At 36.4% G+C, this 57,671-nt stretch carries 48 protein-coding genes, 2 tRNA genes, 3 rRNA genes and 2 other annotated features (1 of these 55 running past the window's edge); of the genes, 47 read left to right on the top strand and 6 right to left on the bottom strand.

Features of this window, described 5'->3' with window-relative positions; all coding sequences use genetic code 11:
* From JJJ02_RS02995 to JJJ02_RS02985, 3 genes are all read left to right on the top strand, one after another.
* Positions 1-133: the 3' portion of a SepA family multidrug efflux transporter gene (locus JJJ02_RS02995; RefSeq protein ID WP_240837287.1), read on the top strand. It extends 338 nt beyond the left edge of the window; 133 of the gene's 471 nt are visible here — the last part of the coding sequence; its start codon lies off the left edge, out of view; the stop codon is at positions 131-133.
* 64 nt (positions 134-197) lie between these two features.
* Positions 198-608, top strand: coding sequence for a MarR family winged helix-turn-helix transcriptional regulator (locus JJJ02_RS02990; protein ID WP_111717505.1), 411 nt, complete (start codon positions 198-200; stop codon positions 606-608).
* Between the two features lie 82 nt (positions 609-690).
* Positions 691-1,665, top strand: a complete 975-nt coding sequence (locus JJJ02_RS02985) for a VOC family protein (RefSeq protein ID WP_240837285.1) — start codon at positions 691-693, stop codon at positions 1,663-1,665.
* A 49-nt stretch (positions 1,666-1,714) separates the two neighbouring features.
* On the opposite strand, the gene JJJ02_RS02980 is transcribed toward JJJ02_RS02985, so the two are convergent.
* A complete protein-coding gene (locus JJJ02_RS02980) occupies positions 1,715-3,172 on the bottom strand; it encodes an alpha-amylase (protein ID WP_240837283.1) in 1,458 nt (485 codons plus the stop codon).
* Positions 3,173-3,343: 171 nt separating this feature from the next.
* Here JJJ02_RS02980 and JJJ02_RS02975 point away from each other — a divergent pair, with 171 nt between their 5' ends.
* The 8 genes from JJJ02_RS02975 (at position 3,344) to rrf (ending at position 12,088) form a co-directional block, all read left to right on the top strand.
* Entirely contained in the window at positions 3,344-4,402 is a 1,059-nt protein-coding gene (locus tag JJJ02_RS02975; RefSeq protein ID WP_240837281.1) for an Mrp/NBP35 family ATP-binding protein, read from the top strand.
* Between the two features lie 12 nt (positions 4,403-4,414).
* Positions 4,415-5,146 (top strand): KinB-signaling pathway activation protein, encoded by a 732-nt coding sequence (locus tag JJJ02_RS02970; RefSeq protein WP_240837279.1) that lies wholly within the window; start codon positions 4,415-4,417, stop codon positions 5,144-5,146.
* A gap of 48 nt (positions 5,147-5,194) precedes the next feature.
* Positions 5,195-6,502 (top strand): MFS transporter, encoded by a 1,308-nt coding sequence (locus JJJ02_RS02965; RefSeq protein ID WP_240837277.1) that lies wholly within the window; start codon positions 5,195-5,197, stop codon positions 6,500-6,502.
* Positions 6,503-6,978: 476 nt separating this feature from the next.
* A 16S ribosomal RNA gene (locus JJJ02_RS02960) occupies positions 6,979-8,532 on the top strand.
* A gap of 90 nt (positions 8,533-8,622) precedes the next feature.
* Positions 8,623-8,699 (top strand) — tRNA-Ile (locus tag JJJ02_RS02955).
* Positions 8,700-8,731: 32 nt separating this feature from the next.
* Positions 8,732-8,807 (top strand) — tRNA-Ala (locus JJJ02_RS02950).
* Positions 8,808-8,953: 146 nt separating this feature from the next.
* Positions 8,954-11,879: ribosomal RNA gene (locus JJJ02_RS02945) — 23S ribosomal RNA — on the top strand.
* Between the two features lie 94 nt (positions 11,880-11,973).
* Positions 11,974-12,088: ribosomal RNA gene (rrf, locus tag JJJ02_RS02940) — 5S ribosomal RNA — on the top strand.
* Together the 16S, 23S and 5S rRNA genes with 2 tRNA genes alongside form the textbook arrangement of a ribosomal RNA operon.
* A gap of 79 nt (positions 12,089-12,167) precedes the next feature.
* On the opposite strand, the gene JJJ02_RS02935 is transcribed toward rrf, so the two are convergent.
* Both JJJ02_RS02935 and pdxR read right to left on the bottom strand, forming a co-directional pair.
* The gene (locus tag JJJ02_RS02935) at positions 12,168-12,542 is read right to left on the bottom strand and encodes a nuclease-related domain-containing protein (protein WP_240837275.1); all 375 of its coding nucleotides are present in this window, start codon (positions 12,540-12,542) and stop codon (positions 12,168-12,170) included.
* A gap of 3 nt (positions 12,543-12,545) precedes the next feature.
* Positions 12,546-13,883, bottom strand: coding sequence for a MocR-like pyridoxine biosynthesis transcription factor PdxR (gene pdxR, locus JJJ02_RS02930; RefSeq protein ID WP_240837273.1), 1,338 nt, complete (start codon positions 13,881-13,883; stop codon positions 12,546-12,548).
* A gap of 107 nt (positions 13,884-13,990) precedes the next feature.
* Between pdxR and pdxS the strand changes: the two genes are divergently transcribed.
* From pdxS to JJJ02_RS02915, 3 genes are all read left to right on the top strand, one after another.
* Entirely contained in the window at positions 13,991-14,878 is an 888-nt protein-coding gene (gene pdxS, locus JJJ02_RS02925) for a pyridoxal 5'-phosphate synthase lyase subunit PdxS (RefSeq protein WP_099482278.1), read from the top strand.
* Position 14,879: 1 nt separating this feature from the next.
* Positions 14,880-15,440: a pyridoxal 5'-phosphate synthase glutaminase subunit PdxT gene (pdxT, locus tag JJJ02_RS02920; RefSeq protein ID WP_240837333.1), complete on the top strand. Its 561-nt coding sequence runs from the start codon at positions 14,880-14,882 to the stop codon at positions 15,438-15,440.
* 94 nt (positions 15,441-15,534) lie between these two features.
* On the top strand, positions 15,535-16,200 hold the full coding sequence (locus JJJ02_RS02915; protein WP_240837271.1) for a nitroreductase family protein: 666 nt from the start codon (positions 15,535-15,537) through the stop codon (positions 16,198-16,200).
* 43 nt (positions 16,201-16,243) lie between these two features.
* Here the strand turns inward: JJJ02_RS02915 and JJJ02_RS02910 are convergent, their stop codons facing one another.
* Positions 16,244-17,473 (bottom strand): NupC/NupG family nucleoside CNT transporter, encoded by a 1,230-nt coding sequence (locus JJJ02_RS02910; protein WP_111717453.1) that lies wholly within the window; start codon positions 17,471-17,473, stop codon positions 16,244-16,246.
* A gap of 185 nt (positions 17,474-17,658) precedes the next feature.
* On the opposite strand from JJJ02_RS02910, the gene JJJ02_RS02905 reads away from it, so the two are divergent.
* The 8 genes from JJJ02_RS02905 (at position 17,659) to ispF (ending at position 25,694) form a co-directional block, all read left to right on the top strand.
* On the top strand, positions 17,659-18,120 hold the full coding sequence (locus JJJ02_RS02905) for a CtsR family transcriptional regulator (protein ID WP_099577322.1): 462 nt from the start codon (positions 17,659-17,661) through the stop codon (positions 18,118-18,120).
* An 11-nt stretch (positions 18,121-18,131) separates the two neighbouring features.
* Positions 18,132-18,524, top strand: coding sequence for a UvrB/UvrC motif-containing protein (locus tag JJJ02_RS02900; RefSeq protein WP_239243139.1), 393 nt, complete (start codon positions 18,132-18,134; stop codon positions 18,522-18,524).
* A complete protein-coding gene (locus JJJ02_RS02895; RefSeq protein ID WP_111717457.1) occupies positions 18,514-19,524 on the top strand; it encodes a protein arginine kinase in 1,011 nt (336 codons plus the stop codon). Before JJJ02_RS02900 ends, JJJ02_RS02895 begins: the two co-directional genes overlap by 11 nt.
* A gap of 12 nt (positions 19,525-19,536) precedes the next feature.
* Positions 19,537-21,960 (top strand): ATP-dependent Clp protease ATP-binding subunit, encoded by a 2,424-nt coding sequence (locus JJJ02_RS02890; protein WP_240837269.1) that lies wholly within the window; start codon positions 19,537-19,539, stop codon positions 21,958-21,960.
* Positions 21,961-22,112: 152 nt separating this feature from the next.
* On the top strand, positions 22,113-23,474 hold the full coding sequence (gene radA / locus JJJ02_RS02885) for a DNA repair protein RadA (RefSeq protein WP_096077851.1): 1,362 nt from the start codon (positions 22,113-22,115) through the stop codon (positions 23,472-23,474).
* A 12-nt stretch (positions 23,475-23,486) separates the two neighbouring features.
* Complete coding sequence (locus tag JJJ02_RS02880; RefSeq protein ID WP_240837267.1) at positions 23,487-24,542, top strand: PIN/TRAM domain-containing protein; 1,056 nt, start codon at positions 23,487-23,489, stop codon at positions 24,540-24,542.
* Positions 24,535-25,227, top strand: coding sequence for a 2-C-methyl-D-erythritol 4-phosphate cytidylyltransferase (gene ispD, locus JJJ02_RS02875; RefSeq protein ID WP_240837265.1), 693 nt, complete (start codon positions 24,535-24,537; stop codon positions 25,225-25,227). Before JJJ02_RS02880 ends, ispD begins: the two co-directional genes overlap by 8 nt.
* A complete protein-coding gene (ispF, locus tag JJJ02_RS02870) occupies positions 25,215-25,694 on the top strand; it encodes a 2-C-methyl-D-erythritol 2,4-cyclodiphosphate synthase (RefSeq protein ID WP_240837263.1) in 480 nt (159 codons plus the stop codon). Before ispD ends, ispF begins: the two co-directional genes overlap by 13 nt.
* A 55-nt stretch (positions 25,695-25,749) precedes the next feature.
* On the opposite strand, the gene JJJ02_RS02865 is transcribed toward ispF, so the two are convergent.
* A complete protein-coding gene (locus JJJ02_RS02865) occupies positions 25,750-26,280 on the bottom strand; it encodes a hypothetical protein (protein ID WP_240837261.1) in 531 nt (176 codons plus the stop codon).
* Between the two features lie 14 nt (positions 26,281-26,294).
* On the bottom strand, positions 26,295-26,798 hold the full coding sequence (locus JJJ02_RS02860) for a hypothetical protein (RefSeq protein WP_240837258.1): 504 nt from the start codon (positions 26,796-26,798) through the stop codon (positions 26,295-26,297).
* Positions 26,799-26,982: 184 nt separating this feature from the next.
* Between JJJ02_RS02860 and gltX the strand changes: the two genes are divergently transcribed.
* The 25 genes from gltX to JJJ02_RS02735 all read left to right on the top strand — a co-directional run.
* Entirely contained in the window at positions 26,983-28,434 is a 1,452-nt protein-coding gene (gene gltX, locus JJJ02_RS02855; RefSeq protein WP_255724772.1) for a glutamate--tRNA ligase, read from the top strand.
* 42 nt (positions 28,435-28,476) lie between these two features.
* Positions 28,477-28,645: a binding site (T-box leader), on the top strand.
* A gap of 38 nt (positions 28,646-28,683) precedes the next feature.
* Positions 28,684-29,325 carry a serine O-acetyltransferase gene (cysE, locus tag JJJ02_RS02850; RefSeq protein WP_255724771.1) on the top strand — a complete coding sequence of 214 codons (642 nt, stop codon included), beginning with the start codon at positions 28,684-28,686 and terminating at the stop codon, positions 29,323-29,325.
* Positions 29,309-30,703, top strand: a complete 1,395-nt coding sequence (gene cysS, locus JJJ02_RS02845) for a cysteine--tRNA ligase (protein ID WP_240837254.1) — start codon at positions 29,309-29,311, stop codon at positions 30,701-30,703. Before cysE ends, cysS begins: the two co-directional genes overlap by 17 nt.
* Complete coding sequence (locus JJJ02_RS02840; protein ID WP_111717470.1) at positions 30,696-31,094, top strand: Mini-ribonuclease 3; 399 nt, start codon at positions 30,696-30,698, stop codon at positions 31,092-31,094. The genes cysS and JJJ02_RS02840 overlap by 8 nt, the downstream gene beginning before the upstream one ends.
* Entirely contained in the window at positions 31,094-31,846 is a 753-nt protein-coding gene (gene rlmB, locus JJJ02_RS02835) for a 23S rRNA (guanosine(2251)-2'-O)-methyltransferase RlmB (RefSeq protein WP_096077859.1), read from the top strand. The genes JJJ02_RS02840 and rlmB overlap by 1 nt, the downstream gene beginning before the upstream one ends.
* On the top strand, positions 31,843-32,361 hold the full coding sequence (locus JJJ02_RS02830) for an NYN domain-containing protein (protein ID WP_240837252.1): 519 nt from the start codon (positions 31,843-31,845) through the stop codon (positions 32,359-32,361). The genes rlmB and JJJ02_RS02830 overlap by 4 nt, the downstream gene beginning before the upstream one ends.
* A gap of 77 nt (positions 32,362-32,438) precedes the next feature.
* The gene (locus JJJ02_RS02825; RefSeq protein ID WP_111717474.1) at positions 32,439-33,065 is read left to right on the top strand and encodes a sigma factor; all 627 of its coding nucleotides are present in this window, start codon (positions 32,439-32,441) and stop codon (positions 33,063-33,065) included.
* Positions 33,066-33,220: 155 nt separating this feature from the next.
* A complete protein-coding gene (secE, locus tag JJJ02_RS02820; RefSeq protein ID WP_099577350.1) occupies positions 33,221-33,400 on the top strand; it encodes a preprotein translocase subunit SecE in 180 nt (59 codons plus the stop codon).
* An 11-nt stretch (positions 33,401-33,411) separates the two neighbouring features.
* Positions 33,412-33,957 (top strand): transcription termination/antitermination protein NusG, encoded by a 546-nt coding sequence (gene nusG, locus JJJ02_RS02815; RefSeq protein WP_099577352.1) that lies wholly within the window; start codon positions 33,412-33,414, stop codon positions 33,955-33,957.
* A 155-nt stretch (positions 33,958-34,112) separates the two neighbouring features.
* Positions 34,113-34,535: a 50S ribosomal protein L11 gene (gene rplK, locus JJJ02_RS02810; RefSeq protein WP_096077864.1), complete on the top strand. Its 423-nt coding sequence runs from the start codon at positions 34,113-34,115 to the stop codon at positions 34,533-34,535.
* Positions 34,536-34,643: 108 nt separating this feature from the next.
* Positions 34,644-35,339, top strand: coding sequence for a 50S ribosomal protein L1 (gene rplA, locus JJJ02_RS02805; protein ID WP_099577354.1), 696 nt, complete (start codon positions 34,644-34,646; stop codon positions 35,337-35,339).
* Between the two features lie 48 nt (positions 35,340-35,387).
* Positions 35,388-35,514: a sequence feature (ribosomal protein L10 leader region), on the top strand.
* 36 nt (positions 35,515-35,550) lie between these two features.
* Positions 35,551-36,075 (top strand): 50S ribosomal protein L10, encoded by a 525-nt coding sequence (rplJ, locus tag JJJ02_RS02800; protein WP_165958653.1) that lies wholly within the window; start codon positions 35,551-35,553, stop codon positions 36,073-36,075.
* Between the two features lie 61 nt (positions 36,076-36,136).
* The gene (gene rplL, locus JJJ02_RS02795) at positions 36,137-36,502 is read left to right on the top strand and encodes a 50S ribosomal protein L7/L12 (RefSeq protein ID WP_255724770.1); all 366 of its coding nucleotides are present in this window, start codon (positions 36,137-36,139) and stop codon (positions 36,500-36,502) included.
* Positions 36,503-36,614: 112 nt separating this feature from the next.
* Entirely contained in the window at positions 36,615-37,211 is a 597-nt protein-coding gene (locus tag JJJ02_RS02790) for a class I SAM-dependent methyltransferase (RefSeq protein WP_240837250.1), read from the top strand.
* Positions 37,212-37,402: 191 nt separating this feature from the next.
* The gene (rpoB, locus tag JJJ02_RS02785; protein WP_111717480.1) at positions 37,403-40,945 is read left to right on the top strand and encodes a DNA-directed RNA polymerase subunit beta; all 3,543 of its coding nucleotides are present in this window, start codon (positions 37,403-37,405) and stop codon (positions 40,943-40,945) included.
* Positions 40,946-41,075: 130 nt separating this feature from the next.
* Complete coding sequence (rpoC, locus tag JJJ02_RS02780; protein WP_240837248.1) at positions 41,076-44,696, top strand: DNA-directed RNA polymerase subunit beta'; 3,621 nt, start codon at positions 41,076-41,078, stop codon at positions 44,694-44,696.
* 127 nt (positions 44,697-44,823) lie between these two features.
* The gene (locus JJJ02_RS02775; protein ID WP_111717484.1) at positions 44,824-45,012 is read left to right on the top strand and encodes a hypothetical protein; all 189 of its coding nucleotides are present in this window, start codon (positions 44,824-44,826) and stop codon (positions 45,010-45,012) included.
* 324 nt (positions 45,013-45,336) lie between these two features.
* The gene (locus JJJ02_RS02770) at positions 45,337-46,992 is read left to right on the top strand and encodes an LPXTG cell wall anchor domain-containing protein (RefSeq protein ID WP_240837246.1); all 1,656 of its coding nucleotides are present in this window, start codon (positions 45,337-45,339) and stop codon (positions 46,990-46,992) included.
* A 96-nt stretch (positions 46,993-47,088) separates the two neighbouring features.
* Positions 47,089-47,349 carry a hypothetical protein gene (locus JJJ02_RS02765; protein ID WP_111744452.1) on the top strand — a complete coding sequence of 87 codons (261 nt, stop codon included), beginning with the start codon at positions 47,089-47,091 and terminating at the stop codon, positions 47,347-47,349.
* Entirely contained in the window at positions 47,349-47,681 is a 333-nt protein-coding gene (locus JJJ02_RS02760; protein ID WP_219499229.1) for a TrbC/VirB2 family protein, read from the top strand. Before JJJ02_RS02765 ends, JJJ02_RS02760 begins: the two co-directional genes overlap by 1 nt.
* A gap of 68 nt (positions 47,682-47,749) precedes the next feature.
* Positions 47,750-50,431, top strand: a complete 2,682-nt coding sequence (locus tag JJJ02_RS02755; protein WP_240837244.1) for a hypothetical protein — start codon at positions 47,750-47,752, stop codon at positions 50,429-50,431.
* A complete protein-coding gene (locus JJJ02_RS02750) occupies positions 50,428-51,597 on the top strand; it encodes a hypothetical protein (protein WP_240837242.1) in 1,170 nt (389 codons plus the stop codon). Before JJJ02_RS02755 ends, JJJ02_RS02750 begins: the two co-directional genes overlap by 4 nt.
* On the top strand, positions 51,590-52,072 hold the full coding sequence (locus tag JJJ02_RS02745; protein ID WP_240837240.1) for a single stranded DNA-binding domain-containing protein: 483 nt from the start codon (positions 51,590-51,592) through the stop codon (positions 52,070-52,072). Before JJJ02_RS02750 ends, JJJ02_RS02745 begins: the two co-directional genes overlap by 8 nt.
* A gap of 16 nt (positions 52,073-52,088) precedes the next feature.
* On the top strand, positions 52,089-55,019 hold the full coding sequence (locus tag JJJ02_RS02740; RefSeq protein ID WP_240837238.1) for a VirD4-like conjugal transfer protein, CD1115 family: 2,931 nt from the start codon (positions 52,089-52,091) through the stop codon (positions 55,017-55,019).
* Positions 55,020-55,050: 31 nt separating this feature from the next.
* Positions 55,051-57,671, top strand: a 2,621-nt coding sequence (locus JJJ02_RS02735) for a pLS20_p028 family conjugation system transmembrane protein (protein WP_240837230.1), incomplete at its 3' end; no start/stop codon positions are given.

Here is a 57,671-nt window from a genome sequence, read left to right as displayed (position 1 = left end):
TTTTGGTGTTCATATTAATTACCAGCATATCAAGATAAATTTCTTTGTTATACTGGCAGTCATAAGCTTACTTTATTACTTAACTGAAATATTCTATCCTGATAGTGAAGATTTGAATAAAGAAGATGACTAGTACTTCAGTGCTAGTCTATTGACATTTATCAGTTTAATATTAAACTGATAAAAGAGGTGAGAAGATGGAAACCAATAGAAGTTATCTTGTGTGGCTTAATATCGCACGCATTTATAACGATATTCTGAAAGAAATTAATGAACAATTAAAAGAGACAGGGTATTCATCTAGTCACTTCGACTGTTTGAATCAAATAGATACACATCCTGGATGTACACAAAATGAATTATCAGAATTAATGTTTGTCACGAAAGGGAATATTACGCATTTGCTTAAGAAATTAGAAGCCGATGGGTTAATAGAACGTTCGCAGGAATGGAAAGTGAAACATATACGATTGACCCACAAAGGGAAACACGTTATTGAAACACTGAGACCTAAACACACTGCATTGCAGGAAGAACTTTTTGGTGGACTTAATCAGGAGGAACAAAAAGAATTATTACAGTTGCTTCGAAAGATAAAACATAAATAATCGTGAAACGGGAATAAATTTTCGGAATAAATTTAATATAAAACTTTAAAATAAACTTTAAAATTAAAAGAGGTAGATAAACATGAGAAAAATATTAGGACAACATCATGCTTCAGGTATTACAAAAGATGCTGCAAAAAATTTAGTATTTTACACTGAAATATTAGGGATGCGTTTAGTGAAGAAGACAGTGAACCAGGATGATCCGTCGATGTATCATCTATTCTATGCAGATGGCGTGGCAAATCCGGGTACGGACATTACATTCTTTGAAATACCAAACGTCGGCAGCACATATCGCGGGACAAATAGTATTTCGCAAATAGCATTGCGCGTAAAAAGCGATGAAGCGATACATTATTTTAAAGAACGCTTTGAGCAATATAATGTGTATCATGATACACCGATTGAGATTAACGGTAGACTAACATTAGAGTTTGAAGATTTTGAAGGTCAACGTCTCGCGTTAGTTTCAGACCGTACAAATTCGGGTGTAGCTGCAGGTACACCATGGGAGAAAAGTATTGTACCCGTTGAATTTGGTATTACAGGTCTTGGGCCGTTTAAGATGGATGTTCAAGATGCAGAAGGATTTAGTAGTGTATTAACAGAAATATTCGGCTATAGAAGTACTGGATCGTTTGTGCATCCAGTCACACAACAGCAAATACTAACGTTTAGTTCAGACCTTGGTGGCACTGGCGATGAATTGCAAGTAGTGCATAATACTGAAGCGAAAGAACGTCCAGGTAAAGGTAGCATGCATCATATTGCTCTGCGTGTTAAAGATGAAGATGCATTACAAGAGTGGATAGATTTTATTAAAGAAAATAATATACCATCTAGTGGGTTCGTAGATCGTCATTTCTTTAAATCGCTTTATATTAGAACGCGACAAGGCATATTGATAGAACTTGCAACGGATGGTCCAGGATTTGATGTGAATGAGCCGCTTGAATCATTAGGCGAAAGTTTATCTTTACCACCATTTCTTGAAGCAAAACGCAAATGGATTGAATCACAAGTGAAACCATTACCTGAAGTGAAACATTTATAATATTTAAAAAAGATGGCTGATCAGATTAATTGATCAGTCATCTTTTTAATTATGCTTCTTTTTCACAATATACAGACACACTGCCTGGATTTACTTTGAAGACACCATTACCTTCTTCATCGATAACCACGCCTTCTTCAATGGTGTCGGTATAGTCATACCACGTTTGTCCGGCACGATCTGCGCCAACAAACATTTGTTTTTCAGCAGGTTGTTCGCTGTTATTAATGATGACAGCACATCCTGATTTATCTTCAGCATATCCACGTCTAACCCAACCGACAACATTTGGATGATCGAAGTAATCATCTTGCTGGCCATAGGCTTTTAATTTACGGACATAGAGTAAAGGATCAATCGCCATCTGTTTACTATCAATTGGATGTTCTCCGCCAATACCATAATAATCGCCATAGAATACACATGGGAAACCATCTTCACGAAGTAAGATAAGGGCGTATGCAGATTGTTTAAACCAATCTTTAACAAATGATTCTAAAGCTTCTCCTGGTTGCGAATCATGATTGTCTACAAAAGTTACTGCTTGCTCAGGATTCTCTTTCACTAAAGTGCCATCAAATATTTGACGTAGATCATAAGCAGCGCCACCTTCTGAAGCAGCTTTAAAGTTAAAGTGTAGTCTTACATCGAATAAATCTAAGCTGTATTCTGCTTCATCTAAAAAGTTCTCATTCACTTCAAGATCTGGATTCCAGAATTCACCGACAAAATAGAAATCTTGACCGCGATGTTCGCGCATTGCATGTACAAAGTCACGTATAAAATAACTTTCAATATGTTTTACTGCATCAAGACGCATACCATCAATATTTAATGTATCGATAAACCATTTACCCCAATTAATTGTCTCTTCGCGTACGTCGGGATGTTGATAATCAACATTTGTAAACATCAGATAATCGAAGTTGCCTTTTTCCTGATCGACATTTTCATTCCAGTCTTTATTTTCACCTAAAATTTTAAATATACCCGTTCGTCCAGTACGATGGTCATAATCAGTACCATTGAAATGTGTATAGTTCCATTCGAACGCACTGTATTTTTTATTACGCCCTGGGAAATAGAATTTTGTAAACGCATCGATATCAAATGGTTCAGAAATTTCATAATTTCTGTCATTCGGATCAACTTCTACAACGCGTACTGTTTCAGCTTCATCGGCACCTGCTTTATGATTTAGAACGACATCCGCATAAACTTTAATGTCTTGTTCATGAAGTGCTTCGATTGCTGCGATTAATTCTTCTTTCGTGCCGTATTTTGTTCGAACCTGTCCTTTTTGATCGAATTCACCTAAGTCATATAAATCATATACGCTATAGCCGGTATTCATGACGTGATCAGCTTTAGTCGCCGGTGGTAACCAGATTGCATCAAAGCCTTTTTCTTTAAGTGATTCAGCTTCATCCTTTAATCTGTTCCAGTGATTACCATCATCATTTGAATGCCATTCAAAGTATTGCATAATAGTGTAGTTTTTAGTCATAGTGGTCTCCTTTAAATGTGTACAATATGTATATCTTCGTTATTTTCAATTTAATCCGTAATCTATTATAGCCCTTTTAATAGAATATAACCTAGAATAAGAAATTAATTTATACAAAGTGACAATCTTTTGTTAAACTATAGCTATTAGAAATGAGAAGGAGCGTTTATTGTGCTGACAAAAGAACAAGTTATTGAATTAATCGAAAAGTTAAATGATCCGGTTGTGAATCTTCCGTTAAAAGAAACTGGTGGGGTAAAGGAAGTTTCAGTTAAAGAAGAGAAAAATCATGTTTCATTAAAGATCGGTATCGCGAAACTTGGTGGACAAGAACAGCTAGATCTACAGATGAAGATCGTTGAAGTATTAAAAGAGAATGGAGCAAACACTGTTGGACTTCGTTTTGAACAATTAGATGACGAAGCTTTAGAACAATTCCGTGGCCAGTCATCTTCTGAAATTGAACGATTGATTTCACCAGATGATAAAGTGAATTTTATTGCGATTGCTTCTGGTAAAGGCGGCGTAGGTAAATCTACAGTTTCTGTTAACTTAGCAGTTGCATTAGCACGCTTAGGAAAGCGTGTTGGGTTAGTTGATGCGGATATTTACGGATTTAGTGTACCTGATATGATGGGGATTTCAGAAAAACCTGAAATTGAAGGAAATAGAATTAAACCAGTTGAGCGTTTCGGGGTAAAAGTTATTTCAATGGCATTTTTCGTAGAAGAGAATACACCAGTTATCTGGCGTGGTCCAATGTTAGGTAAAATGATCAATAACTTCTTCCAGGAAGTAAATTGGGGAGAATTAGACTATATCCTTTTAGATTTACCACCAGGTACAGGGGACGTGGCGCTTGATGTTCATACAATGTTACCGAAGAGTAAAGAAATTATTGTAACAACGCCTCATCCGACAGCAGCATTTGTTGCAGCACGTGCGGGTGCTATGGCAATTCACACAGATCATGAAATATTAGGTGTAGTGGAGAACATGTCATACTTTGAAAGCAAAGTGACAGGAGAGAAAGAATATGTGTTTGGTAAAGGTGGCGGAGAGAAGTTAGCATCTGAGTTAAATACAGAATTAATCGGACAATTACCACTTGCACAACCTGACTGGACTGAAGAAGCTTTTGCACCGTCAGTTTATGCTGAAGATCATCAACTAGGCCAAATTTATTTAAATATGGCAGAGCGCATTATTAATAAAACAGAAGAAAAGTAATGAGGTATTAAAGTGACTTTAAAGAATTTAGGTAAATTTTACGGTATTACTTTATTAATCGGCCTTGTTTGTACAGTGCTTGTCAGTTTAGTTTTCGGATATGACAAACTGACCGTTTACTTGGTGAAAGGTGAAATAGGTGAATTTTTAGCCGCATTAGTTTGGTTTATGGGTTATGGGTTGCTGATTGCATCAATTTCCCAGCTGGCATTTTTTGCATATCTCTTTATTCATCAAATGGGTCAAGGCATATTCAAGAACGGATGGAATGCTATTCAGGCTGTAATTATTTTGTTTGCGATAATTGATTTAGTGTATTTCAGATATTTACGTTTCGGTAAACAGGACGGAGATATCTTGAAATTTATCTGGATTCCATTGCTTATCGTTATTTTTGGAGTTGCAGTTGCAATTTATAAGAATAAACTTACAGGAAAGAATGTATTTATTCCGGCAATGTTCTTTATGGTTGTGATGACAACTGTTGAATTGATTCCATTTTTAAAAGTAAAAGATATGATGTGGCTATATTGCACGATATTTAGTTTGCTGTTATGTAATGCATTTCAGTTATTATCATTGCCGAAGTACAATCGTTTATCATTTGAAGAACGTAAAGCACGTAAAATAGCGCGAGGTACATGGGTAGAACCTGTTATTGAAACAGTACAGAATACAAAACAGTCAAAATCAACACAGGTTGTATCGCATAAGAAAAAGAAATCGAATAGAAAGAAAAGATAAATCAGATTAGACGCAAGTTTAATCTGATTTTTCCTATGGAGGGATAAGATGAAAAGAGGATTAATTAGTGCATTAGTGATTATTATGTTTATGAGTGCGATTGAAACATCAATAATTTCACTTGCGACGCCCGCGATAGGGAAAGATTTAAATGCAACAAAGTCACTTGCATTGATTTTTACTACTTATATGATAGCAATTGTAATTGTAACACCTATTGTTGGAGAATTGATGAAGCGGCTAGGTGCTAAACGGTTAATGCTACTCGGTATTATTGTTTTTATAATCGGTAGTATGTTATCTGGACTATCGTTTACATTTGAAATGTTGCTTGCATCAAGATTAGTGCAAGGGTTAGGTGCAGGAATTATGATGACGATGGGGAATATCATACAGAAGATAGCGTTTGAAATTCCTTACCGCTATAAAGTGATGGGAATCGTTGGATCGGTATGGGGTATTTCGAGTATCGTCGGTCCGATACTCGGAGGACTTATTTTGACGTATCTTAATTGGAGTTATTTATTCTACGTCAATGTGCCTTTAGCGTTTTTAGCAATTTTTCTTGTCATTAAATATTTTAAGTTTGAAGAAATGAAACAAGAAAGTAAATTTGATTTTAAAGGATTGATATACTTTTATATCTTTCTTGGAAGCTTGCTTTGTGCATTATTGATAGAAACACATTGGTTTATTCATGCTGCTTTATTTATATTAGCGATGATGATATTAATCATATTCATAAAATATGAAAGCAGAATTGACGAACCGTTTATCCCAGTGAAAGCATTTAATAAGAGGATAGGCATCGTGATGGGTACGGATATGCTATATGCGATTATCATGATGGGAACAAATATCTTTCTGCCAATTTACCTTCAGACAGAAAAGGGATTGAGTCCTTTGCTTGCAGGACTGACTACATTTACGATTTCGATATTCTGGTTGCTTTCAACATTTGTATTGAAGACGCTCGAAACAAAACTTACGATACAACGTGTCTATCAATTAAGTTTCTTATATATGATTATCGGAAGTTTGATCATATTCATTTTTGATCATGCGATAGCGGTAACGATCGCATCAGCATTTTTAGGCCTATCTTTTGGTACAGTTTTTACAAAGAATATTGTAACGATACAGGAAAGCGCAGCGCCTCATCAATTAGGTAGTATGATGAGCACTTATAGTTTGCTTAAATTTATTGGATCAACGACAGGATCGATTATTATGTCTTTCTTCTATTACAGTAACGTATTTACTACGATAGATAATAATATGGCTTTTGGCATTTTAGTGGCCTCATTCTTAATCATCATCTATCAATTCGTCTTTAAAAATAAGGTAGTTCATTAATCATTACAGCGATTGAATGCTCGTTCAATCGCTGTTTTATTTTGCTTAACAGTAAGCATTCCGTAATTAATTTTAAAATAAACAAAAAAGTTTTAAAAAAGTATTGACGAAAGTAATCCATCTTGATAAGATATAAAAGTCGCTGAAAACAAGCGATGCACAGTTTTAAGACATCGAAAATAACAAAGTGAAAAAGTGTAAAACTTGCACTTGAAACTATGTTCATAACGATGTAATATAATAAAGTAAGAAAGATTACTGCTTGAAACGAAATAAACAATCAAGTGTAAAACTTCTTAAAAATAAGTGTTGCAAAGAGTTGAGAGTTATGGTAACATTAATTCTTGTAACGCAAAAAAATGAACATTGAAAACTGAATGACAATATGTCAACGTTAATTCCAATGATTTGAGTGAACTTCGTTCACTCCCAAGAGTGATTGCCATAAGCAATCAAAGAGCATTATCAAACAAACTATTATGGAGAGTTTGATCCTGGCTCAGGATGAACGCTGGCGGCGTGCCTAATACATGCAAGTCGAGCGAATTGACAGAGGTGCTTGCACCTCTCGATTTTAGCGGCGGACGGGTGAGTAACACGTGGGTAACCTACCTATAAGACTGGGATAACTTCGGGAAACCGGAGCTAATACCGGATAATATTTAGCTTCGCATGAAGCAATAGTGAAAGACGGTTCTGCTGTCACTTATAGATGGACCTGCGGTGTATTAGCTAGTTGGTGAGGTAACGGCTCACCAAGGCAACGATACATAGCCGACCTGAGAGGGTGATCGGCCACACTGGGACTGAGACACGGCCCAGACTCCTACGGGAGGCAGCAGTAGGGAATCTTCCGCAATGGACGAAAGTCTGACGGAGCAACGCCGCGTGAGTGAAGAAGGTTTTCGGATCGTAAAACTCTGTTGTAAGGGAAGAACAAGTACGTTAGTAACTGAACGTACCTTGACGGTACCTTACCAGAAAGCCACGGCTAACTACGTGCCAGCAGCCGCGGTAATACGTAGGTGGCAAGCGTTATCCGGAATTATTGGGCGTAAAGCGCGCGTAGGCGGTCTCTTAAGTCTGATGTGAAAGCCCCCGGCTCAACCGGGGAGGGTCATTGGAAACTGGGAGACTTGAGTACAGAAGAGGAGAGTGGAATTCCATGTGTAGCGGTGAAATGCGCAGAGATATGGAGGAACACCAGTGGCGAAGGCGGCTCTCTGGTCTGTAACTGACGCTGAGGTGCGAAAGCGTGGGGATCAAACAGGATTAGATACCCTGGTAGTCCACGCCGTAAACGATGAGTGCTAAGTGTTGGGGGGTTTCCGCCCCTCAGTGCTGCAGCTAACGCATTAAGCACTCCGCCTGGGGAGTACGGTCGCAAGACTGAAACTCAAAGGAATTGACGGGGACCCGCACAAGCGGTGGAGCATGTGGTTTAATTCGAAGCAACGCGAAGAACCTTACCAAATCTTGACATCCTTTGACAACTCTAGAGATAGAGCTTTCCCCTTCGGGGGACAAAGTGACAGGTGGTGCATGGTTGTCGTCAGCTCGTGTCGTGAGATGTTGGGTTAAGTCCCGCAACGAGCGCAACCCTTATCTTTAGTTGCCATCATTAAGTTGGGCACTCTAGAGAGACTGCCGGTGACAAACCGGAGGAAGGTGGGGATGACGTCAAATCATCATGCCCCTTATGATTTGGGCTACACACGTGCTACAATGGATGGTACAAAGGGCAGCAAAACCGCGAGGTCAAGCAAATCCCATAAAACCATTCTCAGTTCGGATTGTAGTCTGCAACTCGACTACATGAAGCTGGAATCGCTAGTAATCGTAGATCAGCATGCTACGGTGAATACGTTCCCGGGTCTTGTACACACCGCCCGTCACACCACGAGAGTTTGTAACACCCGAAGCCGGTGGAGTAACCTTTTAGGAGCTAGCCGTCGAAGGTGGGACAGATGATTGGGGTGAAGTCGTAACAAGGTAGCCGTATCGGAAGGTGCGGCTGGATCACCTCCTTTCTAAGGATAATTACGGAAATCAGACCTTTAGGTCTGATAGGGATTAACATTGACATATTGTATTCAGTTTTGAATGTTTATACATTTAATGGGCCTATAGCTCAGCTGGTTAGAGCGCACGCCTGATAAGCGTGAGGTCGATGGTTCGAGTCCATTTAGGCCCACCATTATAAATATTCATTTAAATTAATACCTTTATGGGGGCTTAGCTCAGCTGGGAGAGCGCCTGCTTTGCACGCAGGAGGTCAGCGGTTCGATCCCGCTAGTCTCCACCATTAATTCTTAAAAATTGTACTTTGAAAACTAGATAAAGTAAGAAGAAATAAAAGATTTTACCAAGCAAAACCGAGTGAGTTCATTTTTGAATTCTTAAAAAAATCGCGCGTCTGCATTTATGCAGACATCACAATTATTAATAACAGATTAAGTTATTAAGGGCGCACGGTGGATGCCTTGGCACTAGAAGCCGAAGAAGGACGTTACTAACGACGATATGCTTTGGGGAGCTGTAAGTAAGCTTTGATCCAGAGATTTCCGAATGGGGAAACCCAGCATGAGTTATGTCATGTTATCCATATATGAATACATAGTATATGAGAAGGCACACCCGGAGAACTGAAACATCTAAGTACCCGGAGGAAGAGAAAGAAAACTCGATTCCCTTAGTAGCGGCGAGCGAAACGGGAAGAGCCCAAACCAGAGAGCTTGCTCTCTGGGGTTGTAGGACACTCAATACGGAGTTACAAAGGAACAGTTTAGACGAATGACTTTGGAAAAGTCAGCCATAGAAGGTAAAGGCCCTGTAGTCGAAAAGTTGTTCTCTCCTGAGTGGATCCTGAGTACGGCGGAACACGTGGAATTCCGTCGGAATCCGGGAGGACCATCTCCCAAGGCTAAATACTCTCTAGTGACCGATAGTGAACCAGTACCGTGAGGGAAAGGTGAAAAGCACCCCGGAAGGGGAGTGAAATAGAACCTGAAACCGTGTGCTTACAAGTAGTCAGAGCCCGTTAATGGGTGATGGCGTGCCTTTTGTAGAATGAACCGGCGAGTTACGATTTGATGCAAGGTTAAGCAGTATATGTGGAGCCGTAGCGAAAGCGAGTCTGAATAGGGCGAATGAGTATCAGGTCGTAGACCCGAAACCAGGTGATCTACCCATGTCCAGGTTGAAGTTCAGGTAACACTGAATGGAGGACCGAACCGACTTACGTTGAAAAGTGAGCGGATGAGGTGTGGGTAGCGGAGAAATTCCAATCGAACCTGGAGATAGCTGGTTCTCTCCGAAATAGCTTTAGGGCTAGCCTCGTGTGATGATTATTGGAGGTAGAGCACTGTTTGGACTAGGGGCCCCCCTCGGGTTACCGAATTCAGACAAACTCCGAATGCCAAATAATTTAACACGGGAGTCAGACTGCGGGTGATAAGGTCCGTAGTCGAGAGGGAAACAGCCCAGACCACCAGCTAAGGTCCCAAAATATATGTTAAGTGGAAAAGGATGTGGCGTTGCCCAGACAACTAGGATGTTGGCTTAGAAGCAGCCATCATTTAAAGAGTGCGTAATAGCTCACTAGTCGAGTGACGCTGCGCCGAAAATGTACCGGGGCTAAACATATTACCGAAGCTGTGGATTGTCCAATGGACAATGGTAGGAGAGCGTTCTAAGCAGCGTCGAAGCATGATCGCAAGGACATGTGGAGCGCTTAGAAGTGAGAATGCCGGTGTGAGTAGCGAAAGACGGGTGAGAATCCCGTCCACCGATTGACTAAGGTTTCCAGAGGAAGGCTCGTCCGCTCTGGGTTAGTCGGGACCTAAGCCGAGGCCGAATGGCGTAGGCGATGGATAACAGGTAGATATTCCTGTACCACCTAAGATTGTTTGAACGATGGGGGGACGCAGTAGGATAGGCGAAGCGTACTGTTGGTTATGTACGTCCAAGCACTGAGACTGAGTATTAGGCAAATCCGGTACTCTTAAGGTCAAGGTGTGATGGGGAGCGAAATTATAGTAGCGAAGTCGTTGATTTCACACTGCCAAGAAAAGCCTCTAGTTAGAAATTAGGTGCCCGTACCGCAAACCGACACAGGTAGTCAAGATGAGAATTCTAAGGTGAGCGAGCGAACTCTCGTTAAGGAACTCGGCAAAATGACCCCGTAACTTCGGGAGAAGGGGTGCTTTTTAGGGTGCAAGCCTTGAAGAGCCGCAGTGAATAGGCCCAAGCGACTGTTTATCAAAAACACAGGTCTCTGCAAAACCGTAAGGTGACGTATAGGGGCTGACGCCTGCCCGGTGCTGGAAGGTTAAAAGGAGTGGTTAGCATCTCGCGAAGCTACGAATTGAAGCCCCAGTAAACGGCGGCCGTAACTATAACGGTCCTAAGGTAGCGAAATTCCTTGTCGGGTAAGTTCCGACCCGCACGAAAGGCGTAACGATTTGGGCACTGTCTCAACGAGAGACTCGGTGAAATCATAGTACCTGTGAAGATGCAGGTTACCCGCGACAGGACGGAAAGACCCCGTGGAGCTTTACTGCAGCCTGATATTGAAATTCGGCACAGCTTGTACAGGATAGGTAGGAGCCTTTGAAGCGTGAGCGTCAGCTTACGTGGAGGCGTTGGTGGGATACTACCCTGGCTGTGTTGACTTTCTAACCCGCACCACTTATCGTGGTGGGAGACAGTGTCAGGCGGGCAGTTTGACTGGGGCGGTCGCCTCCTAAAGAGTAACGGAGGCGCTCAAAGGTTCCCTCAGAATGGTTGGAAATCATTCGCAGAGTGTAAAGGCACAAGGGAGCTTGACTGCGAGACCTACAAGTCGAGCAGGGTCGAAAGACGGACTTAGTGATCCGGTGGTTCCGCATGGAAGGGCCATCGCTCAACGGATAAAAGCTACCCCGGGGATAACAGGCTTATCTCCCCCAAGAGTTCACATCGACGGGGAGGTTTGGCACCTCGATGTCGGCTCATCGCATCCTGGGGCTGTAGTCGGTCCCAAGGGTTGGGCTGTTCGCCCATTAAAGCGGTACGCGAGCTGGGTTCAGAACGTCGTGAGACAGTTCGGTCCCTATCCGTCGTGGGCGTAGGAAATTTGAGAGGAGCTGTCCTTAGTACGAGAGGACCGGGATGGACATACCTCTGGTGTACCAGTTGTCGCGCCAGCGGCATAGCTGGGTAGCTATGTATGGACGGGATAAGTGCTGAAAGCATCTAAGCATGAAGCCCCCCTCAAGATGAGATTTCCCAACTTCGGTTATAAGATCCCTCAAAGATGATGAGGTTAATAGGTTCGAGGTGGAAGTACAGTAATGTATGGAGCTGACGAATACTAATCGATCGAAGACTTAATCAATTTTATAGATTTTTTGCACGGTGATGTTTGGTACATCATATTTCTTCTTAAGTTTATCTAGTTTTGAAAGTATAATATTATTATCTTTCATTTGTCTGGTGACGATGGCAGAGAGGTCACACCTGTTCCCATACCGAACACAGAAGTTAAGCTCTCTAGCGCCGATGGTAGTTGGTCTTACGATCCGCGAGAGTAGGACGTTGCCGGGCAATTCATAAGAGATCCTTCGGGGTCTCTTTTTTGTTTATATATTTAAGCATATGTTTATATGAGTGGGCGAAATAATAACTATTTCGCCCACTGAGTCCATCCTCCATAATAAAAAAGATGTACATAACCTTGTTCATTAATAAAGTTCCCGTTATCAAATCGATATAATCCTGAATAATTTTTAATATCAATGTGTATAACCGTATCATTTGCTATAAATAAAAAATCATATTGAGCTGTGCCAAACATATCTAGCGTTAAATCCCATATGCGTACTAATTGCTCAAAACCTTTTATATGCTCAAAAAAAGCATATTCTCCTTCAAATCCCTTTAAATAATTCCTTAAGTTTTGATAATCCAGGTCTTCCAGAATAACTCGTCCATTTATTTTACATAAATATTGATAGTAAAAGTTTCGATGATGCCGTTTGAGTAGCATTTGAGCCTCCATAAATTATTGCAATAACCGCTTAATAATTGTTTCTATTTTATCATCCTCAAAACTTCCAAATCCAATAATATATTGATTGCTATAACGTGTATTCTGCCCTTCATAATAATCTTGAATGGTATTTATTTCAATATCACGTGTATTTAATTTCTCTTTCGTTTCAAATACAAAGTGCATACCAGCATCACTTCCATATATTTCGAAATTATTAAAATGTTCATCAATCAAATCCAATGTAAGTTCTAATTTCTTCTTATATATTTTACGCATACGATTAATATTGCGCTCAAACTCACCATCTCTTAAAAAAGATGTAATCATAAACTGTATATGTTTAGGAACAGTATTGTTAGGTTTATTTTCTAGGGTAAAATATTTCTCCAATAACAACTTCGGTAACACCATATAAGCCACACGAATACTAGGAAAAATCGACTTTGAAAACGTGCTCATATAAATAACTTTGTCATTTGCACTCATGCCTTGTAAAGCTTTCAAAGGTCTTCCTTTATATCTGAATTCACTATCGTAATCATCCTCAATAATAAATCTCTCACCATTATCTGCCCATTTTAATAACTCGATGCGGCGCTTCGCACTGAGCACAATGCCTGTTGGAAATTGGTGACTGGGCGTGACATGAACGACGCTAGCACTATTTCCTAAAGTACTTGCGATAATACCATCTTCATCAACATTTACATTAATATAATCACGTTCCTCATATTTTAAGACTTTCTTGATCAAAGGATATCCTGGATTTTCAATGTAATACTTTCGCGCTCCTAGAATTCTAGTCAATAAAGTAAACAGTTGTTCAGTAGAGCTGCCAACGATAATTTGTTCATTATTACAATTGACCCCGCGAGAATGATATAAATATCTTCGAATTTCGTTTCTTAACGATAACTCTCCTTGTACATCCCCTCGTTCAAGTAATTCAATTTGTTCTTCTTCAAATGCATCACGCGCATATTTTCGAAACTTCTGGAATGGAAATGATTTAATGTGACTGTCTTCAATTTTAAATGAAATCTTTTTACTAGAATCTATATTCTCCTTCAGTTCCATCGTCTCTCGGGGTATCGTATGAATCGTCTGAATATCTTCAACAAAAAATCCGACTTTAGGTTTCGAATATATATAGCCTTCATCTAAAAGCTGTTGATATGCAATTTCTACTGTTGTTAAACTTAAGTTTAAATGACTGCTTAGTTTTCTTTTAGAAGGTAACTTCTCATTAAACTGTAGTTTACCTCCTAATATATCTTCCTTTATAAATTGATAAAGCTGTGTATATAAAAATTCCTTCTCCTCAAAGCGATATGTGAGCATCTCCATATAAACTGACCCCTTTAATATATTCAAAACTGGTACTTTTATAATACCAAACATTACGTTACATTAGTCTATGTAAACAAAAATTCAGACTATTTAGAGGTGTAAAGATGAGTAAAATTGTAGGATCAGATAAAGTTAAACGTGGTATGGCAGAAATGCAAAAAGGTGGCGTTATTATGGATGTTGTTAACGCTGAACAAGCTAAAATTGCTGAAGCTGCTGGAGCAGTAGCTGTAATGGCATTAGAGCGTGTACCAAGTGACATTCGTGCAGCAGGTGGCGTAGCACGTATGGCTGACCCACGTATCGTTGAAGAAGTAATGAATGCAGTATCTATTCCTGTTATGGCAAAAGGCCGTATCGGTCATATTACTGAAGCACGTGTATTAGAAGCTATGGGTGTTGACTATATCGATGAATCAGAAGTATTAACACCAGCTGATGAAGAGTTCCACTTAAAGAAAGATGAATTTACAGTACCTTTCGTTTGCGGATGCCGTGATTTAGGAGAAGCAGCCCGTCGTATTGGTGAAGGTGCAGCGATGTTACGTACGAAAGGTGAGCCTGGTACAGGAAATATCGTTGAAGCTGTGCGTCACTTACGTAAAGTAAATGCACAAGTGCGTAAATTATCTGTTATGAATGATGATGAAATTATGACAGAAGCAAAACTTTTAGGTGCACCTTATGAAGTATTAAAAGAAATTAAAGCTTTAGGTAAGTTACCAGTTGTAAACTTTGCTGCAGGTGGTGTTGCTACACCAGCGGATGCAGCTTTAATGATGGAATTAGGAGCTGACGGTGTATTCGTAGGTTCTGGTATCTTCAAATCAGAATCACCTGAAAAATTTGCGAAAGCAATCGTTCAAGCGACTACGCATTATCAAGACTATAAATTAATCGGTGAACTTTCTAAAGAGTTAGGTGCAGCGATGAAAGGTTTAGATATTAATAAACTTTCTTTAGAAGAAAGAATGCAGGAACGTGGCTGGTAAGATGAAGATTGGTGTATTAGCACTGCAAGGTGCTGTAAGAGAGCATATTCATCATATTGAACTGGCAGGTCACACAGGGGTGCCTGTAAAGCGTGTAGAACAACTAGAGGATATCGATGGATTAGTATTGCCCGGGGGAGAGTCGACAACGATGCGTCGTCTGATGGATCTCTATGGCTTTACTAAAACATTACGCCAAAGTGAATTACCGATGTATGGTACATGTGCTGGTTTAATCTTACTTGCAAATGATATCGTCGGATATGATGAAGGTCATCTAAAGAAGATGGACATCACTGTTGAACGTAATTCATTTGGACGACAAGTCGATAGCTTTGAAGCCGATCTAGACGTTAAGGGCATTGAAGAACAAGTCAATGCAGTCTTTATCCGTGCGCCACATATTGTATCAGTTGGACCGGAAGTGGAAGTATTAAGTTCAGTAGAAGATAAGATGGTAGCAGTTAAACAAGGAAAATATCTCGGTATATCATTCCATCCGGAACTTACTGAAGACTTTAAGATTATGAAATATTTTATAGAAGAAATGGTTCAATCATAAACTCCAGTGCACACTGGAGTTTTTTCTTTTAGAAATTATTTAATGCGTGCTATAATCTATCAGTACAAAATAAGTGATAAAGGAGTATTTATCAATGAAAGGGTTAACATTAAAAGAAGCAATTGAATCACGTCATTCTATTAAAGAATTCGATCCCGAAGTAAAAATTCCACAAGAAACGATGGAAGAGATGATTGCACTTGCTACTAAAGCACCATCATCTATCAACTTGCAGCCGTGGCGTTTTGTCATTATTGAGGCGGATGAAGCGAAAGAAGCGATTCGAGATCATGTGCAATTTAATACACGTCAACTTGATACAAGTGCTGCGTTTGTCCTTGTACTTTCAGATAACAATCATGTGAACGACCTGGATAGAATAATTCAGAAGAATGTTTCAAAAGGTTATATGAATCAAATTGTAAAAACTGAAAATACACAAATCATGCAGCAGTTAATTGATAAAGCGCCTAAAGAATTAATGTATGCGCAAGGGATGATGGATGCTGCAATGGCAGCGATGCAGTTTATGCTGATTGCGAAAGATTATGGTTATGACACGAATCCTATCGGAGGATTTGAGCGTCTGGAAGTACTGGATGCCTTAAATATTGATGGTGAACGTTATGCGCCAGTAATGTGTATTGCAATAGGTAAAGGTTTAAAAGAACATTATCCATCGAGCAGACATGATGTTTCAGAAATAATGTCATATAATATTTCTGAAACAGGTGTTATTGGTAAGAAAAAAGGATTCTAACAAAAAAAGCTCAATCTGAAAATTTCAGATTGAGCTTTAACTATTATAAGAAGAATCCAGCGATTGTTGCTGAGATGAATGATACAAGTGTTGCACCATATAATAATTTTAAACCGAAACGAGCAACGACATCACCTTGTTCATTGTTCAATGATTTGATTGCTCCTGCAATAATACCGATAGAAGAGAAGTTCGCAAATGATACTAAGAATACTGATACGATACCAATTGCACGTTCTGATAATTCGCCGGTATTACCTTTAACGATTGACTGAACGTCTAACATAGCAACAAACTCATTCGATACAAGTTTCGTCGCCATAATCGATCCTGCTCGCACTGCATCATCCCAAGCAATACCTGTTAAGAATGCAAGTGGTGCAAACACATAACCTAGAATAGTCTGGAAGTTGACGTCACCAGGTGTAAATGCATCAACGATACCATTAAGCATCGCGATTAAAGCGATATATCCGATTAACATTGCAGCAACAATTACCGCAACCTTAAATCCATCTAAAATATATTCTCCTAACATTTCAAAGAATGATTGTTTCTTTTCATCCGTATTTGTCCCCATAATTACAGCATTTTCTTCTTCTGCTGAAACAACGTAAGGGTTAATGATTGAAGCAATGATAAAACCGCCAAATAAGTTTAAGATAATAGCTGTTACGACATATTTAGGTTCAATCATCGTAAAATATGCCCCGACGATAGATAGTGATACCGTACTCATTGCTGAAGCAGTCAACGTATATAAACGGTGCTTTGGAATAAAAGGTAATTGTTTCTTAATAGAAATGAATACTTCTGATTGACCTAAAATTGCTGCAGCTACTGCATTAAATGATTCTAATTTCCCCATACCGTTTACTTTAGAAATCAACCACCCTAAATATTTAATAATGAATGGTAAGATTTTTAAGTATTGTAAGATTCCGATTAAAGCTGAAATAAATGTGATCGGTAATAATACATCCATAAAGAAAGTTGAAGCAGCAGGTACTTTACCGACAGCTGGATTTTCCAGACCACCAAATACGAAGTTGACACCTTGTTCTGCATAGCCTAGTAAATAACCAAAACCAGTAGCTAATGCTTCTACTAATTTGATTCCACCTGAAGTTTTAAGTAAAAGAAAAGCAAGTAGAAACTGAATGGCCATCATGATACCGATATATTGCCAACGCACACTCTTTTTATCTGAACTCATAACCCACGCAAGTAACAAGAAGACAACAAGACCGACGATACCGATAATATAATTCATGAAATCTCTCCTTTAGTCATATTTTTTATACTATAGATATCATACTACACAACGAATGAAAGCGCTAAACAATTTTTCAACTTATTATGAAAATTTGTTCATCAAAAAAGGTCAAACAAATTATTTGATTAACAAAGTAGGATTAAATATAATTAAGTCAAAGAAGGTCAAAGGTGGGTGATGTCATGCACAATATGTCAGATATAATTGAACAATATTTAAAACAGTTACTCGAAGAAGCGCAGGATGATGTTGTCGTAATTAAACGTGCACATATTGCTGAAAAGTTTGATTGCGTTCCATCACAGTTGAACTATGTCATTAAAACGCGCTTTACGAATGAACACGGCTATCAGATTGAAAGTAAACGTGGTGGCGGAGGATATATTCGTATCACAAAGATTGAATCAAATAATAAGGCGGCATTTATTGAGCATTTAATGGAATTAACGGGTAAACAGATTTCACAACAAAATGCAGAACGTATTATAGAAGGTTTACACCAAAATGAATTGATTAATGAGCGCGAGAAAAAGATTATACTTGGTACGATTCATCGTGATGTTTTAATGGTAGATGTACCTTATCGTGATTATATACGCGCTAACATTTTACAAAATGTGCTGAATATCATTCATTATAACTAAGGAGAGATTGTATGCCATACGAAGAAGAATTTTCAATGAATCAGTTACTCAAACACTTGTTAAATAGTGGTGAGTTTCAAGCAGCCCATACACCTGACAAGTGTCCAAATTGTGGACTGACTTTAAGAGAAGCATTACACATCGGCAAATTTGGTTGTCATGAATGTTATAACACTTTTAGTGATTATGTACCGCAAGTTATTGAACGTGTGCAAGCCGGTAATTTACAGCATATTGGTGTAACACCACATAAATCACAAGAAAAGATTGCACTGAAGAAAAAGATAGAAGCACTGGAAGAGAAATTACAAACATTAGTAGAAAAACAAGCGTTTGAAGAAGCGGTTGGTGTGCGTGATGAAATTCGTGCACTTAAGGAAGGTGGAGATACACATGCTGAATAAACATCTTCAGAATATATTAAGTGACTGGATGCAGACAGCTGATGAACCTGCCGTTATCTTAAGTTCACGTATCAGACTCGCACGTAATCTGGAAAATTTCGTTCATCCGATGATGTTTGCTGAAGATACTGCTGATAAAGTAATTGAAGAAGTGTCGAATGTATTAACGGAGGATTACGAACTAATTAAGATGGCTGAAACACCGATGAAAGAGCGCCAAATGCTGGTTGTTAAACATTTGATCAGCAAAGAATTGATGGATACGAAACACGGTGCAGTATTAATCAATGAAGATGAATCAGAAAGTATCATGGTTAACGAAGAAGACCATATTCGTATACAAGTTTTAGGACATGATTTATCACTGCACCATTTATATGAAAGAGCACGCACTATAGACAAAAAACTTGATGAAAAACTTATGATTTCTTATGATGAGCACTACGGTTATCTCACAACATGTCCAACAAATATTGGAACAGGTTTACGCGCAAGTGTTATGCTACATCTGCCGGGGCTTTCTATAATGAAACGTATGTCGCGAATCGCACAAACGATTAATCGGTTTGGATTTACGATTCGTGGTATTTATGGGGAAGGTACACAAGCTTTAGGACATGTGTATCAAGTGTCAAATCAGTTGACGCTCGGTAAATCAGAAGAAAGTATCATCGATGATCTAACGCAGGTTGTTGAACAAATTATTGAAGAAGAAATCAATATGCGTAAGCGTATGAATAATTATGACCATGTCGATACAGTAGATAGAATCTACAGAAGCTTAGGGATACTCAAGTATAGTCATAAAATTTCTGTAGAAGAAGCGAGTCTTAGATTAAGTGAGATTAAACTGGGTATTGATATGGGCATCATAAAAGATACACCATTTAGGTTTAATGAACTGATGGTTGCTATACAGGCACCATTTATTGATAAATTGTATCCAGAAAATAAACAAATAGATGAAAAAAGAGCACAAATGCTACGAGAGCATTTGTAAGGAGGATAAAATATGTTTGGTAGATTAACTGAAAGAGCACAGCGTGTGTTAGCACATGCACAAGAAGAAGCGATTCGTTTAAATCATAATAATATCGGCACAGAGCACTTATTATTAGGCCTTGTGAAAGAACCTGATGGTATTGCTGCGAAAGTGTTAGCAGCATATAACATTACAGAAGAAAAAGTTGTACAGGAAGTAGAACAATTAATCGGTCATGGCACAGATATGGGTGGAACGATTCAATACACACCACGTGCTAAAAAAGTAATTGAATTATCATTAGACGAAGCACGTAAACTTAACCATAACTTTGTTGGGACTGAGCATATTCTATTAGGATTAATTCGTGAGAACGAAGGTGTTGCAGCACGCGTGCTTGCAAATCTTGATTTAAATATTACGAAAGCACGTTCTCAAGTCGTTAAATTGTTAGGCAGTCCTGAAATGGATGCTAAAGGTCATGGTGAAGCTAAAGCACAAGGTACACCAACATTGGATGGATTAGCACGTGATTTAACGGTTATCGCTAAAGACGGTACGTTAGACCCTGTTATTGGCCGTGCTGATGAAGTAACACGTATCATTGAAGTGTTAAGCCGTCGTACAAAGAACAATCCGGTATTGATCGGTGAACCCGGTGTTGGTAAAACTGCTATCGTTGAAGGATTAGCACAAGCAATTGTAAACAATGAAGTGCCTGAAACGTTAAAAGGTAAACGTGTCATGAGTTTAGATATGGGTACAGTTGTTGCTGGTACGAAATACCGCGGGGAATTCGAAGAGCGTCTTAAAAAGGTGATGGATGAAATTCATGCAGCTGGCAACATCATTTTATTCATTGACGAATTACACACATTAATTGGTGCTGGTGGTGCTGAAGGTGCAATTGATGCATCAAACATTCTGAAACCTGCATTAGCACGTGGAGAAATTCAATGTATCGGTGCAACAACTTTAGAAGAATACCGTAAATACATCGAAAAAGATGCAGCGTTAGAACGTCGTTTCCAACCTGTTCAGGTAGATGAACCAAATGTAGAAGATGCAATTGAAATTTTACGTGGTTTACGTGACCGCTACGAAGCGCATCACCGTATTCAAATTTCTGATGAAGCATTAGTTGCAGCCGTAAAAATGAGTGATCGTTACATTTCTGACCGTTTCTTACCAGATAAAGCGATTGACTTAATTGATGAAGCAAGTTCAAAAGTACGTTTACGTAACTATACAACGCCACCAAGTTTAAAAGAACTTGAAGCTGAACTTGAAAAAGTAAAAAATGAAAAAGATGCAGCAGTGCATTCTCAGGAATTCGAACAAGCAGCAGCGTTACGTGACAAACAGTCACAACTTGAAAAACAATTAGATGAAACGAAAAAAGAATGGCAAAAAACGCAAGGTTCTAACAACACGTCAGTAACACCTGATGATATTGCAATTGTTGTTGCGAACTGGACGGGCATTCCTTTAAATAAAATTGCAGAAACTGAATCACAAAAATTATTGAACTTAGAAGAAATTTTACATGACCGTGTAGTAGGACAACATGATGCGGTTGTATCAATTTCTAAAGCTGTACGTCGTGCACGTGCTGGACTAAAAGACCCGAAACGTCCAATCGGAAGCTTTATCTTCTTAGGACCAACTGGTGTTGGTAAAACTGAGCTTGCAAGAGCTTTAGCAGAAGCGATGTTTGGTGAAGAAGATGCAATGATTCGCGTAGATATGAGTGAATTTATGGAGAAACATAGTGTGTCTCGTTTAGTGGGTTCTCCTCCAGGATATGTTGGTTTTGAAGAAGGCGGACAGTTAACTGAGAAAGTGCGTCGTAAACCATATTCAGTTATTTTATTCGATGAAATCGAAAAAGCTCACCCTGATGTATTTAACATGTTATTACAAGTGTTGGATGATGGTCGATTAACAGATTCTAAAGGGCGTACAGTAGACTTCAGAAATACAGTAATCATCATGACAAGTAACGTTGGGGCTCAGGAATTAAAAGATAATAAATTCGTAGGATTCGGTGGTAGTGATGCCGCACAAGATTATGAAACTATCCGCAAAACGATGATGGATGAGTTAAAGAAACAGTTCCGTCCTGAGTTCTTAAACCGTATTGATGATATTATCGTGTTCCATAAGTTAGAGAAAGAACAATTAAAAGAAATCGTTACGTTCATGGTTAATGGCTTAACGAAACGCTTAAAAGAACAAGATATTTATATTACATTAACAGATGCTGCGAAAGAAAAAGTAGCTGATGATGGATACGATCCAGAATATGGTGCACGTCCGTTAACACGTTCTATTCAAAAGAACATCGAAGATAAGTTATCTGAAGAGTTATTAAAAGGCGAAGAATTAGCTGGTCACAATGTGACAATCGACTATAAAGATGGCGAATTTGTAATTACAAAAGAAAGACAATAATGAAACATATACTGCTGAAATAATAGTAGAAACACTGTTATTTCAGCAGTATTTTTATTTTTTAAATATTATTGCATCATATTAGGGGTTAACATTGTCTAAATATGCAAAAAGATTTAAAATAAATACATATTATAATGGGGGGAAATATATTGGCTAAAGTGAAATCAACTTTTGAATGTATGGCCTGTGGTTATCAGTCCCCAAAATGGATGGGTAAATGTCCGAATTGTGGCGCCTGGAATCAGATGGAAGAAGTCATCGAACATAAACAAAAAGGACCAAAAACAGCAATACATCAGCAAGATTCAAATTCTAAAGTAGAAAAATTAAAAAATATAACGAAAGAAAGTGTACCAAGAGACCATACGCAAATGGGAGAACTTGACCGTGTATTAGGTGGCGGTATCGTTCCTGGGTCACTCGTGCTCATTGGTGGAGATCCAGGTATCGGAAAGTCAACATTATTACTGCAAGTGTGTGCGATGTTGTCACAGCGTCATCCTGTACTTTATATATCTGGTGAGGAATCGGTAAGACAAACAAAACTCCGTGCAGATCGCTTAAAGGAAGATGCCGGAGAATTAGATGTGTATGCGGAGACAAATCTTCAAATCATACATGAAACCGTGAAGAAGATGCAGCCGAAGTTTTTAGTCATTGACTCGATTCAAACGATTTTTCATCCGGAAGTAACGAGCGCACCAGGTTCAGTATCTCAAGTCCGTGAATGTACACAGGAATTAATGCGTATTGCAAAGCAGATGAATATTGCGACCTTCATCGTAGGTCACGTAACAAAAGAAGGGCAAATTGCAGGCCCGAGATTACTTGAGCACATGGTGGATACCGTACTTTATTTCGAAGGTGATACACATCACAGTTATCGTATTTTACGCGCTGTGAAAAACCGTTTCGGTTCTACAAATGAAATGGGCATATTTGAAATGCGCAATACAGGTCTCACTGAAGTATTAAACCCGAGTGAAATGTTCTTAGAAGAACGTACGAAAAATGTAGCTGGGTCTACGATTGTTGCCACAATGGAAGGCACACGTCCACTCCTTGTTGAAGTTCAATCATTAGTGTCGCCGACATCATTTCATAACCCTAGACGTATGGCGACAGGTATTGACCATAACCGTTTAACGCTGTTAATGGCAGTACTGGAGAAGAAACAAGGTTATCTATTACAGCAACAGGATGCCTATGTCAAAGTAGCAGGTGGCGTGAAATTAGATGAACCTGCTGTTGATTTAAGTATTATTATTAGTATTGCTTCTAGCTATAATGATAAACCTACCCGTGGTGATGACTGCTTTATCGGAGAAGTAGGTTTGACTGGAGAAGTAAGACGTGTGGCGCGTATTGAACAACGTGTGCAGGAAGCTGAAAAACTTGGATTCAAACGTGTCATTATTCCAAAGAATAATATCGGTGGCTGGGATTTCCCGGGGAATATCGAAGTGATTGGTGTAACAAATATAAGCGAAGCATTAAAGCTTGCATTTTAAGGAGGTGAAAATATGTTAAAGAAATTAGTAACGTTAATATTTATTGTAGTAGGTGCAAGCTTAGGGATTTTTGCGATACCTGAATTGATTCGTTTATTTAATTTGAATGTTCCTGAAATTCTTAAGAATGCATATGTTGATGGTGCGATTGGGATTATTGTCTTTTTTATTTTATTTTATTGGTTGATTAATCGCGTAGTTAACCTCATTATTAAAGGTGAAAAATCTTTATTAAACATTAATTTTATGGAACTTATCTTTGCAACGCTCGGTATGATTTTAGGATTGATGATTGCTTCGATGATCAGTTTAATCTTTAACAATATGGGCTTTACATTACTTAAAAATACAGTGCCGGTTATTCTGGCGGTTGTATTAGGTTATTTAGGGTTTCAGGTTGGACTAAAGAAACGTGATGAAATTCAAAGTTTCTTACCAGAACGATTCCAGAGCAGTTCAAACAAACGCCGTGTGCTGGATAACACGAAATTATTGGATACGTCGGCAATCATTGATGGCCGTATTTTATCAATCGTAGAATGTGGATTCTTAGATGGTACAATTATTGTTCCTCAAGGCGTATTAGATGAATTACAGCTTATCGCAGATTCAACAGACGGTATGAAGCGTGATAAAGGACAACGTGGACTGGACATTTTAAGTCAGCTTCAGAACACAGGTCACCCGATAAAGATTGTTCCAGGTAATAAAAATATAAAAGAAGTCGATCAATTATTAGTCACAATGGCAAAAGAATCGAAATCGAGCGTTATTACAACAGACTTTAACTTAAACAAAGTATGTCAGGTGCAAGGCATTAAAGTATTGAATGTGAATGATCTATCTGAAGCAATTAAACCAGTTGTCGCACAAGGTGATCAGTTTATACTGAATGTGACGAAAGCTGGGAAAGAAGAGAACCAAGGTGTCGGATATTTAGAAGATGGCACAATGGTCGTTGTAGAGAATGGTAAACATTTAATTAATAAACAAGTGAACGTGGAAGTACAATCAGTACTTCAGACTGCTTCAGGCAGAATTATATTTACAAAGAAAGTGAATGACTAATATGTATGACGTAATCATTCCGGCAGCGGGCATGGGGAAACGCATGCAGGCAGACAAGAACAAAATATTACTGACGATTAACGATCAATCGATACTAGAACACACTGTGCAAGTGTTTCAAAATGATGATAACTGTCGGTCGATTCATCTGGCTGCACAAAAAGATGAAATCGACATGATGAAATCGATGCTACAAGCATATGATAAAATTGGCATTATTACACAAGGTGGTAGTGAACGCCAATACAGTATTGAAAACGTATTAAAAGCAATTGAGCCGTGTGACTATGTATTTGTACATGATGCAGCAAGACCATTTGTTACGCAGGCCACATTAAACAAACTATATCATTCAGTGCAACAACATCACAGCGCCATCGCTGCTGTAAAAGTAAAAGATACGATTAAACGTATAGAAAACAATCAAGTGACTGAAACGTTAAAGCGTGATGAACTTTGGCAAATACAAACACCACAAGCTTTTATGTATAGTTTACTGCTTGATGCATATAATGCCGCTAATCAAGAGAACTTTTTAGGGACAGACGACGCATCACTTGTTGAGCGCATTGCAAAAGTTCATATCGTAGAAAGTGATTACGACAATATTAAGATTACAACGCCGGAAGACATGTTCTTCGCGGAAGCAATACTGAAGAAAAGAGGGAAGAAATGTTTAGAATAGGACAAGGTTACGACGTACATCAACTCGTTGAAGGGCGCCCATTAATCATCGGGGGTATCGAGATTGAACACGACAAAGGATTACTTGGACATAGCGATGCTGATGTATTGCTACATGCGATTACAGATGCGATATTAGGGGCTGTTTCCTTAGGTGATATAGGTAAATTCTTTCCAGATGATGATCCGAAATATAAAGGTGCAGATTCGCGTATTTTATTAAAAGATGCGTACCAACACGTATTGGATATGGGTTATGAAATCGCCAATATTGATGCAACAATCATCGCAGAAAAGCCGAAATTCAGACCACACATTGATGCAATGCGTGAAGCGATTGCGAACGTCTTAAATACAGACATATTCAATGTTAACGTCAAAGCAACGACGAATGAGAAGATGGGCTATTTAGGCAGACAAGAGGGAATACAAGCTCAAGCTGTGATATTATTAAATAAAATAAATTAGACCCTACAGAATTGTAGGGTCTAATTTATTTTATTTGGAGAATTTAATTTTAAGTTTATTGATTATCAAGTCTATAATTATTTAAACCATCAAATAGAAAAAACATTTGTTTATTTTTATCTAATACTTGAAGCTGTAAATTTATGTCTGGATTGCTCAATTTTTTTATTTCTGAACTAGGTATATTGTCAGAAATTTCAAAACGAAGCGCATCAATATCGCCTAAACGGACTTTAATAGATGGAGAGTGTAATTTGTTGTATTTTTCAATTACATTTTCTGGATATAAAATATTTAAATAAATAATTTCATTTTTATTTAATTTAATATATTTCAAACTTTCTTCATCCAACATAAAGTCTACTTTATACAGTATCATTTTATTTTTATCAGTTAATGTGAAATTAGTAATTTTAAAATGTGGGTCTGTAAACATATCATTTACAGTTTTAACACTAGTTTTATCAGAGACTTTATTTACAGTTAAGGTTTCACTCTGTTTATTCTGTGGTTCATTTTTCTCTTGATTAGAACACCCACTGATTATTATACATGTTATCAATAACAAGAGGATACGGGTTTTCAATACTAATCACCTTCTCACTGTTTGACTTTATCTGAAAAACCACGATATGACCAATTTCCGCTTACATATTTTTTAGATGAGACTTTCCCATTACTATATCTAACTATGTAGCCGTTGGTTTTTACTCTCTCGCTTCCAGCTCTTAATAAATATTTTGATCTAGGTGGTATGCTATAAGTAACACTATAAGATATTGTATTAGAAGTATTTAATGAAACTTCTGAACCGATGTTAACACCATTTTTCATTATTCCAAATTCTGCTGAAGAAGATACAGAAGCAGTTGCAGATTTTGTACGTGATACCTGGTAAGTGACTGTGTCTGTAGTAGAAGATGGATTATAGTGGGAATAAGTCCAGTCTACATCTTTATAAGTGGATTTACTTGAAGCTTCGTAAACAGTTCCATTATAAGCAATATACTTATCTGGACCATCATTTGTCACAGCACTAACATCGTTAAAAGGAATTGAAGATAAAGATAAAATTGATAAAGAAGTAATTAAGAATTTTTTCATGACTGAGCTCTCCTTTTTTATATTTAATATGTTACAAAAAAATTATACTTTCTTATTTTCAGAATTGCAATACTTTTCTGAAAATAAATATAATTATATAAATATACAATAAATATTTCTGAATTAAGCATAGCTATCATCATGTGGTATAATTTAATAAAAACTAATTAATGGAGTGAATATAATGAGTAAAGTAAGAGTAAGATATGCACCAAGTCCGACTGGTTTCTTACACATCGGTAATGCACGTACTGCATTATTTAACTATTTATTTGCAAGACATAACGGTGGAGATTTTATCATCCGTATTGAAGATACAGATACCGCACGTAATGTTGAAGGCGGAGAAGCGAGTCAGTTAAAGTTCTTACAATGGTTAGGTATGGATTGGGATGAGTCAATCGATAAAGATGGTGGATTTGGTCCTTATCGCCAATCAGAGCGTCAATCTATTTATCAGCCTTTAGTAGAAAAGTTATTAGCTGAGGATAAAGCATACCGTTGTTACATGACTGCTGAAGAGTTAGAAGCAGAACGTGAGGCACAGCTTGCACGTGGTGAAATGCCGAGATACGGTGGTAAACATGCACACTTAACAAAAGAAGAAGAAGCGGCTTTAATTGCTGAAGGTCGCGAACCTGCGATTCGTATTCGTGTACCGAAAGATAAAACTTACACATTTAATGATATGGTTAAAGGTGAAGTATCATTTGATTCTAATGGTATCGGTGACTGGGTTATCGTGAAAAAAGACGGTATTCCAACGTACAACTTCGCGGTAGCAATCGATGATCACTTCATGGAAATTACTCACGTTATCCGTGGTGATGACCATATTTCAAATACGCCAAAACAAATGATGGTGTACGAAGCGTTAGGATACGATATCCCGACGTTTGGTCACATGACGTTAATCGTAAATGAAGAACGTAAGAAATTATCTAAGCGTGATGGTTCAATCATTCAATTTATTGAACAATATCATGATTTAGGTTATTTGCCAGAAGCATTATTCAACTTTATCGGATTACTTGGCTGGTCTCCAGAAGGTGAAGAAGAAATCTTCTCGAAAGCGCAATTTATCGAAATGTTCGATGAGAAACGATTAAGCAAATCACCAGCATTCTTTGATAAACAAAAGCTTGCATGGATCAACAACCAATATATGAAGACAAAAGATTTAGATACAGTATTTGAAATGACGTTACCGCACATGGAAAAAGCAGGTCTTATTTCAAACAACCCAACAGAAGCAGAACTTGCATGGGCGAAATCTTTAGTAAGTTTATATCAGCAACAAATGAGCTACGCTGGTGAAATCGTTGAATTATCTGAGTTATTCTTCAAAGATGAATTAGCATTAGACGAAGAAGCATCAGAAGTTGTAAACGGTGAGCAAGTACCTGAACTTGTTAAAGCTTTAACAGCTCAACTTGAAGCGTTAGATACTTTTGACGCGGCAAGTATTAAAGCGGCAATTAAAGCAGTTCAGAAAGAAACTGGTATTAAAGGTAAGAACTTATTCATGCCGATTCGTGTGATGGTATCTGGCCAAACACATGGACCTGAATTACCGAATACAATGGAGTTATTAGGTAAAGATAAAGTTATTGAGCGTTTAAGTGTTTACGCATAATGCAACAAAAATAGTTGAAAAATAATCGCAATCTATTATAATCAGAATATGAGAATAAGTAGATAGTTAAATTATCTATAGAGAGCATACGGTTGGTGCAAGTATGTGATAAATTAATTGTTGAATGCATCTCATCGTGTTAATTGCATATTTTTTAAGTGAGTAGATTTATCTACTAATCAGAGTGGAACCGTGCAGAAGCACCTCTTATTTTAGAGGTGCTTCTTTTTTATATTGGGAGGTGTGTGTATGTTCGCAAGAATTAAAGATGACATTAATATGGTGTTTGAACAGGACCCGGCTGCGAGAAGTAGTTTAGAAGTGTTTTTGACATACTCAGGATTACACGCTGTATGGTGGCATTTAGTTGCGCACTGGTTCTTTAATCATAAAATGTATTTTATCGCACGTGCGATCAGTCAGATTTCAAGATTTTTCTCAGGTATTGAAATTCACCCTGGTGCAAAGATCGGTAAAAGATTGTTCATTGACCATGGTATGGGCATTGTCATCGGTGAAACGTGTACGATTGGCAATAACGTAACAATTTATCAAGGTGTGACACTAGGTGGTACAGGGAAAGAGAACGGTAAACGTCATCCTGATATCGGTGATAACGTATTGATTGCTGCAGGCGCAAAGGTACTTGGTAATATTCAAATCGGTAACAATGTGAATATTGGTGCGAATTCTGTCGTATTGAAGTGTGTACCTGACTTCTCTACTGTAGTAGGTATTCCAGGACACATTGTAAAACAAAATGGTGTTAAAGTCGGTAAGAGCTTTGAACATACAGATTTACCTGATCCGATTTATGAAAAATTAAAAGAATTAGAACGTCATATAGAGGCGACAAAAAAAGGAGAGATTGTTGATGATTACATTATATAACACGTTAAGTCGTAAAAAAGAAAAGTTCGTACCATTAGAAGAAGGTAAGGTGAAGATGTATGTGTGCGGTCCTACCGTATACAACTACATTCATATCGGTAATGCACGTCCTGCAATCAGTTTCGATGTCGTTAGACGTTACTTTGAATATCGCGGTTATGAAGTCAACTACGTGTCAAACTTTACAGACGTTGACGACAAACTCATTAAAGCTGCCAATGAATTAAATTCTACTGTACCAGAAGTAGCTGATCGTTTTATTGAAGCGTACTTTGAAGATACGAGTGCCCTTAATTGTAAGCATGCGACACATCACCCACGTGTTATGGATCATATGGATGATATTATTTTGTTTATCGAAGAATTGATCAAGAAAGACTACGCCTATGAAAGTGGCGGAGATGTTTATTTTAGAACACGTAAATTTGATGGTTATGGTAAGTTAAGTCATCAGTCAATTGACGAACTTAAAGTCGGTGCACGTATTGCTACGGGTGAATTAAAGGATGATGCGTTAGATTTTGCGTTATGGAAATCAGCGAAGCCTGGTGAAATCAGTTGGGATTCTCCGTGGGGTAAAGGTCGACCAGGCTGGCATATCGAGTGTTCAGTAATGGCGAAGAAACATTTGGGTGATTCTATTGATATCCATGCAGGTGGTTCTGACTTAACATTCCCACACCACGAGAATGAAATCGCGCAATCTGAAGCACATAACGACACAACATTTGCAAATTACTGGATGCATAACGGGTTTATCAATATTGATAACGAGAAGATGAGTAAGTCGTTAGGTAACTTTATTTTAGTGCACGATATAATTAAAGAAATTAATCCGAATGTATTGCGTTTCTTTATGATCAGCGTACATTATAGAAATCCAATCAACTACAATATGGAGCTCGTTTCTAGCGCGAAAGCAGGGCTTGAACGTATTCAAAATGCATATGCAGCGCTGCAGGAAAGAAAAGAAATTTCTGTAGGAATCGTTGATCACACTGAGATGATTAAAGTAGTTGATGATATTTTAGTGCAATTTGAAACAGCGATGGACGATGATTTTAATACAGCAAATGCAATCACAGCTTGGTATGAATTAGCGAAACAAGCCAATATCTATAATCAGAATGAATCAACAGATTTAAAGGTGATTGATCGTTTCCTGGAAGTGTTCGAAATCTTTAGTGAAGTATTAGGTGTCAAACTGGTTGAAGAAAAAGAATTGCTTGATGCTGACATCGAAGCATTAATAGCAGAACGTGAAACAGCACGTAAAGAAAGAAACTTTGCACGTGCAGATGAAATTCGAGACTTATTAAAAGAACAAAATATTATTCTGGAAGATACGGCACAAGGTGTGAGATTTAAACGTGGTTAACGAAGCGAGTCTTTATAATCCACTGACACTTGCTTATTTAGGTGATGCAGTACTCGATTTACATGTCAGAAATTATATCGTAAGAGAAAAGAATAAAAAGCCGAATGAACTCCATCGTCAGGCAACATTTTTTGTATCTGCTAAAAGTCAGGCGCAAACGTTTGATACTTTAGTTGATGAAGGTTATTTTACTGAACAGGAAAAAGAAATATTAATGCGCGGACGTAATGCCAAAAGTCATACCCGCGCGAAAAATACAGATGTTATTTCCTATAAGAAAAGTACCGCACTTGAAGCGGTTATCGGTTATTTACATTTAAATAACGAAACAGAACGATTACAGACGCTGCTGGATAAAATCATCACGTTATGTGAAATGAGGGGTAAATAATGAAAAAAGAAACAACTGATGAAATGATAGTAGGACGTCATGCTGTGAAAAGCGCGATTGAGTCGGATCACGAAATCAATAAAGTGTTCATCCAGGAAGGCATCAATAAATCACAAATTTCAAGCATATTAAATTTATGTAAGGAAAGAAAGATTATTGTTCAGACAGTACCGAAATCAAAGCTTGACCATTTATCGGATGTACCACATCAAGGGATTATGGCGATGATTTCACCATATGAATATGTAGATCTGGATGACTTCTTAAATGCGCGTGATAAAGATAAGTTAAGCACGATTATGATTCTTGATGGTTTAGAAGATCCACATAATCTCGGTTCTATTTTAAGAACGGCAGATGCGATTGGAATAGACGGTATATTGATTCCGAAACGTCGTTCAGTAAGCTTAAACCAAACGGTTGTGAAAGCTTCAACTGGCGCGATTGAACATGTGCCGGTAATGCGTGTCACAAATATTAGTCAGGCAATAGATAAACTGAAAGAAGCAGGATACTGGGTTGCGGGGACGGATGCCAGCAAATCAGTTGATTACCGTAAGATGGATGCTAATATGAACCTTGCGATTGTTATCGGTTCAGAAGGTGAAGGAATGAGTAGGCTCGTTAAAGATAAATGTGACTTCTTAATTCACTTACCAATGGTTGGACATGTTAATAGTTTGAATGCTTCAGTGGCAGCGAGTTTGTTAATGTACGAAGTTTATCGTAAAAGGAACCCACTTGACGCATGATAAAAAAATATACCATCATTGATGGTTATAATGTCATCGGACAAAGTTCACGACTCAAACAACTCGCACAAGAGTCATTAGAAGAGGCACGTATTCAACTATTGATTGAAATTGCGAATTATAATGCACGTATTGCGGATGAAATGATTGTAGTGTTCGATGCATATGATGTGAAATCTCATGAGCGCGAAGAAGTGTTTCATGGCATCCGTGTTGTCTATTCTCGGGAAAAGGAAACGGCTGATGCAGTTATTGAACGGCTTGTCTACGAGATGTATGAAAAGCACATTACAACGATCAAGGTCGTAACGAGTGATTTATCAGAACAGCATACGATATTTGGAAGCGGTGCGTTAAGAATCCCGTCCCGTGAGTTTATCAACAATTTGCGTGAAGAAGAAATCAATGTGGCGAAAGATATGGTGAAGATGGATAACAATAAACCGCGTACACGTATTGAAATCGATCAGAAAACGAAAGAGCGATTAGAAAGATTAAGGCGCGGAGATTATTAATTCAAGATAATTTTATTGTTTGAGATAATCATTTATTACATTTAACCTAAAGAAAAATACATCTAGAGGTTAAGCGCATGTTTAAAACTTATACACAAATGATTTGTGAAGAACAAACAATGTATCATCTTAAGCCGGTAGAACATATTGTAAAAGATATTCAGAGTGGTAATATCGATGCTTTTGATAGTCTTGTAGCAAGACTACGTAATGGTATTGAAGTCCATATTCGTAAAATTTCGTATAGAGACCATGAAGCTTTATATCAAGAGAGTCTGATTGCGTTATATCAGGCAGTGAAAGTCTATGACCCAATAAAAAGCGATAATTTTGAAAGGTTTTATTTTTACCATTTGAAATATGCGTTGCTGGATTATGTGAGGGAGTTGCAAAAAGAGCGCAATCGTCCTATTGTGAGCTTTGAAACGACGCAGTATGACGATGAACCATCGCTTGAAGCGTTCATACAGGATGTGAACGCATTGCACCCTGATATTGAAAGTGAACTTGTTGATTTACAGTCGCGTATGACTCCTGTTGCATTGCAATTGAGTCCGCTTGAATATCGCGTCCTGGAATATTTAAAGGAACAGATGCCTGTCAAAGCGATGGCAGCAATTGAGAATGAATCGCTGAAAACAATTCATAATGCAATTTCAAGATTGAAAGTTAAGATTAAATCCTTCATACAAGGTACATGTTAGTTTGACAAATTACAATTTCACCGTTATATTAAACTAGGATTAGAATGAATGAATGAATGTGATGATTAGACGTGAACAATATAGTACTAAAAAATAAGTATCGAATTACGGTTCGGTCTATTTTTTATCAATTTAAACATGACGGAGGCAAACGCATGGAACATAAAGAAAATTTCTTTCAAGGTGTTATTTCTGAGATGAAAAAAACTTCATGGCCAACTGGTCAGGAAGTTGTTAGAGATACAACAATCGTAGTATTAACTGTATTATTCTTTATTATTTTCTTTTACGCAATCGATTTAGGCATTTCTGAGCTTATTCGATTAATTAACTAAGGAGGCATATTATGTCTGAGGAAAGCAAAAAGCATTGGTACGCAGTTCATACGTATTCAGGCTATGAAAACAAAGTAAAAGACAACTTAGAAAAACGTCTTGAATCTATGAATATGCAAGATCAAATCTTTAGAGTTGTTATTCCGGAAGAAGAGGAAACAACGATTAAAGACGGTAAAGCAAAAACATCTGTAAAGAAAACATTCCCTGGTTACGTTTTAGTAGAGCTAGTGATGACGGATGAATCTTGGTATGTTGTACGTAATACACCAGGTGTTACAGGTTTCGTAGGATCTGCCGGTGCAGGTTCTAAACCAAATCCATTATTACCAGAAGAAGCTAAGTTTATTTTGAAATCAATGGGTATGAACGAAAAAACGATCGATGTTGAAATTGAAGTCGGTGAACAAGTGCGCGTAACGAGCGGTCCTTTTACAAACCAGGTTGGTGAAGTGAAAGAAATCGATATCGAGAAATACAAATTAACAGTATTAGTAGATATGTTTGGCCGTGAAACACCAGTTGAAGTTGAATTCGATCAAATCGAAAAATTATAATATAAATTTTAAAAAAATAAAATGTAAATTTTCACTTGCAATTTTTATGAGTAAGTGGTAATATTTTATGGTCGTGCTAATTAGTACGGTTGTTGAGTGGGAGGGTAAATATCATACCCTGTGACCACATCACGATATTATAGGAGGTGCACATCGTGGCTAAAAAAGTAATCAAAGTTGTTAAATTACAAATCCCAGCAGGGAAAGCGAATCCAGCGCCACCAGTTGGTCCAGCATTAGGTCAAGCAGGTGTTAACATTATGGGATTCTGTAAAGAATTTAACGCGCGTACACAAGAACAAGCAGGTTTAATTATTCCGGTTGAAATTTCTGTATTTGAAGATCGTTCATTTACATTTATCACTAAAACACCACCTGCAGCAGTTTTACTTAAAAAAGCAGCTAAAATCGAAAAAGGTTCTGGTGAACCGAACAAGACTAAAGTTGCTACAGTAACTGAAGATCAAGTACGTGAAATCGCTGAAGCTAAAATGGAAGATTTAAATGCAGCAAGCGTTGAAGCGGCAATGAGAATTGTTGCTGGTACTGCTCGTAGTATGGGTGTAGAAATTAAATAGTATTTTAAGATTTAACAAGCAGACTTATCTAAGTCTGCTCTTGCACTGTTATAGACAGTGCCCGTGGGAGGACATTCCGCTAAAACCACTATAAGGAGGAAATAAGAAATGGCTAAAAAAGGTAAAAAATATCAAGAAGCCGCTCAAAAAGTTGATAACACTAAATTCTACTCTGTAGAAGAAGCTATCAAACTCGCGCAAGAAACAAGCACAGTAAACTTTGACGCTTCTGTTGAAGTTGCATTCCGTTTAGGAATCGATGTACGTAAAAATGACCAACAAATCCGTGGGGCAGTTGTATTACCAAACGGAACTGGTAAAACACAACGTGTATTAGTATTCGCTAAAGGTGAAAAATTAAAAGAAGCTGAAGCTGCAGGCGCTGACTACGTTGGCGATGCTGAATACATCAACAAGATCAACCAAGGTTGGTTCGAATTCGATGTAATCGTAGCAACTCCAGACATGATGGGTGAAGTTGGTAAACTTGGACGTGTCTTAGGACCTAAAGGTTTAATGCCAAACCCTAAAACTGGTACTGTAACGATGGACGTAACAAAAGCTGTTCAGGAGATCAAAGCTGGTAAAGTAGAATACCGTGCTGAGAAATCTGGTATCGTTCACGCTTCAATCGGTAAAGTATCATTTGATACTGCTAAATTAGTTGAAAACTTTAACACTTTAAAAGATGTTTTAGCTAAAGCTAAACCAGCATCATCAAAAGGTACTTATTTCAAAACTGTTTCTGTAACTTCTACTATGGGCCCTGGTATCAAAGTTGACCCAACAGAAGTTAGAAACTAATTTTAAAAAAACAAATTGACAAGATTCAAATTTCACGATATAGTGTAATTTGTATTTTATAAATAACCTAAGACAGTAGGGGCGTATGCTTAATAATCCTACCGAGGTGAAATTTGACTTGATGAACTTTCAAGCACTTTTTACCATGGGTGAAAAGTGCTTTTTTAATACTTTATTAGAAAAGCACGAAAATCTTAATGGAGGTGTCATAATGAGTACAAAAGCTATCGAAATCAAACAACAAAAAGCTGATTTGATCACTGAACAATTAAAAAATTCAGTATCAACTATCATCGTTGACTATCGTGGTTTAACTGTTGCGCAAGTAACTGAACTACGTAAACAACTTCGTGAAGCTGGTGTGGAATTCCACGTTTACAAAAATACTTTAGTACGTCGTTCAGCAGAAGCTGCTGGTATCGAAGGACTTGAAGAATTTTTAACTGGACCAAACGCTATTGCATTCTCTAACGAAGAAGTTGTTGCGCCAGCAAAAATTCTTGCTGACTTCGCAAAAGAAAACGAAAAGTTAGAAATCAAAGCCGGTGTTATTGAAGGTAAAGTGACTAGCGCTGATGATATCAAAGCTATCGCATCATTACCATCAAAAGAAGGACTTATCTCAATGGTTCTTTCAGTATTACAAGCTCCAATGCGTAACTTCGCATATGCAGTTAAAGCTGTTGGAGAACAAAAAGAAGGCGGAGAAGAAGCTGCTCCTGCTGAAGAAGCATAATTCACTTAGACAAAGACAATTAGTATCATAAAAAACTTAAATTAAATGGAGGAATACAATCATGTCAAACGAAAAAATTATCGAAATGATTAAAGAAATGTCAGTTTTAGAATTAAACGATTTAGTTAAAGCTATCGAAGAAGAATTCGGTGTTACTGCTGCTGCTCCTGTAGCTGCTGCTGGTGCTGCTGGTGGCGAAGGTGCTGCTGCAGAAAAAACTGAATTCGACGTAGAATTAGTATCTGCTGGAGCTTCAAAAATTAAAGTTGTTAAAGCTGTTAAAGAAGCTACTGGTTTAGGATTAAAAGACGCTAAAGACTTAGTTGATGGCGCTCCTAAAGTAGTTAAAGAAGGCGTTTCTAAAGACGAAGCTGAAGAATTAAAAGCTAAATTAGAAGAAGCTGGAGCAACTGTAGAAGTTAAATAATTTCTCTTTTGTCCGAAACCCGTTATGTATATAACGGGTTTTTCTTGCTTTATATTGGTATAATTTCAACTGAGTGCGCATTGCGCTGAGTTGAAATAAGTGAGGTGTTAAGATGAGTCATTATTATAGTGAAGAACAAACGGTAGAAAGCAAAGAAAGTATCATCAGCTTTAATATGGGGAATCACAGTTTGAAGCTTACGACGGATAGTGGTGTATTTTCAAAAGGTGGCGTTGATTTCGGATCTAACTTACTCGTTAAAACTTTTTTAGAAGATACACGTCCTGCTCGAGTACTGGATGTCGGATGTGGATATGGCACGATGGGCTTAATGGTGGCAAAGCATTATCCGGAATCAACAGTACATATGGTAGATGTGAACGAACGCGCATTATCTTTATCTGAAAGAAATAGTAATGCTAACAATATTCATAACACAACAATCTATAAGAGTGATGGATTAAATGGAGTAACAGAACGTTTTGATGCAGTGATTACAAACCCACCAATTCGTGCGGGCAAAGACGTTGTTCATCGCATATTAGAAGATAGTGCGAAAGTGCTTGATAAAGACGGTGCGCTATACGTTGTCATCCAAAAGAAACAAGGTATGCCATCAGCTAAAAAGAAGATGGAAGACGTATTTGGTAATGTTGCAGTTCTGAAGAAAGATAAAGGTTACTATATATTAAAGAGTGTAAAAGGTTGACCTTATACATTCCGTCTGTTATAGTAATAGAATGTAAAAATTTAAATGAATAAGTGTGCACTTTTCTATCTAATTTTAGGAGAAATGAGTTTAAAATAAAATGTGAAAATGGAGTTATGTGATTCCGTTTTCTTTTTGTCTTATTCCTCTGTTTAGGTAAAAGGCACCACAATTTTTGAGGGGTGAATCTGTTGACAGGTCAACTTATCCAATACGGAAGGCATCGTCAGCGTAGAAGTTACGCAAGAATTTCCGAGATTTTAGAATTACCTAACTTAATAGAGATTCAAACAAAATCTTATGAATGGTTCTTAGAAGAAGGTTTAATCGAGATGTTTAGAGACATTTCACCAATTGAAGACTTCACTGGAAATCTTTCATTAGAATTTGTTGATTACAAATTAGGTGAGCCAAAGTACGATTTAGATGAAGCAAAGAACCGTGATGCTACTTACTCAGCGCCACTTCGAGTAAAGGTACGATTAATTATTAAAGAAACAGGTGAAGTGAAAGAACAAGAAGTCTTTATGGGTGATTTCCCATTAATGACTGATACAGGTACGTTTGTCATCAATGGTGCAGAACGTGTTATCGTATCTCAGTTAGTTCGTTCACCATCTGTATACTTCAATGATAAAGTCGACAAGAATGGTAAAGTGAGCTTTGGAGCGACTGTTATCCCTAACCGTGGTGCGTGGCTTGAATATGAAACTGATGCGAAAGATGTAGTATTTGTTCGTATTGACCGTACACGTAAATTACCGATCACTGTACTTTTACGTGCATTAGGATTCTCAAGTGACCAGGAAATCATTGATTTATTAGGTGACAACGAGTATTTACGTAACGCATTAGACAAAGATAATACTGAGTCAACTGAAGCTGCATTACTTGAAATTTATGAACGTTTACGTCCAGGTGAACCACCTACAGTTGAGAATGCGAAGAGTCTATTATACTCTCGTTTCTTCGACCCAAAACGCTATGATTTAGCAAGCGTTGGACGTTATAAAATGAATAAAAAGTTACATTTAAAACACCGTTTATTCAATCAAACGTTAGCTGAGCCAATCGTTGATGTAGAAACAGGTGAAATCGTAGCTGAAGAAGGTACACTTTTAGATCGTCGTAATTTAGATCAAATTTTAGATGTACTTGAAAACAACGCCAACCAAAAAGTATTCACTTTAGAGAATGGTTTATTAGACGAGCCGATTGAAATTCAATCTGTTAAAGTTTATGTTCCTGGAGATGAAGAAAAACGTACGACAACAATTATCGGTAATGCATTCCCAGATGAAGAAGTGAAGTGTATCACACCTGCTGATATTTTATCTTCTGTAAGTTATTTCTTTAACTTATTAGCTGGAGTAGGTTTCACTGATGATATCGATCACTTAGGTAATCGTCGTTTACGTTCAGTTGGTGAATTATTACAAAACCAATTCCGTATCGGTTTAAGTCGTATGGAGCGTGTTGTACGCGAACGTATGAGTTTACAAGATACTGAATCTGTAACGCCTCAACAATTAATCAATATCCGTCCAGTCATTGCATCTATTAAAGAATTCTTTGGTAGCTCACAGTTATCTCAGTTCATGGACCAGGCAAACCCATTAGCTGAGCTTACACATAAACGTCGTTTATCTGCATTAGGACCTGGTGGTTTAACAAGAGAACGCGCAGGTATGGAAGTACGTGACGTTCACTACTCTCACTATGGCCGTATGTGTCCGATTGAAACGCCGGAGGGACCAAACATCGGGTTAATCAACTCACTTTCAAGTTATGCGCGTGTTAATGAATTTGGTTTCATTGAAACACCATACAGAAAAGTTGATATTGAAACAAATACTGTTACATCACAAATTGACTATTTAACAGCTGACGAAGAAGATGCTTACGTTGTTGCCCAAGCGAATTCACGCTTAGACGATAATGGTAAGTTCTTAGATGACGAAGTTGTTTGTCGTTTCCGTGGTGATAATACTGTAATGGCACGTGAACGCATGGATTACATGGATGTTTCACCGAAACAGGTTGTTTCTGCTGCCACAGCTTGTATCCCTTTCTTAGAAAACGATGACTCGAACCGTGCTTTAATGGGTGCGAACATGCAACGTCAAGCAGTGCCGTTAATGAATCCTGAAGCGCCATTTGTTGGTACGGGTATGGAACACGTAGCAGCACGTGACTCTGGCGCTGCAGTAGTAGCGAAATATAAAGGTCGTGTAGAGCACGTTGAAGCTCGTCAGATTAAAGTTCGCCGTATCGTTGAAGAAGGCGGAAAAGAAATCGAAACAGATTTAGATGTATATAAATTAGCTAAATTCGCACGCTCAAACTCAGGTACTTGTTACAACCAACGTCCTATCGTTGAAGCTGGTAACATCGTAACGAAAGGTGAAATCTTAGCAGATGGTCCTTCTATGGAACTTGGTGAGATGGCACTTGGTCGTAACGTAGTTGTTGGATTTATGACTTGGGATGGTTATAACTACGAGGATGCTGTAATCATGAGCGAACGTCTTGTGAAAGACGACGTATATACTTCTATCCATATTGAAGAATATGAATCAGAAGCGCGTGATACGAAGCTTGGACCTGAAGAAATTACAAGAGATATTCCTAACGTATCTGACAATGCACTTAAAAACTTAGATGATCGTGGTATCATTTTCGTTGGTGCTGAAGTACGTGATGGTGACATCTTAGTTGGTAAAGTAACGCCTAAAGGGGTTACTGAATTAACGGCTGAAGAACGTTTATTACATGCAATCTTCGGTGAAAAAGCGCGTGAAGTACGTGATACTTCATTACGTGTACCACACGGTGCTGATGGTATCGTATTAGACGTTAAAGTCTTTAATCGTGAAGATGGCGACGAGTTACCACCAGGCGTTAACCAATTAGTACGTGTTTACATCGTTCAAAAACGTAAAATTCATGTTGGGGATAAAATGTGTGGACGTCACGGAAATAAAGGGGTTATCTCACGTATCTTACCAGAAGAAGATATGCCATTTATGCCTGATGGAACACCGATTGATATCATGTTAAACCCACTTGGGGTACCTTCTCGTATGAACATCGGACAAGTATTAGAGTTACACTTAGGTATGGCTGCTAAAAACTTAGGTCTGCATGTTGCGTCTCCAGTATTTGATGGAGCAAACGATGAAGACGTTTGGTCAACAATCGAAGAAGCTGGTATGGCACGTGACGGTAAAACTGTACTTTATGACGGACGTACTGGTGAACCATTCGATAACCGTGTATCAGTTGGTGTAATGTACATGCTTAAATTAGCCCACATGGTTGATGATAAGTTACATGCACGTTCAACTGGACCTTACTCACTTGTTACACAACAACCACTTGGTGGTAAAGCACAATTTGGTGGACAACGTTTTGGTGAGATGGAAGTATGGGCACTTGAAGCTTACGGTGCGGCGTATACTTTACAGGAAATCTTAACGTACAAATCTGATGATACTGTTGGTCGTGTGAAAACTTACGAAGCAATCGTTAAAGGTGAAAATATTCCTCGTCCAGGTGTTCCGGAATCATTCCGTGTATTGATGAAAGAGTTACAAAGTTTAGGGTTAGATGTAAAAGTAATGGATAACAAAGATGAAGAGATTGAAATGCGTGATTTAGAAGATGACGATTTCATCGATTCAAAGATTAACCTTGCAAAAGCACCAACACCAGAAGCTGAGATCACTGAATAATCACTATCTCAAAAGCTAGTCACTTATTTTGTTTAATACATCATGTAAATCATTCCGCATTTACATGATGGTTAAACAAGTTGAAATATAAATCTTGATAAAATTTTTAATACACTAAGGAGGTAGGGCTTTGATTGATGTAAATAACTTTCATTACATGAAGATAGGTCTCGCTTCACCTGAAAAAATCCGTTCTTGGAGTTTTGGTGAAGTTAAAAAGCCAGAAACAATTAACTACCGTACATTAAAACCTGAAAGAGATGGTTTATTCTGTGAGAAAATTTTCGGTCCAACAAAAGACTGGGAATGTAGCTGTGGTAAATATAAACGTGTACGTTACAAAGGTATGGTCTGTGACCGTTGTGGCGTTGAAGTAACAAAATCAAAAGTACGTCGTGAACGTATGGGGCATATTGAATTAGCTGCACCTGTATCACACATCTGGTATTTCAAAGGAATTCCTTCTCGTATGGGATTACTTTTAGATATGTCTCCGCGTTCTTTAGAAGAAGTTATCTATTTTGCTTCTTACGCTGTAATTGATCCAGGTCCAACTGGATTAGAGAAAAAATCATTATTATCTGAAAGAGAATACCGTGAGTATTACGATAAGTACCCTGGGCAATTCACTGCTAAGATGGGTGCTGAAGCGATTAAAGATTTATTAATGAACATCGACTTAGATGGAGAATTAAAATCTTTACGTGAAGAATTAGAAACAGCAACAGGACAACGTTTAACAAGAGCAATCAAACGTTTAGAAGTTGTTGAATCATTCCGTAATTCTGGTAATGATCCTTCTTGGATGATTTTAGATGTATTACCAATCATTCCACCTGAAATTCGTCCAATGGTTCAATTAGATGGTGGACGTTTCGCTACATCTGATTTAAACGATTTATATCGTCGTGTTATTAACCGTAACAACCGTTTAAAGCGTTTATTAGATTTAGGTGCGCCTGGTATCATCGTACAAAATGAAAAACGTATGTTACAAGAAGCAGTTGATGCTTTAATTGATAATGGTCGTCGTGGCCGTCCAGTAACTGGACCAGGTAACCGTCCATTAAAATCTTTATCTCATATGTTAAAAGGGAAACAAGGTCGTTTCCGTCAAAACTTACTTGGTAAACGTGTAGACTACTCTGGGCGTTCGGTTATCGTAGTAGGTCCAAACTTAAAAATGTATCAATGTGGTCTTCCTAAAGAAATGGCACTTGAATTATTCAAACCATTTGTTATGAAAGAACTTGTTGAACGTGAAATTGCGACAAACATTAAGAATGCTAAAGGTAAAATTGAGCGTATGGAACCAGAAATCTGGGACGTTTTAGAAGACGTTATTCGTGAACACCCAGTTCTGTTAAACCGTGCACCAACACTTCACCGTTTAGGTATCCAGGCTTTCGAACCGACATTAGTTGAAGGTCGTGCGATTCGATTACATCCACTTGTAACGACTGCATACAATGCCGATTTCGATGGTGACCAAATGGCCGTTCACGTACCTTTATCTAAAGAAGCGCAAGCTGAAGCACGTATGTTAATGTTAGCTGCACAAAATATCTTAAACCCTAAAGATGGTAAACCAGTTGTTACACCATCTCAGGATATGGTATTAGGTAACTACTACTTAACATTAGAGCGTTTAGGTACAATTGGTGAAGGTAGAATCTTTAAAGATGCAAATGAAGTTATTATGGCTTATGTCAATGGATATGTTCATCTACATGCGCGTATTGCCGTTCAAGCTGGATCATTTAACAATCCAACATTTACTGACAAACAAAACAGCCAATTATTAATCACTTCTGTTGGTAAAGTAATCTTTAATGAAATTATGCCTGAATCATTCCCGTTCATTAACGAACCAACTTTATCAAACTTAGAAACAGTAACACCTGATAAATATTTCATCGATGCAACTGAATTAACTGAAGAAGGATTATTAAAATACTTAAATGAGCAACCACTTGTTAAACCATTTAATAAAAAATTCTTAGGTCAAATCATTGCTGAAGTGTTCAATAGATTCCATATTACTGATACCTCTATGATGTTAGACAGAATGAAAGATTTAGGATTTAAATATTCTTCACGTGCCGGTATTACAGTAGGTGTATCTGACATCGTGGTATTACCTGATAAACAAGATATTATCGGTTTAGCAGAAGAAAAAGTAGATAGAGTAACGAAACAGTTCACACGTGGTTTAATTACTGAAAGTGAACGTTACGCTGCTGTTATTGAAATTTGGACGAAAGCTAAAGATGACATTCAAGCAAAATTAATGAACTCTTTAGATGACTTGAACCCAATCTTCATGATGAGTGACTCTGGTGCCCGTGGTAACGCATCTAACTTTACGCAGTTAGCAGGTATGCGTGGACTGATGGCCAACCCGGCTGGACGTATCATTGAGTTACCAATCAAATCTTCATTCCGTGAAGGTTTAACAGTATTAGAATACTTTATCTCTACGCATGGTGCGCGTAAAGGTCTTGCCGACACAGCACTTAAAACAGCCGATTCAGGTTACTTAACACGTCGTCTAGTTGACGTTGCTCAAGACGTTATCGTACGTGAACCTGATTGTGGTACTGACCGTGGATTACTTGTTTCAGCGATCCGTGAAGGTTCAGAACTTATTGAACCATTCATTGAGCGTTTAGAAGGACGTTATTCTCGTGAAACAGTAAGACACCCAGAAACAAAAGAAATTCTTGTTAAAGTGAACGAATTGATTACACCTGAAATCGCGAAACAAATCGTGGATGCAGGTATCGAAGAAATGCATATCCGTTCAGCATTTACATGTAACTCACGTCACGGGGTTTGTGAAAAATGTTACGGTAAAAACTTAGCAACAGGTGAAAAAGTAGAAGTTGGGGAAGCAGTGGGTACAATCGCTGCCCAATCTATCGGTGAACCTGGTACTCAGTTAACGATGCGTACATTCCATACAGGTGGGGTTGCCGGTGCCGATATTACACAAGGTTTACCTCGTATCCAGGAGTTATTCGAAGCGCGTAATCCGAAAGGTCAAGCTGTAATCTCTGAGATTAACGGTGAGATTATCGAATTAAACGTTGTAAAAGATCGTATGCAGGAAATCAAAGTTAAAGGTGAGAATGAAGTACGTACTTACTTAGCACCTGGTACTGCAAGACTTAAAGTAGAAGTTGGGCAAAAAATCGCGCGTGGTGAAGTAATGACTGAAGGTTCTATCGAGCCTAAACAATTATTAGCTGTAGCGGGACTTAATGCGACACAAAGCTACTTATTAAAAGAAGTTCAAAAAGTATATCGTATGCAAGGGGTAGAAATCTCAGATAAACACGTTGAGGTAATGGTACGTCAAATGTTACGTAAAGTTCGTATTATCGAAGCAGGAGACACAAAATTATTACCAGGTGCATTAGTTGATATTCATACATTTACTGATGCTAACCGTGAAGTGTTTAAAGCGAGAAAACACCCAGCAACAGCGAAACCTGTATTGCTTGGTATTACGAAAGCATCACTTGAAACAGAAAGTTTCTTATCTGCAGCATCGTTCCAGGAAACAACACGTGTGTTAACTGATGCAGCGATTAAAGGTAAACGTGATGACTTATTAGGACTTAAAGAAAACGTTATTATCGGTAAGTTAATACCAGCTGGTACAGGTATGAGACGTTATAGTGGCGTTGAATACGAAAAAGATGCACCAGCATTAGAGCAAGATGAAGTAGTAGTAACTGAACAATAATAAAACTAACACCCGAATAATATTATTTGGGTGTTTTTTTGTCACTAAACGTTCACAATCACAAAACAGATAATTTAATAGAAATTAGTGTATGATAGTTAAACTGAATACTATAAGGAGGATGTATATGAATATCAAAATGAAAGAACTCATTGTAATGGTATTAGGATTAGTGGAGATCATTGCCGGATTTGCATTATATGAAGAGTCGCAATTAGGGGGCATTACATTTATATTATTAGGCTTTGCATTCTTAGCGATTATGTTTATCATGGAACGAAAAGATTACCAAAGTAAACATTATAATTTGAAATAAAATTTATAAAAAACAATATATCACTATAAATAACAACAATAGCCTAAGAAAATAAATATTCTTAGGCTATTATATTGTGAAATAATTTTGTGTAGTGTAAAATCATAGACTAACTGTGAAGTATAAAAGGGGACATGATTTGAAAAAATGTCTCCTTTTATTTTAAAGTAAAAAAATGAATTATATTAAAATACATTATATAATTAAGAGTGATGTTTAAATAAGGATAGAGTTAAATTACTCCAAATTCATTAAAAGGGATTTCTGCAATTTAATATATGAAGTTGGCATATATTAAATTGTGGAAAATAGGAATAAAAATTTATGAAGAATAATAAAAATTTCAAGAAAATATCGATTGCGATAACTTCAAGTATATTAGGGACTGTCGGTTTATTGAATCAATCTGTTGTAACACATGCAGCAGAATTACAAAATATCGAACAACGAGTTGCACAACAACAGGCAATATATTTGCAGAACTCTGCTCTAAGATTTTTAGAGGGTTATATATATTATGATGGAGATAACGATGGACAATGGGATTCTCGTTTAGGTAATATCAACATTGAACTTATCGGAATAGATGGAAGTACTTATAGAGGTTCTACAAATAGTGAAGGCTATTTTTATCTTGAAGGAATGAACACAGGTGATTATGAATTACGTATGTTTGTACCTACAGTTGATCAATCAGGAATGGAAACTATAGAAACTGTAAGTACGGCTGTAGTAGTTGATCGTAATATTGTTAATAGAGTGAAAGTGACAGTTACGAAGCTACCAGACGATCCAACGACCGAAGCGCCGACAACAGAAGCACCAACRACAGAAGCACCGACAACWGAAACACCACCGACAGAAACGCCAAAAGAAAATCAATTACCTCAAATATTTGCATATGATCAATATATCATTGAAGGCTCAGATTATAATCCATCAAAAAATGTTAAAGCATGGGATTTAGAAGATGGAAATCTTACTAAAGAAGTAGTAGTTGTTAAAAATGAAGTTGATACAAGTAAACCAGGTACTTATACAGTGACATATAAGGTAGTTGATAAAGCAAAAGGTGAATCGACAGCAACAATCAGCGTGGTAGTTGGAAAAGATTTCTCAAAAGATATTGAAAAAATCAATACAACTTTAAAATCTTTAGAAAGTCAGTTAACAGAATTAAATGCTAAATATACTGATTTAAATACAAAAACTGATGCAAATACTAAAGAAATTCAATCAGTACTAGAACAAATTAAAAATGTTAAAGATGCAATTAATAAAGCTCAAAGTGAGCTAAAAGATTTAACAGAAAATTATCCTAAAACAAAAGAGGATGTAGTGAAGTTACAAGGTCAAGTGACTGATTTAGTTAGCAAAATTGGTGTATTACAAAATCAAATTACAGAATTAAACGCAAAAATTAAGCAGTTAGAAGATGCAGACAAAGCATCAGACACAGCAACAAACGAGAATAAAGCTATTACAGAAGAATTAAAAAAATCAGTTAATGATATGAATGAACTTTTAACTAAGTTGCAGGATCAGATGAACAAAATGTCTGAAAGAATTGGTGTTATTGGTGAGAAACTAGACAATCATATTGCAACAGAGCCAAAAGATGATGGCAAAACGGATACGACAACAACAGAGCCAAAAGACGATGACAAAACAGATACGACAACAACAGAGCCAAAAGATGATGGCAAAACAGATACGACAATAAATAACAATGTTGATGATATTAGAAAACCTGATGCAAGTAGTAATGCTACAACTGGCACAACTGGTGATAATAATAACAATACAGAAATCGTAACATCTGAAACGCCAAAAACTGATGACATTAAAAAGCCATCAAACAGTATATTACCTGACACAGGTAATAAATCATTAAACTACTTATTATATGCTGGTGTTCCAATTCTATTAATTGGAGCAATTGGTTATACAATCTATAAAAGAAAGATAAAAGAATATTAATACCTAAAGAAGCTATTTTTAATAGCTTCTTTCTTTTATACATTGAAAGGAGTGATGCAATAAAAAATAATATTCTAATAAAGGAGGGTTGTAAGCGTGAAACTAACATCAGCACAAGTTAAAGCACTTATTGAAAATGAACATGGTGACTTTAAAGCATTTAAAAAAGCATTACAAGAAGAAGTATTAATTGATGTCGTTAAAGAAAAAGGACGTTTTAATGAAATTATCAATTATCTTGTTGAAGAAGAAGCAAATTCAATTTTGCTAAAATCAGTCCCTAAGCCACAAAGAAAAGAAAAAGCATTAACAGAAGAACAAAAAAACTTATCTGAAACTAAAGGAGAATATAAATAATGAACGAATTAATCACAAGCATGGGAATCCAAAACTTTTTATCACTTTTTGACTTTTTAGGATATATTGACTTAGGTCATTTCTTACAATTAAATGATGCACAAACATCTATCGTAAATGGATTAAAGAAGATTTCAGGATTTTTAAAAGTAGTAGGTTTAGCAGTGGCCGCAGTTTATGTTGCGATTGCAGGTTATCAATTTATGTGGGGTGGTCCTAATGGATCACAAGCTGGTAAAACATATTTATTAAATGCCGTTATCGGATTAGTTTTAATTTATGGTGCTGGTGAAATTGCAAACTGGGTTGCAGATAACGTAGCAAACTTCTAATATCAGAATTATTTTAAGGAGAGAAACATACTGTTTCTCTCCTTCATTTTTTATAAAGGAGAACTAAAATGACAAAAATTTTAAAAGTAAAGGTAAACAATATTCCAAAAGACAAAGATTTTAAAGTAATTCAATTAAGTACTAAAAAAACATACTATTTTAAAGAATTTGATGAAATTTTAACAATGATTAGAGAATTAGCAGAAGAAAAAGAAAAGTCTTATCCATTAGACATTTCGATTGTCGATTATGATGATCCAACCATATCTTCATTTGAGATGCCTCAATATCTTATCAATAAAAATACAAAAACATCTATTTTTGAAATTATTAAAATGGAAATGATTAAAGATAAGGATATAGATGAAAAAAATGTATCACAGGAATACATTGATGCATACAAACAGACTTTAGAAGAATCAAATAATTATGATGTAGCGAAAAACAATGAAGTAAAGTCAGGTAGTCTTAAGAAAGCTAGTATCTTTAGTAAGTTGAGAAGAAAAAAGAATAGTGAGGTTGAAGAAGAAACAACGCCTATTGATGATGAAGAACTAGATCAAGTTAAAGAGGACAGCTTAGATGAAGTTGCTGGTAATAGAGATGCTGAGAACATTATGAAAGCAACAGAAGTTGTCAGTATAAGTGGAGAAAATGAGATCAATCCTGATGAAGAACCAGCAAATCATGGTGAAGTTGTAGATTTAACTGATTCTCAGGATCGCATATTAGCCACAGAAGAAAAAGAACATAAAGAAGTAAGTGATAACAATGTAAATCAATTAGCTGATTCTGTAACAAATTCTGGGAATCAGTTAAATGATAACAACCAAGCAAACATAGAATCTGTAACATATTCATCAAAACAGCAAATATTAAAAGAAGATGAACAAAAAAAAGTTGATCGTACCAACACACTTAATCTAAATGATATTGAAAAAGAACATAAAGAAAACTTTGATAGTAATCAAATTCTTAATTTGAAAGAGGAACGTATTGAACCTCAAAAATTTACAGAAGATGTGAAAGAGCCAGAAGAAAAGAACGAACAATACTACCTGAATACAAGAGAAAAACAAAAAGCAGATTTTCATAATGAAGAACTTAATATCATCGAAAATGAATTAATTGAGTTCATTATCAATGAAGAAACTAAGCTAAATAAAGAATTAGAAACATTCTATAACGAAAACAAACCTAAATATCAAGATTATTTAGAACAACTTATTGAAACAGAACGTCCGGTCTTTGATGAAAAAATTAACTTAATTGATCAACAGCTGAGTGACGAAATTGAAATGATACTAAAATCTGATGACGAACAGTATAAATTAAACAGGGCGATTAAACAAAAACAACTTAATAATGATAAAGATACTCGTTTATTTGAAGAACGTTCTAAATTTAAAGAAACAGCAAATATTCTCGAAAGTAGAGCTAAACAAAAAGCTGAGGATGAAATTAAATTATTAGTTGAAGAAAAACGTATACAAGGGATTAAAGATATTAAATCAAACGTGCTAAGACTGAAAGCAGAACGCCTTAAAGCATTATCGTGGACATTGTTTGATTACGATAAAGAAACATATAAAGCACTGCTAGAGATTCAGAATCAAATTGCACAGGATATTAAAGATAGAAAACGATTAGATAGTGAAATTGAAGCTAATAAAGTGCTACAACAAAAACTATCTTTAGAAGAAGAAAAAACGAAACTAGAGATTAAAAAATCAGAAGAAGCAATTCATTACTCAAAACAAGTTGAAAGTGAAAAGGCTATTTCTGATAATGAACTCAAAAAAGCACGTGCATTAGAAGCAAACAGTAAACATGAACTTGAAATCAAAGCAAAGGATATTGAACTACGTAAGATTCAAGCAAAAGAGGATGAAAATCGTCTAAAAGAAGAAGATATTCAATTACGACGTAAAGAATTAGAGAATAGAAATAAAGAGGATGAAAATATTGCTAAGTTAATTAAATACAATAATATCAATCATCTTTTCCCTCAAAATAATAAAGTGCAGGAAGTTAAAGAAGAAACAAGCACAGAAGTAGTACCAGAATCAGATGTAAAATCACAAGCAGTATACGAAAAAAATGAAATTCCACAGCCCTCTAAATCATTAGGTAAAATCTTAACAGCGTTAGTTATAACAGGAGCAATTGCTATTCCAGGTTATTTTTATGCAGATTCACAAGGATTATTAGATGACAAACAAGAAGTGAATAAAACTGAAACTAAAGATCATTATAAATCATATATTGAAAAAGAAGATTATGTAAATGCAATTAAAGAAAAACCATCTAAAGCTAAAGAAATAAAAAAATTGCTTTTAGATAATAAAGATTATTTAAATGCAGTAAAAGTAGGTCAATCAACTAATGATAAGGAATATCTAATTACAACTTACTTATCAAATGGTAATCTGGATGATTTATTTAAAACTTATAAATCAATGTCTTATGAAGAAAAGATGGCCTTACCTTTAGAAACAAAGAAAGCAATTGTAAATAAGTATATTGCTGATAAATCATACACAAAGGCATCTATTATTAATAAAGATGCTAAAATCAAGCCTTTACAGAAAAAAATTGATAAAGCTCTAAATCAGGAAAAAAATATGAAACAATCTACTCAGACAGCAGAAGAAGTAAGTAGAGTAGTACAACAACCATTAACTACAACTACTAATAATTATAGTAATCAAGTAAGTACACAATTTAATCAGGGAGATGATAGACAATGATTGAACTTAAACTAAATATTTTTATAAATAGTATGCAAGAAATTATAGGCTTGTATAAAGTAGAAGGAAGACATGTTTTAGAACGAAGATTCGTTTTATCAGGTTATATCGTTAATACTCCTAAAGAATTAAAGTTTGACTGGCAAATCCCAGGCGAAACTTTAAATGATAAAAGAAAGATTTTCAATGCATTGATGGATTATTTAACTACTACAAATGGTGATGAATTGAATGAAGTAGTTATGATAATTGAAATTGAAGAAATTACGAAAGATGACAAAGATAAATACTCAATAAGACTATTAAACGACTTTAATCATCTTTTGAAAATTAAAGAATTATATACATCGCAAGGAAAGAACGTAAATGAGTTATTAGAGAAGAAAGTAACGATTAATGAGGAAGAACAAATTGACGATATTATTATTGATAATACTAAAGTTAATGAGAAAGAAGATAATCATAATGAACAACCTTACGTTTTAACATCTGAAATTGAAAATGAAGATAATAATACAATAGACGATACAGAAAATATTGAAGAAACAACAGAAGAACATATTGATCAGGATAACAGCAATATTGTTGAAGAAACAGAACAAATAAACAACACAGATACAAGTGAAAAAGAGAATGATCCTTCTGAAAATAATTTGGATAATAAAGAAACTGTAGAAGAAACAGAACAAGTAAGTACAGTAAAAACAGACGTGATAGGTGATGAAACTGAACATACAAAAGAAAGCATTACTACAGCAGATAGTGAACCAGAAAAATCATTAAAACAACTATATGAAGCTATACATCATAATGATGATTTTAATTCAACAGCACTTAAAAACTTTGTAGACAAAGTTGTACCAGTGGATTCTGAAATTAAGAATCTTTTAAAAGTTATTGTTCTTAACTCAACAATGATTAAAGATTCATATAAGACGTTCCTAAATAAATTTAATAAACTGCAAACAATGGGAACGAGAAATGAAATAATTCTTTTTACGCAATTTAATGGATATGGTATTTCAAATCGTTATGTGAAGATGAAATATATTGATGTTATGAATAATCTCAAAGAAACGTATGAAATAGGAGCAATTGAAAAAGGTATACAACAAGTTTATTCAAAGTTAGTTGAGATGGAATCGGAGGAAAATAAAAATGATTAATATGTTATCAGGATTATATGTAGAAGGTTTTGTAAATAATGAACCCCAGATCAGCAAGACAGAAAACAATGTGCCTAAAACAATTATCTATTTGACTTGTAGAATTGATGTAAAACAAAAAGAATCAGATGATAATTATTCAGTTTCAAAAAAATATGTTACTTTGCCATTTAGAGTGTTTGGATCAACTGCTTCATTCTTCTTTGAGAATATTGTTAAGGGGCAAAGAATACTCGTCGAGTATAAGATAGAAAGTTATCGTGAAGAAAATAAAGGATTTCCAATACCATCCCTTGTGTGTACTTCAATTAGACCGTTAGAAACAACAGAAGTAGCAAAAGACAGACTATTGAAACAACGTTTAGAACGAGAAGAAAGACAAAAAGAAGAAAATGAATCAGTAGTTGAAAATGAAGAAAAAGAGGGCAAAAAACAAAGCTACGACATTTCTGATGAGGAATTGCCGTTCGATTAGAAGGTGAGGAAATACTTTGAGTAAGCAACTAATGAAATATGGTTTAGATGATATTTTAGTATATAAAAACAAACAAAAACCAATCGTTAAACAAATTATTAAAAGTGAAAGAAAGCCAATTAAAATAAAGGAAACACTTGCAACTAGAAAAAATATGTATATACTGTCAGTGCTTACTATTATTTTTAATATATTTTTAGCAAATATAGTCACTAATTTTATATTCAATATTATTAATAACTTTAAATATATAACGAAAGTAAATCAGTTTGACAAGGCTAATATACTAGATAAAACTGAAATTATATCTAATAAAATGAGTTATATATTTTTAAATAATCAAAAATTAATCGACTTAACAATAAAACCAAATCAACATCTGTTGATTTGGTTAATTTTATTTTCAGCTATGACACTGATTATACTACGTTTTCTGTATAAATTCTATGTAGCACATAGAAAAATGCATTACGGACAAAAAGGGGATGCAAAGTTTGCAGAAATAAAAGAATTAAAAAAGCAATATGTCAGCGTTCCACAGCAATGCACAGAATATAAAGGACAGCCAGGAGTTCCTATAACGCACTATAATGATTTACCAAAAATATTTAGAGCTGTGCCTTTAATAAAGTTAGGAGAAAAACAGCTTATTAATCCTTTATCGAAGCTTTTTTATAACGGTAGATACTTAATTGATCAGGACACAATCAATGTAATGGTTATCGGTACTTCTCGTTCAGGTAAAGGTGAATCGATGGTTTTTCCAGCAACAGATATAGATACAAGAGCTAGTGAAAAACCATCTTTAGTATTCAACGATCCAAAAGGTGAATTGTATGCTGGATCATACGAAACACTCAGAAAAAGAGGTTATGACGTTGAAGTTTTAAACCTTTTAAATCCTGATGATGGAATGAGTTATAATATGCTACAAATCATTAAAGATGAATATATTAAGGGTGACTTTGCACAAGCAGAGGCTTATGCAGTTACTTTAACAAGTACTTTGTTTCCATCTCCAGAAAGTGGAGATAGCTTCTGGCAGGATTCGGCCGCAGGTCTTGTTAATGCTTTAATATTTACTGTTATTCAAAGAGCCTTAGATGAAAATAGACCTGACAAAATAACAATGAGAAATGTATATGATCTACTAAATATACTAGGTACGGATAATTATACTGATGATGACGGAGTGGAACATAACGCATTAGATGAGTACATCATGGATATGCCACCTGAAAGTATTGCAAGGAAACAATACGCAACTACACAATTTGCTAGTGGTAATACACGTTCAGGTATCTTAGCAACTGCTTCAACAACCTTGCAAATATTCGTATCAGAAAAGATTTCAAAAATGGGTTCTGCTAATTCTTTAGACTTTACGCGTGTAGGCTTTAATAAAAGAATACGTGTTCGTTTTGATATGAGATATATATTCAAACGTGGCGTTATCCATTATGGATATGGAGAAGAAAATTGCCTAACATCAAACTTTAAAATTGATTCACTAGGATTCATGGAAAATTACTTTAAACGTAAGATGAAAGACGGAGAAATTATTCGTATAGAACTAGATGAAGCAGTTTTTGAGTACAAATTCTATAGAGAAAAGCCAAAAAGAGGTTTTGTAGTCGTTGAGAAAGATCCTTATACAGGAGATCGTATCTATCCAGAAGAAGCTTTCCTAAAAAATATAGAAAAGAATAGTGATATTTTAAAAATCAACTGTTTCTACAGTGAAAAACCAGTAGCAGTGTTTATGGTAATTCCAGATTACGATACTTCAACGCACGTTGTAGCATCTATATTTATATCTCAGCTTTATACAATGTTAGCGAGGAGAGCATCAGAATCAGGAGGTAAATGTCATCAACGTGTTAAATTCAGACTTGATGAATTTGGTAATATGCCAGCAATTCATGACATGGCAAATATTTTGACTGTATGTTTAGGACGTAATATTCTTTTTGAATTATATGTACAAGGTTACTCACAGGTTACATCAAAATATGGTAAAGAAAACGGTGAAACAATTAAAGACAACTGTCAGACACATATCTATATAAAGTCAACAAGTAAAGAAACAAACGATGAAATTTCTGCGAAATGTGGTAATACCACTGTTACAACATCATCAAGAACTTCAAATGGTGGCAGTGATTTTTCACAAAACTTTACAGCAGAGCAACAACCTTTAATACATCCTGAGTTACTACCAAAATTCGTAAGAGGAGAAACAATCGTTTTACGATTTTTAAAAACGAGTGATAACAACCGAAATAGTATCAGACCAGAGCCGATCTATAATGTGAATGAAACTAAACTACCTTTTAGATTTGAGTTTTTAAGTGATGACTTTGAACCAGCAAATCAATTTGCTGATTTTGATATACCTTCTAAACACAGACATCTTAACTTACGTGACTTCATGATTGATTGGAAACATAAACCGACCCAGCTAGATTTAACTGCTAATGGATATATAGCAAGTCTTGAAATGCCTCATAAAGATAAAGAAAAACTTAAAGAAGCATGTATGCAGTTTACAGGCAGTGAAGATTTCTACAAATCAATAATTCAAGCACAAACAAAAGAAAGTGTAATGACTAATATGCAGTCACAGTTACAACACTTGAATATTGCTGGTAATCAGTCAGCTGAGATACAACGTCAGATTATGATATTCCTAGAACAACATGATAAAAGCAAAGATGTGTTTGAAAGTGAGACAATTAAAGAAACTAACGAACAACCTATTTATTTATCTGAATACTATTTCGGTGAAAAACTGGAACTAAGATTAATGTGGATAAAAGATAACCTTGAAGATAAATCTCTATATGAAGTATTACTTCAACTCAATGAAGAAGATTTCAATAGAGTGTTAGATGAACACAGTGAAACAAAAGTTAAAAATGGTATTAAACATTTAAAAATAACGTAACGCATAACCTATATGTTATGCGTTATGTTTTATGCACTATATTATAATTAAAGCAGGTGAATTTTTAGTGGCAGAACAAATATTAGATCAATTTGATTATCTGTTTACACAACAGAATTTTTTATGGATGGTATTAATGCCTCTATTATGGGGAATCGTTAAAGTTTTTCATACAACGGTATCAGCATTAGAGGGTGGATTAGATACCATCCTTACATTCAATGGATTTTTTGAAAATGAAGGACTTAATAATATTATGAATACGGTCAATCCAATCGCAATGGCACTTTTTGCGATATCTATAGCTTTTATTGGTTATATGATTATGACCGGTAAAAATCTCAATAGACAAGGTGTATTTACAAATGTACTCCTCGCAATCGGATTTATTCTTGGATTTTCATATTTAACATCCACCCTTAATGATTTGTCGACAGATTTAGTCAATGCTGGTAAGCAGGCAGGTGTTAAAGGTGAGAATCAAAAACTAGCAACACAAATTGTTGCGACAAATACAACAGATTTACTATATATGGAAAGAAAAGCAAAATGGCAAGAAAACAAAGATACTTTTATTAATAATGATATCACGGAAAAAACTTTTCCTTATAAAGATTTTACAGGAGTAATAAATGCATCTAAAGAAAAAGAAGGTGTAGAGGAAGCTGGTGATTATGATTACAAGTTAAGTTCCGAAGAAAAGAAGATTTTTGCAAATAAATTAGTAGATAAAGAAGATGGTTCGAGAGAACTACAAGAAATTAAACCTGCTGATTTTCCTTTTATCGGACAGGTATCATTTTTAAATCAATGGTATTACAGATATCATGCGAATTTTCTACCTATGTTTATACAATTTGGGGTAGTTGCATTTGTACTGATTTTCTCAATGTTTAAAACAATGTTATTAATGTTGGAGATTGCGTTCCAAAAAATAATTGCACCGTGGGTAGTAGCAACAGACTTAACAACAGGGCAAAAGATGAAACAACTATTTAATAATCTGGTTTTAAACTATGCGAGTATAGGGATTTTAATGTTCGTAATTAAAATCTATATGTTAGCAATGACTTATATATCAACGTTAGGCTGGAATCCGTGGATTGTTGCGATTGCTATGATCGCTTTAGGTAAATTCGTAATAGATGGTCCAGAAGAAGCTAAACGTCTACTTGGAATTGATGTAGGTGTTAAAGATGGATATCAAGCTCTGATGGGTTCTCTTGCAGTAGCAGGAGCAGGATTAGGTCTTGCTAAAGGTACAGCAGGTTTAGCTAAAGGTGGAGCTGGTAAACTAGCTGAATGGCGTGAAAACCGTGATAAAGTTGATGATAACGGAAATAAAGTCAGAAAACCTGGAATGGCTGAACGAATCGGTAAAGCAGGATCAGAAGGCATTTATTCTATGGCTGGTATTGCTGGTGAGATGTCTGAGGTCGGTGCTAAAGGTTATGCTGTAAATGCTACAAAAGAAGGTATTCAAAAATCTAAGGAAGCATTATCTTCTAAAATTGAGAGTGCGATGGAAGCTGTCAAGACACCAGGTTCTAACGTAAGTGAAGCATTTGATGAAGGAAAAGCAAAAGCAACTTCATATGCAGTAGCAAGTGCAGAGGCAATGACAGGAACTACTCCTGAAAGTAGAAACGCAATCAATAAAGTGCTTAATGACAACGAAGGTGCTTTAACACCATCTGAAAGAACAGTACTTGAAAAGGTTGTTAGAGGTGGCGAAGATCTTACGCCATCAGAGAGAACAATACTTGAAAGATTATCAGGAACAAGTGTATTAAGTGATGCAGATAGAGATGCAGTAAGGACTGTTACTGAACAATTAAATACTACAGGCACTGCATCGACAGAAGATAAAATGGCAGTTCATAGAATACTTGAAGAAAAATCAGGGGATTTAGCCCCACAAGATAGAACAGCAATTGAACGTCTGATGCAGGAACCTGGAAATCTTACAACTGAGGATAGAACAGCAATTGAAAGAGTAATTGAAGATAAGAGTAATTCATTATCAGCAGAGGACAGAACAGCACTTGAACGTGTGTTAAGACAAGATTTAGGTAGTCAACCAGTTTCACAAGATCGTACAGCTATGGAAAGAATTATTAATCAAGATTCAGGTAATACAATGACACCACAGGACAGAACAGCAATAGAGAGAGTATTACATCAAGATTCAAACAATTTAGGTGATAAAGATAGACAAGTATTAGAAAGAGTAATGCAACAAAATGGGGTCGCTACACCACAAGACAGAACAGCAATTGAAAGAATTATTCAAGACAAGGGTAATAATCTATCATCACAAGATCGTACTGCAATGGAACGTTTAATCACACAACCTTCAACTAATATTGGAAATGAAGATAAAACAGCAATTCAAAGATTAATATCACAACCAGATTCAAATGTATCTTCACAAGACAGAACAGCTATAGAAAGAGTAATATCAAATCCTACAAGTGCTACAGCTCAAGATAAAGTAGCATTTGAACGAGTAATGCAACAACAATCAGGTAATATGAATAATTCACAAAAAGTAGCATTTGAACGAGTGAATCAAACTTTAGGCAATCAAATACAGTCAACAGGCAATAGTATTAATCAGTCTGTAAATGAAACGCAAGGCACATCAGTTGG

This window comes from Macrococcus sp. PK (assembly GCF_022501545.1).
GTDB classification, from domain to species: Bacteria; Bacillota; Bacilli; order Staphylococcales; family Staphylococcaceae; genus Macrococcoides; species Macrococcoides epidermidis.
The sequence above is the reverse complement of the archived record's forward strand: the minus strand, read 5'-3'. Positions and strand labels throughout refer to the sequence as shown.

What these genes read in the sequence shown, in the direction of transcription:
- secE (WP_099577350.1), top strand. Translation starts at nt 33,221, where the DNA reads ATGGAACATAAAGAAAATTTCTTTCAAGGTGTTATTTCTGAGATGAAA.
- JJJ02_RS02990 (WP_111717505.1), top strand. Translation starts at nt 198, where the DNA reads ATGGAAACCAATAGAAGTTATCTTGTGTGGCTTAATATCGCACGCATT.
- JJJ02_RS02910 (WP_111717453.1), bottom strand. Translation starts at nt 17,473, where the DNA reads ATGAATTATATTATCGGTATCGTCGGTCTTGTTGTCTTCTTGTTACTT.
- JJJ02_RS02880 (WP_240837267.1), top strand. Translation starts at nt 23,487, where the DNA reads ATGTTAAAGAAATTAGTAACGTTAATATTTATTGTAGTAGGTGCAAGC.
- JJJ02_RS02895 (WP_111717457.1), top strand. Translation starts at nt 18,514, where the DNA reads ATGCTGAATAAACATCTTCAGAATATATTAAGTGACTGGATGCAGACA.
- nusG (WP_099577352.1), top strand. Translation starts at nt 33,412, where the DNA reads ATGTCTGAGGAAAGCAAAAAGCATTGGTACGCAGTTCATACGTATTCA.
- cysE (WP_255724771.1), top strand. Translation starts at nt 28,684, where the DNA reads ATGTTCGCAAGAATTAAAGATGACATTAATATGGTGTTTGAACAGGAC.
- pdxR (WP_240837273.1), bottom strand. Translation starts at nt 13,883, where the DNA reads ATGGAGATGCTCACATATCGCTTTGAGGAGAAGGAATTTTTATATACA.
- JJJ02_RS02750 (WP_240837242.1), top strand. Translation starts at nt 50,428, where the DNA reads ATGATTGAACTTAAACTAAATATTTTTATAAATAGTATGCAAGAAATT.
- pdxT (WP_240837333.1), top strand. Translation starts at nt 14,880, where the DNA reads ATGAAGATTGGTGTATTAGCACTGCAAGGTGCTGTAAGAGAGCATATT.
- rplA (WP_099577354.1), top strand. Translation starts at nt 34,644, where the DNA reads ATGGCTAAAAAAGGTAAAAAATATCAAGAAGCCGCTCAAAAAGTTGAT.
- rlmB (WP_096077859.1), top strand. Translation starts at nt 31,094, where the DNA reads ATGAAAAAAGAAACAACTGATGAAATGATAGTAGGACGTCATGCTGTG.
- rplL (WP_255724770.1), top strand. Translation starts at nt 36,137, where the DNA reads ATGTCAAACGAAAAAATTATCGAAATGATTAAAGAAATGTCAGTTTTA.
- JJJ02_RS02755 (WP_240837244.1), top strand. Translation starts at nt 47,750, where the DNA reads ATGACAAAAATTTTAAAAGTAAAGGTAAACAATATTCCAAAAGACAAA.
- JJJ02_RS02905 (WP_099577322.1), top strand. Translation starts at nt 17,659, where the DNA reads ATGCACAATATGTCAGATATAATTGAACAATATTTAAAACAGTTACTC.
- JJJ02_RS02965 (WP_240837277.1), top strand. Translation starts at nt 5,195, where the DNA reads ATGAAAAGAGGATTAATTAGTGCATTAGTGATTATTATGTTTATGAGT.
- ispF (WP_240837263.1), top strand. Translation starts at nt 25,215, where the DNA reads ATGTTTAGAATAGGACAAGGTTACGACGTACATCAACTCGTTGAAGGG.
- rplJ (WP_165958653.1), top strand. Translation starts at nt 35,551, where the DNA reads ATGAGTACAAAAGCTATCGAAATCAAACAACAAAAAGCTGATTTGATC.
- JJJ02_RS02745 (WP_240837240.1), top strand. Translation starts at nt 51,590, where the DNA reads ATGATTAATATGTTATCAGGATTATATGTAGAAGGTTTTGTAAATAAT.
- JJJ02_RS02760 (WP_219499229.1), top strand. Translation starts at nt 47,349, where the DNA reads ATGAACGAATTAATCACAAGCATGGGAATCCAAAACTTTTTATCACTT.
- JJJ02_RS02935 (WP_240837275.1), bottom strand. Translation starts at nt 12,542, where the DNA reads ATGGAGGCTCAAATGCTACTCAAACGGCATCATCGAAACTTTTACTAT.
- JJJ02_RS02980 (WP_240837283.1), bottom strand. Translation starts at nt 3,172, where the DNA reads ATGACTAAAAACTACACTATTATGCAATACTTTGAATGGCATTCAAAT.
- JJJ02_RS02915 (WP_240837271.1), top strand. Translation starts at nt 15,535, where the DNA reads ATGAAAGGGTTAACATTAAAAGAAGCAATTGAATCACGTCATTCTATT.
- JJJ02_RS02775 (WP_111717484.1), top strand. Translation starts at nt 44,824, where the DNA reads ATGAATATCAAAATGAAAGAACTCATTGTAATGGTATTAGGATTAGTG.
- JJJ02_RS02900 (WP_239243139.1), top strand. Translation starts at nt 18,132, where the DNA reads ATGCCATACGAAGAAGAATTTTCAATGAATCAGTTACTCAAACACTTG.
- pdxS (WP_099482278.1), top strand. Translation starts at nt 13,991, where the DNA reads ATGAGTAAAATTGTAGGATCAGATAAAGTTAAACGTGGTATGGCAGAA.
- JJJ02_RS02890 (WP_240837269.1), top strand. Translation starts at nt 19,537, where the DNA reads ATGTTTGGTAGATTAACTGAAAGAGCACAGCGTGTGTTAGCACATGCA.
- JJJ02_RS02830 (WP_240837252.1), top strand. Translation starts at nt 31,843, where the DNA reads ATGATAAAAAAATATACCATCATTGATGGTTATAATGTCATCGGACAA.
- JJJ02_RS02985 (WP_240837285.1), top strand. Translation starts at nt 691, where the DNA reads ATGAGAAAAATATTAGGACAACATCATGCTTCAGGTATTACAAAAGAT.
- JJJ02_RS02825 (WP_111717474.1), top strand. Translation starts at nt 32,439, where the DNA reads ATGTTTAAAACTTATACACAAATGATTTGTGAAGAACAAACAATGTAT.
- cysS (WP_240837254.1), top strand. Translation starts at nt 29,309, where the DNA reads ATGATTACATTATATAACACGTTAAGTCGTAAAAAAGAAAAGTTCGTA.
- ispD (WP_240837265.1), top strand. Translation starts at nt 24,535, where the DNA reads ATGACTAATATGTATGACGTAATCATTCCGGCAGCGGGCATGGGGAAA.
- gltX (WP_255724772.1), top strand. Translation starts at nt 26,983, where the DNA reads ATGAGTAAAGTAAGAGTAAGATATGCACCAAGTCCGACTGGTTTCTTA.
- JJJ02_RS02790 (WP_240837250.1), top strand. Translation starts at nt 36,615, where the DNA reads ATGAGTCATTATTATAGTGAAGAACAAACGGTAGAAAGCAAAGAAAGT.
- JJJ02_RS02860 (WP_240837258.1), bottom strand. Translation starts at nt 26,798, where the DNA reads ATGAAAAAATTCTTAATTACTTCTTTATCAATTTTATCTTTATCTTCA.